At 60.5% G+C, this 57,115-nt stretch carries 50 protein-coding genes and 1 tRNA gene (1 of these 51 cut by a window edge); 36 read left to right on the top strand and 15 right to left on the bottom strand.

The features are described from left to right. From SOP95_RS20245 to SOP95_RS20230, 4 genes are all read left to right on the top strand, one after another. Positions 1-214, top strand: the 3' portion of a protein-coding gene (locus SOP95_RS20245; protein ID WP_274075024.1) for an efflux RND transporter periplasmic adaptor subunit. It extends 674 nt beyond the left edge of the window; only the last 214 of its 888 coding nucleotides appear in the window; its start codon lies off the left edge, out of view; the stop codon is at positions 212-214. Beyond that, positions 211-1,659 (top strand): TolC family protein, encoded by a 1,449-nt coding sequence (locus SOP95_RS20240; RefSeq protein ID WP_323608089.1) that lies wholly within the window; start codon positions 211-213, stop codon positions 1,657-1,659. Before SOP95_RS20245 ends, SOP95_RS20240 begins: the two co-directional genes overlap by 4 nt. A gap of 92 nt (positions 1,660-1,751) precedes the next feature. Beyond that, on the top strand, positions 1,752-2,387 hold the full coding sequence (locus SOP95_RS20235) for an NADH:ubiquinone oxidoreductase subunit N (RefSeq protein ID WP_274075026.1): 636 nt from the start codon (positions 1,752-1,754) through the stop codon (positions 2,385-2,387). A 254-nt stretch (positions 2,388-2,641) separates the two neighbouring features. Beyond that, positions 2,642-4,153, top strand: coding sequence for a YdgA family protein (locus tag SOP95_RS20230; protein WP_323608088.1), 1,512 nt, complete (start codon positions 2,642-2,644; stop codon positions 4,151-4,153). A 96-nt stretch (positions 4,154-4,249) separates the two neighbouring features. Here SOP95_RS20230 and SOP95_RS20225 read toward each other — a convergent pair whose 3' ends face one another. Further along, a complete protein-coding gene (locus SOP95_RS20225; protein WP_323608087.1) occupies positions 4,250-5,770 on the bottom strand; it encodes an FAD-dependent oxidoreductase in 1,521 nt (506 codons plus the stop codon). Positions 5,771-5,910: 140 nt separating this feature from the next. Between SOP95_RS20225 and SOP95_RS20220 the strand changes: the two genes are divergently transcribed. From SOP95_RS20220 to SOP95_RS20200, 5 genes are all read left to right on the top strand, one after another. Then, entirely contained in the window at positions 5,911-6,474 is a 564-nt protein-coding gene (locus SOP95_RS20220) for a YbhB/YbcL family Raf kinase inhibitor-like protein (RefSeq protein WP_323608086.1), read from the top strand. An 86-nt stretch (positions 6,475-6,560) separates the two neighbouring features. Then, positions 6,561-8,273: a vWA domain-containing protein gene (locus SOP95_RS20215; RefSeq protein WP_323608085.1), complete on the top strand. Its 1,713-nt coding sequence runs from the start codon at positions 6,561-6,563 to the stop codon at positions 8,271-8,273. A gap of 29 nt (positions 8,274-8,302) precedes the next feature. Next, the gene (locus SOP95_RS20210) at positions 8,303-8,884 is read left to right on the top strand and encodes an RNA polymerase sigma factor (RefSeq protein WP_442967745.1); all 582 of its coding nucleotides are present in this window, start codon (positions 8,303-8,305) and stop codon (positions 8,882-8,884) included. Continuing rightward, positions 8,881-9,495, top strand: a complete 615-nt coding sequence (locus tag SOP95_RS20205) for a hypothetical protein (RefSeq protein ID WP_323608083.1) — start codon at positions 8,881-8,883, stop codon at positions 9,493-9,495. The genes SOP95_RS20210 and SOP95_RS20205 overlap by 4 nt, the downstream gene beginning before the upstream one ends. Before the next feature lie 20 nt (positions 9,496-9,515). Then, entirely contained in the window at positions 9,516-9,785 is a 270-nt protein-coding gene (locus SOP95_RS20200) for a hypothetical protein (RefSeq protein ID WP_274075033.1), read from the top strand. Positions 9,786-10,028: 243 nt separating this feature from the next. Here the strand turns inward: SOP95_RS20200 and SOP95_RS20195 are convergent, their stop codons facing one another. Together SOP95_RS20195 and SOP95_RS20190 are read right to left on the bottom strand one after the other, a co-directional pair. Further along, entirely contained in the window at positions 10,029-11,036 is a 1,008-nt protein-coding gene (locus SOP95_RS20195; RefSeq protein ID WP_323608109.1) for an Abi family protein, read from the bottom strand. 172 nt (positions 11,037-11,208) lie between these two features. Next, positions 11,209-11,285: transfer RNA gene (locus SOP95_RS20190), tRNA-Arg, on the bottom strand. 348 nt (positions 11,286-11,633) lie between these two features. Between SOP95_RS20190 and gabD the strand changes: the two genes are divergently transcribed. The 3 genes from gabD (at position 11,634) to SOP95_RS20175 (ending at position 15,906) form a co-directional block, all read left to right on the top strand. Continuing rightward, positions 11,634-13,076 carry an NADP-dependent succinate-semialdehyde dehydrogenase gene (gene gabD / locus SOP95_RS20185; protein WP_046815380.1) on the top strand — a complete coding sequence of 481 codons (1,443 nt, stop codon included), beginning with the start codon at positions 11,634-11,636 and terminating at the stop codon, positions 13,074-13,076. 200 nt (positions 13,077-13,276) lie between these two features. After that, complete coding sequence (gene gabT, locus SOP95_RS20180; RefSeq protein WP_274075035.1) at positions 13,277-14,554, top strand: 4-aminobutyrate--2-oxoglutarate transaminase; 1,278 nt, start codon at positions 13,277-13,279, stop codon at positions 14,552-14,554. A 137-nt stretch (positions 14,555-14,691) separates the two neighbouring features. Continuing rightward, the gene (locus tag SOP95_RS20175) at positions 14,692-15,906 is read left to right on the top strand and encodes a response regulator (RefSeq protein WP_323608082.1); all 1,215 of its coding nucleotides are present in this window, start codon (positions 14,692-14,694) and stop codon (positions 15,904-15,906) included. 108 nt (positions 15,907-16,014) lie between these two features. On the opposite strand, the gene SOP95_RS20170 is transcribed toward SOP95_RS20175, so the two are convergent. Both SOP95_RS20170 and desA read right to left on the bottom strand, forming a co-directional pair. Next, the gene (locus tag SOP95_RS20170) at positions 16,015-17,001 is read right to left on the bottom strand and encodes a GGDEF domain-containing protein (protein WP_323608081.1); all 987 of its coding nucleotides are present in this window, start codon (positions 16,999-17,001) and stop codon (positions 16,015-16,017) included. 148 nt (positions 17,002-17,149) lie between these two features. After that, entirely contained in the window at positions 17,150-18,334 is a 1,185-nt protein-coding gene (desA, locus tag SOP95_RS20165; RefSeq protein ID WP_274075038.1) for a delta-9 fatty acid desaturase DesA, read from the bottom strand. 146 nt (positions 18,335-18,480) lie between these two features. On the opposite strand from desA, the gene dibA reads away from it, so the two are divergent. From dibA to SOP95_RS20135, 6 genes are all read left to right on the top strand, one after another. After that, positions 18,481-20,385, top strand: coding sequence for a phosphodiesterase DibA (dibA, locus tag SOP95_RS20160; RefSeq protein ID WP_323608080.1), 1,905 nt, complete (start codon positions 18,481-18,483; stop codon positions 20,383-20,385). Positions 20,386-20,574: 189 nt separating this feature from the next. Next, positions 20,575-20,757: a sulfur starvation response protein OscA gene (oscA, locus tag SOP95_RS20155; RefSeq protein ID WP_274075040.1), complete on the top strand. Its 183-nt coding sequence runs from the start codon at positions 20,575-20,577 to the stop codon at positions 20,755-20,757. 81 nt (positions 20,758-20,838) lie between these two features. Continuing rightward, on the top strand, positions 20,839-21,852 hold the full coding sequence (locus SOP95_RS20150) for a sulfate ABC transporter substrate-binding protein (protein WP_274075041.1): 1,014 nt from the start codon (positions 20,839-20,841) through the stop codon (positions 21,850-21,852). Between the two features lie 69 nt (positions 21,853-21,921). Further along, the gene (gene cysT / locus SOP95_RS20145; RefSeq protein ID WP_034148416.1) at positions 21,922-22,740 is read left to right on the top strand and encodes a sulfate ABC transporter permease subunit CysT; all 819 of its coding nucleotides are present in this window, start codon (positions 21,922-21,924) and stop codon (positions 22,738-22,740) included. A gap of 13 nt (positions 22,741-22,753) precedes the next feature. Then, on the top strand, positions 22,754-23,626 hold the full coding sequence (cysW, locus tag SOP95_RS20140) for a sulfate ABC transporter permease subunit CysW (RefSeq protein WP_274075042.1): 873 nt from the start codon (positions 22,754-22,756) through the stop codon (positions 23,624-23,626). Positions 23,627-23,629: 3 nt separating this feature from the next. Continuing rightward, a complete protein-coding gene (locus tag SOP95_RS20135) occupies positions 23,630-24,619 on the top strand; it encodes a sulfate/molybdate ABC transporter ATP-binding protein (protein ID WP_274075043.1) in 990 nt (329 codons plus the stop codon). An 89-nt stretch (positions 24,620-24,708) separates the two neighbouring features. Here the strand turns inward: SOP95_RS20135 and SOP95_RS20130 are convergent, their stop codons facing one another. After that, positions 24,709-25,230 (bottom strand): Mpo1 family 2-hydroxy fatty acid dioxygenase, encoded by a 522-nt coding sequence (locus SOP95_RS20130; RefSeq protein WP_323608079.1) that lies wholly within the window; start codon positions 25,228-25,230, stop codon positions 24,709-24,711. A gap of 84 nt (positions 25,231-25,314) precedes the next feature. Between SOP95_RS20130 and SOP95_RS20125 the strand changes: the two genes are divergently transcribed. The 4 genes from SOP95_RS20125 (at position 25,315) to SOP95_RS20110 (ending at position 28,010) form a co-directional block, all read left to right on the top strand. Next, entirely contained in the window at positions 25,315-26,001 is a 687-nt protein-coding gene (locus SOP95_RS20125; protein ID WP_274075045.1) for a Crp/Fnr family transcriptional regulator, read from the top strand. Between the two features lie 57 nt (positions 26,002-26,058). Next, positions 26,059-26,424 (top strand): response regulator, encoded by a 366-nt coding sequence (locus SOP95_RS20120; RefSeq protein WP_274075046.1) that lies wholly within the window; start codon positions 26,059-26,061, stop codon positions 26,422-26,424. A gap of 112 nt (positions 26,425-26,536) precedes the next feature. Continuing rightward, entirely contained in the window at positions 26,537-26,785 is a 249-nt protein-coding gene (locus SOP95_RS20115) for a helix-turn-helix domain-containing protein (RefSeq protein ID WP_323608078.1), read from the top strand. After that, positions 26,778-28,010, top strand: a complete 1,233-nt coding sequence (locus SOP95_RS20110; RefSeq protein ID WP_274075048.1) for a type II toxin-antitoxin system HipA family toxin — start codon at positions 26,778-26,780, stop codon at positions 28,008-28,010. Before SOP95_RS20115 ends, SOP95_RS20110 begins: the two co-directional genes overlap by 8 nt. Here SOP95_RS20110 and SOP95_RS20105 read toward each other — a convergent pair whose 3' ends face one another. Beyond that, positions 28,011-29,015, bottom strand: coding sequence for an AraC family transcriptional regulator (locus tag SOP95_RS20105; protein WP_274075049.1), 1,005 nt, complete (start codon positions 29,013-29,015; stop codon positions 28,011-28,013). It lies immediately after the preceding gene. Positions 29,016-29,115: 100 nt separating this feature from the next. Here SOP95_RS20105 and SOP95_RS20100 point away from each other — a divergent pair, with 100 nt between their 5' ends. Continuing rightward, positions 29,116-30,189 carry a fatty acid desaturase gene (locus tag SOP95_RS20100; RefSeq protein WP_323608077.1) on the top strand — a complete coding sequence of 358 codons (1,074 nt, stop codon included), beginning with the start codon at positions 29,116-29,118 and terminating at the stop codon, positions 30,187-30,189. Positions 30,190-30,321: 132 nt separating this feature from the next. Here SOP95_RS20100 and SOP95_RS20095 read toward each other — a convergent pair whose 3' ends face one another. From SOP95_RS20095 to SOP95_RS20085, 3 genes are read right to left on the bottom strand one after another with little or no spacing between them, the layout of a single operon-like run. After that, a complete protein-coding gene (locus tag SOP95_RS20095) occupies positions 30,322-31,932 on the bottom strand; it encodes an arylsulfatase (protein WP_323608076.1) in 1,611 nt (536 codons plus the stop codon). A 14-nt stretch (positions 31,933-31,946) separates the two neighbouring features. Beyond that, on the bottom strand, positions 31,947-32,762 hold the full coding sequence (locus tag SOP95_RS20090; RefSeq protein WP_274075052.1) for an ABC transporter ATP-binding protein: 816 nt from the start codon (positions 32,760-32,762) through the stop codon (positions 31,947-31,949). Continuing rightward, positions 32,759-34,357, bottom strand: a complete 1,599-nt coding sequence (locus SOP95_RS20085) for an ABC transporter permease (protein WP_323608075.1) — start codon at positions 34,355-34,357, stop codon at positions 32,759-32,761. The genes SOP95_RS20090 and SOP95_RS20085 overlap by 4 nt, the downstream gene beginning before the upstream one ends. A 398-nt stretch (positions 34,358-34,755) precedes the next feature. On the opposite strand from SOP95_RS20085, the gene SOP95_RS20080 reads away from it, so the two are divergent. Then, entirely contained in the window at positions 34,756-35,769 is a 1,014-nt protein-coding gene (locus SOP95_RS20080) for an ABC transporter substrate-binding protein (protein WP_323608074.1), read from the top strand. Between the two features lie 95 nt (positions 35,770-35,864). Here the strand turns inward: SOP95_RS20080 and SOP95_RS20075 are convergent, their stop codons facing one another. Next, positions 35,865-36,785 (bottom strand): LysR family transcriptional regulator, encoded by a 921-nt coding sequence (locus SOP95_RS20075; RefSeq protein ID WP_323608073.1) that lies wholly within the window; start codon positions 36,783-36,785, stop codon positions 35,865-35,867. A 183-nt stretch (positions 36,786-36,968) separates the two neighbouring features. Between SOP95_RS20075 and SOP95_RS20070 the strand changes: the two genes are divergently transcribed. Further along, positions 36,969-37,889 carry a TauD/TfdA dioxygenase family protein gene (locus SOP95_RS20070; protein WP_274075056.1) on the top strand — a complete coding sequence of 307 codons (921 nt, stop codon included), beginning with the start codon at positions 36,969-36,971 and terminating at the stop codon, positions 37,887-37,889. A gap of 87 nt (positions 37,890-37,976) precedes the next feature. On the opposite strand, the gene SOP95_RS20065 is transcribed toward SOP95_RS20070, so the two are convergent. Together SOP95_RS20065 and SOP95_RS20060 are read right to left on the bottom strand one after the other, a co-directional pair. After that, positions 37,977-39,593 carry an alkaline phosphatase family protein gene (locus tag SOP95_RS20065; RefSeq protein ID WP_323608072.1) on the bottom strand — a complete coding sequence of 539 codons (1,617 nt, stop codon included), beginning with the start codon at positions 39,591-39,593 and terminating at the stop codon, positions 37,977-37,979. Between the two features lie 195 nt (positions 39,594-39,788). After that, complete coding sequence (locus SOP95_RS20060) at positions 39,789-40,733, bottom strand: LysR family transcriptional regulator (protein ID WP_323608071.1); 945 nt, start codon at positions 40,731-40,733, stop codon at positions 39,789-39,791. 165 nt (positions 40,734-40,898) lie between these two features. Here SOP95_RS20060 and SOP95_RS20055 point away from each other — a divergent pair, with 165 nt between their 5' ends. The 8 genes from SOP95_RS20055 to SOP95_RS20020 all read left to right on the top strand — a co-directional run bounded on the left by SOP95_RS20055 (position 40,899) and on the right by SOP95_RS20020 (position 49,575). Further along, complete coding sequence (locus SOP95_RS20055; RefSeq protein ID WP_323608070.1) at positions 40,899-43,265, top strand: TonB-dependent receptor; 2,367 nt, start codon at positions 40,899-40,901, stop codon at positions 43,263-43,265. A 262-nt stretch (positions 43,266-43,527) separates the two neighbouring features. Next, complete coding sequence (locus tag SOP95_RS20050) at positions 43,528-44,340, top strand: energy transducer TonB (RefSeq protein WP_323608069.1); 813 nt, start codon at positions 43,528-43,530, stop codon at positions 44,338-44,340. A gap of 44 nt (positions 44,341-44,384) precedes the next feature. After that, positions 44,385-45,110: a MotA/TolQ/ExbB proton channel family protein gene (locus tag SOP95_RS20045; RefSeq protein WP_274075061.1), complete on the top strand. Its 726-nt coding sequence runs from the start codon at positions 44,385-44,387 to the stop codon at positions 45,108-45,110. A 1-nt stretch (position 45,111) separates the two neighbouring features. Next, positions 45,112-45,513, top strand: a complete 402-nt coding sequence (locus tag SOP95_RS20040) for an ExbD/TolR family protein (RefSeq protein ID WP_323608068.1) — start codon at positions 45,112-45,114, stop codon at positions 45,511-45,513. A 263-nt stretch (positions 45,514-45,776) separates the two neighbouring features. Beyond that, positions 45,777-46,358 (top strand): alpha/beta hydrolase, encoded by a 582-nt coding sequence (locus tag SOP95_RS20035; protein WP_323608067.1) that lies wholly within the window; start codon positions 45,777-45,779, stop codon positions 46,356-46,358. Between the two features lie 56 nt (positions 46,359-46,414). Next, positions 46,415-47,338 carry a sigma-54 dependent transcriptional regulator gene (locus tag SOP95_RS20030; protein ID WP_323608066.1) on the top strand — a complete coding sequence of 308 codons (924 nt, stop codon included), beginning with the start codon at positions 46,415-46,417 and terminating at the stop codon, positions 47,336-47,338. Between the two features lie 251 nt (positions 47,339-47,589). Then, a complete protein-coding gene (locus SOP95_RS20025; protein WP_323608065.1) occupies positions 47,590-48,372 on the top strand; it encodes a MetQ/NlpA family ABC transporter substrate-binding protein in 783 nt (260 codons plus the stop codon). A 225-nt stretch (positions 48,373-48,597) separates the two neighbouring features. Continuing rightward, positions 48,598-49,575 carry an RHS repeat-associated core domain-containing protein gene (locus SOP95_RS20020; protein ID WP_274075064.1) on the top strand — a complete coding sequence of 326 codons (978 nt, stop codon included), beginning with the start codon at positions 48,598-48,600 and terminating at the stop codon, positions 49,573-49,575. A 24-nt stretch (positions 49,576-49,599) separates the two neighbouring features. Here SOP95_RS20020 and SOP95_RS20015 read toward each other — a convergent pair whose 3' ends face one another. Beyond that, complete coding sequence (locus SOP95_RS20015) at positions 49,600-50,796, bottom strand: AAA family ATPase (RefSeq protein ID WP_274075065.1); 1,197 nt, start codon at positions 50,794-50,796, stop codon at positions 49,600-49,602. Positions 50,797-50,986: 190 nt separating this feature from the next. Between SOP95_RS20015 and SOP95_RS20010 the strand changes: the two genes are divergently transcribed. The 3 genes from SOP95_RS20010 to SOP95_RS20000 are packed head-to-tail and all read left to right on the top strand — an operon-like array spanning position 50,987 to position 56,204. Then, positions 50,987-52,090 carry an efflux RND transporter periplasmic adaptor subunit gene (locus SOP95_RS20010; RefSeq protein ID WP_274075066.1) on the top strand — a complete coding sequence of 368 codons (1,104 nt, stop codon included), beginning with the start codon at positions 50,987-50,989 and terminating at the stop codon, positions 52,088-52,090. Next, positions 52,087-53,154 (top strand): efflux RND transporter periplasmic adaptor subunit, encoded by a 1,068-nt coding sequence (locus SOP95_RS20005; RefSeq protein WP_274075067.1) that lies wholly within the window; start codon positions 52,087-52,089, stop codon positions 53,152-53,154. The genes SOP95_RS20010 and SOP95_RS20005 overlap by 4 nt, the downstream gene beginning before the upstream one ends. Then, positions 53,151-56,204, top strand: a complete 3,054-nt coding sequence (locus SOP95_RS20000; protein WP_274075068.1) for an efflux RND transporter permease subunit — start codon at positions 53,151-53,153, stop codon at positions 56,202-56,204. Before SOP95_RS20005 ends, SOP95_RS20000 begins: the two co-directional genes overlap by 4 nt. Before the next feature lie 96 nt (positions 56,205-56,300). Here SOP95_RS20000 and SOP95_RS19995 read toward each other — a convergent pair whose 3' ends face one another. Continuing rightward, positions 56,301-56,930: a class I SAM-dependent methyltransferase gene (locus tag SOP95_RS19995; RefSeq protein ID WP_323608064.1), complete on the bottom strand. Its 630-nt coding sequence runs from the start codon at positions 56,928-56,930 to the stop codon at positions 56,301-56,303. Between the last annotated feature and the right edge of the window lie 185 nt (positions 56,931-57,115).

The raw sequence follows: 57,115 nt of genomic DNA, 5'->3' as shown, positions 1-57,115 counted from the left end.
GGAAAGCATCGTGGCCGGTATCGAGGATCGCGACCGCACCAGTGGCAACAACCTGCTGCCCAACGTCAATCCGGCCTTCAGTTGGGTGCGGTTGGCCCAGCGGATTCCGGTGCGCATCGCGTTCGATGACGTCCCTGAGGATTTCCGCATGATCGCCGGGCGCACCGCCACGGTATCGATCATCGACGACCAGAAACGGGAGCCCGCGTTATGAGCAAGGCCTCGGGTTTGGCGATCGCCGGATTAGGCTTGCTGTTGTCGGCGTGTCAGGTGGTCGGTCCGGATTATCACTTGCCGGACGAAGCCGCCATCCATCGTGAAGACCTGCAGGGCGAACTGGCGGTGAACGGCAAGCCGGTGGTTTCGGCGCCGGTGCCTGGCGATTGGTGGCGCCTGTATCATGACCCGCGGCTTGACCAGTTGGTGCAGCAGGCCTTGGCCTCCAACACGGATCTGCGCGTAGCGGCCGCCAGCCTGCTGCGGGCGCGCGCTCAGGTCGACCAGGCCGAAGCAGCGGGCGGCTGGAGCGGTGGGGTGAAGATGGGCGCCCAGCGCTTGCAGGAATCCGGTGAAGCGTTCCTGCTGCCGGAGAAGGTGCCGGTGGCCAACATCGGCGATATCGGCATCAGTGCGTCCTATCAATTCGACCTGTTCGGCACCTTGCAGCGCGGCATCGAAGCGGCCAAGGCCAATGCCGATGCGACCCAGGCGGCGGCCGATACGGCGCGCATCACCCTGGTGGCCGATGTGGTCCGGGCCTACACCCAAGTGTGCGCGGCCAACGAGGAACGGGAAATCGCCCAGCATTCCCTCGACCTGCAAGCCCAGAGCACCACACTCATCCAGCGATTGCGCGATGCCGGGCGTGGTGACGAAACCCAGGTCACCCGTTCGCAAACCCAATTCAAATCCTTGCGTGCCGACATGCCGCGCTATGAAGCGGCGCGGCAGGCCGGGCTGTTCCGCCTGTCGATGCTGCTGGCCAAACCGCTGGATCAACTACCGGCTGGCACCGACAGCTGCGCCGAACTGCCAAAAATCGCGCAATTGTTGCCGGTGGGTGATGGTGCATCGCTGCTCAAGCGCCGCCCCGACATCCGCCAGGCCGAACGTCGACTGGCGGCCGCGACCGCCGGTATCGGTATCGCTACCGGTGAGCTGTACCCGGACATCCGCATCGGCGCGACCATCGGTACGGTCGGTATCCTGGAAAACCTCGGCGAGCCGTCCACCAACCGCTGGGGTTTCGGTCCGTCGCTGACCTGGAACGTGCCGACCAACGGCGCCCGGGCACGCATTCGCGAGGCTGAGGCGGTGACCCAGGCCACGCTTGCACACTTCGATGGCGTGGTGCTCAACGCGATTCGTGAAACCCAGACCGGTCTGGCCCAGTACTCCGCCTCGCTGCAACGCCGTGAGGCCCTGGCGGACGCCGAGCAGTCGGCGAAGCTGGCCGCAGACCAGACCCATCGCTTCTTCCAGGCCGGCCGTGCGTCGTTCCTGGCGGATCTGCAGGCGACCCGCACCTACACCGACGTCACCGCGCAACTGGCCGCCGCCAACACTCAGGTGGCCATCAGCCAGATCGATTTGTTCCTCGCCCTGGGCGGCGGTTGGGAAAGCGGACGAACGCAAGCGTCGAACTCCGGCAAACCCTGAGGCCGTTGCTATGCTTTGAAGTGTCGAAAGGGCGTTCGTGCAAAGCGCCCTCGATTCGCACAAGGCATGCGCAGGTCATGGGGAAACCAATAATGAAAAACCCTTATGCTCTCGGCTTCTGGTGCGCCGTTGTGGCGTTGGTGCTGCTCACGGCCACCTATTTCTACGGCATCATGCTGGCCCACCAGATCGACACGGCGCTGACGTTCCTCGACAGCGCCGCACTGTTGATTGCCGTGATGTCCATTGCGGTGGTGGCCTGGGCCTCGGTCCAGGGGCAACGAGTCAAGAAAAGACAGCTTGAACAAGGCAAGACCCTGGTGATGATCTGGGACACCAAGGTGGCGCTACGGCGTGTCGAATCAGTGTTCGATCGGTATTTCTGGGGCAGCTACTGGCAACCTGGCAGGACTTTCCAGGAAGTCATGGGGGAACTCACGGGCACGCCGCTGGAAAAAAGCCTCGAAACCCTGAAAAAACAATGCCTGGAGCTGGACAAGCAAGTGGCCGACGACGGTCGCCATTGGCTCAATAATGCCCGCGAGCTGGCTGACGTCGCCACCGCCATGGCCCGCGAGCGCTATCAACTGGACTTCTGCGACCCGCGCGAGGAAGTGACGGGTGGGGCGGTGATCAATCGGGATTTCGAAGTGCTGATCTATACATGGACGGCGCGGTTGAAAACCTTTGATCATCAGCTTGATGAGATTGAAGTGCAGTATTCCTGATTCATTGTTGGCGGGACAGACGCCTTCGCTGGCAAGCCAGCTCCTACAGGTATTAAGTGATCCTTGTAGGAGCTGGCTTGCCAGCGAAGGCGATCTTGTGTTCGCCAAGACACTTTTTCACCGTTAACCATTGGGCTGCCCTGCATGCCTGATGCTAACCTGCACCCCACTTTCAGCGCAGTCGTGACCGCCACCCGTCAAGGGTTCAGGGAAGACGACCACACCTTCAACAACGGACATTGAACAGGTCATTCATGAATAAATCAGCAGGCGTGCTCCTGGGAATCGTTGTCGCCATCGGTGCAATCAGCGCCGGCGGCGCCTGGTTCACCGGCACCAAAATCGAAGGTGTACTCAACACCTCCCTGGCGGATGCCAACAAGCAGTTGCAGGCCGCCATGGTCGGTTACAAAGGCACCGCCTCGCTGGAGCTGGTATCCCTGGAACGCCATGTCTTCAGCAGCACGGCGCATTATCGCCTCAAGGGAGAGGGCGAAATGTTCGGCGAGGCCCCGGTCGAATTGCTGTTTGTCGACCACATCGAACACGGCCCGCTGCCGTTCTCGCGCCTGGTATCGCTGAAGTGGTTGCCGGTCATGGCCACCAGTCACTATGAACTGGAGAAGACCCCGCTCACGGAAAAATGGTTCGCCGCCACCAAGGACGCTTCGCCGCTCAAGGGGGTGGTCAACCTAGGCTACGACAATTCCACCAACGGCACGCTTGAATTGCTGCCGCTGGAAACTGCACTGGATGACAAGTCCAGCCTGAAGTTTTCCGGTCTGAAAGTTGACGTCGCGGCCAGCGCCCAGGCGCAGAAGGTCAAGGCCGACGGCTACATGGACAGCCTGAAGCTGACCACCGTTGCCGAAGACCAGACACCCGTGCAGGTCGAATTGAGTGGTCTGACCCTGGCCAGCAACCTGGCAAAAAGCACCTACGGTTATTACACCGGCGATAACACCGTCGAGCTGAGCAACAGCAAAACCACCTTCGGCCCCAAGCAGTCAGTGCTGGGTTTGAAGAATTTTGAAATGAAGAACCACACCGAGGAATCGGGTACCAGCGCTTCCGGGCGTGCCGATTACAAGATTGCCGAAGTGTCCCTGAACGGCAAGGCCGTGGGTTCTGCCCAGCTGGCCATGAGCCTGAAGAACCTCGACATCCCGGCGACGTTGTCGCTGATGCAGATCTACCAGACAAAATTGCAACCCTATGAGCAGGCCGCCGCCGAAGCTGCCGAGGCCGGTCAACCGGTTCCTGAGCTGAAGTTGACCGAAGCGGAAGAGGCGCAGCTTAAAACCGGTCTGGAACAATTGCTGGCGGCCGGCCCGCAGGTGGCCCTGGAGAACCTGTCGTTCAATACTGCCAATGGCGAAAGCCGCGCCAACCTGGTGCTGAACCTGACCAAGCCGCAGTCCATCGACTTGCCCGCCGACCAGTTAGTCCGCCAGATGATCGCGTTGCTGGACGTCAACCTGAAAGTGTCCAAGCCGATGCTCGTCGACATCCTCACCGTGCAGTCGCAAATCGACGGCCAGACCGACGCCAAGCTCGTTGCCGATCAGGCCACTGCCACCGCCGATATGTTCAGCAGCATGGCGGTCGGCTCGCAGCTGGCAAAACTGGACAACAACAACGTCGTCAGCCAACTGCATTACGCCAATAACCAGGTGGAATTCAACGGCCAGAAAATGACCGTCGAGGAGTTTGTCGGCTTCGTGATGAGCAAGTTCGCTGGCCCAGGCGTAGCCCAGGAGCCATAAGAACCCTGTAGGAGCTGCCGAAGGCTGCGATCTTTTGATTTTGGTATCGCCGAAGATCAAAAGATCGCAGCCTTCGGCAGCTCCTACAGGCCCATTTCAATCGCGGATCAACCGCCACGCCTCGTCCACGGGCAACGGCTGCTTCATCCGTTCGGCGAGCATCGCCATCGTGCGCTCTTCCTCACAGGCCACGGCCGCCGTCACCACACCGTTTTTGCCAAACAGGCCGATAAAGGGCGGATTGTTCGGATCACCCTTGAACTCGACTTCGTCCCAGCCTTGCGCGTGGCCGAGGTAGTCGTAGTTTTTGCCAAAGTGCCAGGTCCAGAAGTACGGCACATCGAGGTAATGTTCATCACCACCGAGCATGTTCGCCGCCGCAATTCGTGCCTGTTGTTGCGCCAGGCGCCAGTGTTCGATGCGTTGCGGCTGACCGTTGAGGGGGAAGGTAGCGATATCGCCAGCGGCCCATAGCCCGTCGGTCACGCGCATCCCGCCGTCAACCAGCAACGACTGATCCTTTTCCTTCGGTAGATCGGCAAACGCCACGGTCGCCGGGGTAACGCCAATCCCAACCAGCACCAGGTCTGCCGGTACACGCTGACCATTATCCAGGCGCACGGCTTCGACTCGCGTTGTTCCTTCGATCTGCACGGCTTCGCCCGCCGTTCGGTACACCACGCCGTTAGCCTCATGCAGGGCCAGGATCGCCTTGCCGACGCTGTCGCCGAACTGTTTGGCAAAAGGCACCGGTTGCCGGGCCAGTACCGTGACGTCCAGACCGTATTGGCGCAGGGCTGAAGCGGATTCCATGGCGATGAAGCTGTCGCCGATGATCACCGCGCGCTGACCGGGTTTGGCGCTATCCAGGATCCGACGGGCATGGTCCCTGGAGCGTAATACGAAGACCTGCGGCAGCTCGGCGCCGGGTAACTCCAGTGGCTTGGGAATGCCTCCTGTGGCCAGCAACGCAGCGTCATATTCGAGTGACTGGCCGTCGGCCAATTGCATTACCCGGTTTTCAGCATCCAGGCTCGTTACTTGCGCGTTGATCCGCTCGATGCGTTGCTCGCCGTAGAACGCTTCATCGCGCAAGGCGGGGACTTCATCCGGTGGAGTCTGCCCGGCGATCACGAATTTGCTCAGCACCGTACGGTCATAACCCGCTGTTTCGCGGTCGATCAGCAGCACCCGGCCACCAAATCCTTTTTCCCGCAGGGCCGATGCCGCCGCCGTGCCCGCAGCGCCCGCACCGACAATCACAAAGACGCGTTCGTCATCGGCCGGCGGGGTGTGGGCGTCCTGCAGCGGCTGATCGCCTACCCAGACTTCGTCGTCACGCACTTCGAGAGGGTAACGCTTCAGGCTGTCCAGGGCGGGCGGTTCACACAACCCGCCGTCCTCGATCCGAAACTGCGCCTTGTGCCACGGGCAAGTCAGCCGGCCATTACAGAATGCGCCTTCGGCCAGGGGCGCCCCGGCGTGCGGGCATTCGCCTTGATAGGCGCGTAATTGATCGCCGACTTTCAGCAGTAGGATCTTGCTGTCCTGGACGCTGACTTCCAGGCCGCGGTCTTCGGGTATATCGGCGGCACGGGCAACGCGATGCAGGGTCATGATTGCTCTCCAGACCGGCGTTTCAATTAAGAGTCTGGCGCTTGACTCGAGGTTCATCCAATTCCCACTGCCACCGCGCGAACGGTCCGGCTATAGTTTGCTCGCCGACCTCGGCCCCACCCGCACAAGGTGCTCCCGGTATGACCCGATTGACCTCTCTGACCCCTTGGCTGGCGGCCGCAGCAGTCGCCCTTTGCGTGCAATTTCCGGCACAGGCGGCCCAGGAGCGTTTCACCCTGAACATCCCTGGCGTCTCGGATGACCGACTGTTCACCGCGGCCGCCGCCAGCGATGCCCCGGGGTGCGGTGGGCACAACGTCTCGCCAGCGCTGAACTGGAACGCCGGCCCTGCAGGCACGCTCAGCTACGCCATCGTCATGCACGACCCGGACGGGCAAAAAGGCCAGGGCGTCGATCATTGGGTGCATTACGGCATCAAGGCCGGCACCCACCAGATTGCGGCGGGTGTCGGCGCCAAGTCCGCGCTCGAGGGCGTGGGTGGCACCAACAGCAAAGGCACGACAGGGTACGTCGGCCCTTGCCCACCGGTTGGCGACAGCGCACATCACTACATCATCCAGCTCTTAGCCCTGGACCTGGCCCCGGATGCCCTGCCGGCCGGCCTGACGCGCACCCAGTTGCTGGAAAAAATCAAAGGTCACGTGCTGAGAAACAGCAGCGTGGTACGGCGCTATCATCGCTGAAGAATTTTTAGCGCGGGTTAACCCGAACTTTCCGGGCTGTCCGTCTCACAGGATGAATGGATCAATTTCCTCCTGAGGTCAGCCCCATGTCCCTCCCACTGCATGTTCTGCGTCCGCTCGCCCAGGGTTTCGCCGCCGGGCTGTTACTGGCCGTTACCGGTTGTGGTGTTTCGTCCAAGCCCGATTCCGCCTCTGTGTCATCGCCGGCCCAGGCCGAGTTGAAAACCGAATCGTCGGTGCATCACGAACTGCTCGACGCTGACGCCTCGATGAGCAAGCGCAATGTCAGACCCGCACCGATGGCCGGCTTCGCGCCAATGCCTGCGGGCGAGGCTTATCCACAGGGATATCGCGACGAACAGCGCGAGCAGTACCAGGCCCTGGCAGATAACCCCATCCACAGCGTCGCCGAAACACCGGTCTCGACCTTCAGCGCCGACGTCGATACCGGTGCTTACGCCAACGTCCGCCGTTTGCTCAACCAGGGGCGATTGCCACCGGAAGGAGCGGTGCGGCTGGAGGAGATGGTCAATTACTTCCCTTACGACTACGCCTTGCCCACCGATGGCTCGCCCTTCGGCGTGACCACGGAACTGGCGGCGTCGCCCTGGAATTCGCATACGCGCTTGTTGCGCATCGGCATCAAGGCCTCGGATCGCGCGGCCGCGGAACTGGCCCCGGCGAACCTGGTGTTCCTGGTGGACGTGTCCGGCTCGATGGATCGCCGCGAGGGCCTGCCGTTGGTCAAAAGCACCCTGAAATTGCTGGTGGATCAACTGCGCGATCAGGATCGGGTGTCCTTGGTGATCTACGCCGGGGAATCGCGCGTGGTACTGGAGCCCACTTCCGGACGGGAAAAAGCGAAGATTCGTACAGCCATCGAGCAATTGACTGCAGGCGGTTCAACCGCCGGAGCCTCGGGCATCGAACTGGCTTATCAACAGGCGCAACAGGCGTTTATCCCCAAGGGCATCAACCGCGTTCTACTGGCCACTGACGGAGACTTCAATGTCGGCGTCAGCGACTTCGACAGCCTCAAGCAAATGGCTGTGGATAAACGCAAGACGGGCATATCCCTGACGACCCTGGGCTTCGGTGTGGATAACTACAATGAACACCTGATGGAACAACTGGCCGATGCCGGCGATGGCAACTACGCCTACATCGACAACCTGCGTGAGGCGCGCAAGGTGCTGGTGGATCAACTCGGCTCAACCCTTGCCGTCGTGGCGAAAAACGTCAAGCTGCAAGTGGAGTTCAACCCCGCGCAAGTCAGCGAGTATCGCCTACTGGGTTATGAAAACCGTGCGTTGAAACGTGAGGATTTTAGCAATGACAAGGTCGATGCCGGTGAAATCGGTGCAGGACATACCGTGACTGCGTTGTACGAAATTGTCCCCAAGGGTGAGAAGGGCTGGCTGGAACCGCTGCGCTACGCTCAACCGGGCGCCGCTATTGCTGAAAAGCATGGCGAATTGGCGATGCTGCGGGTGCGTTATCAGTTGCCGGAAGGTGGGAAAAGTCGCTTGATCGAACGCCCGATCGTTGATTCCCCGATTGGCAAAGCAAGCGATGACCTGCGCTTTGCTGCAGCAGTGGCTGCTTTTTCCCAACAGCTCAAGGACGGACGCTACACCGGCGAGTTCAGCCTCAAGGACACCGAAGCGCTGGCCCACGGCGCCCGGGGCGATGACCGTTTCGGCCTGCGCAGCGAGTTCGTGCAATTGGTGGAACTGGCGCGGAGCCTGCGCACCACCACCGCGTCGAATCCAACTGCCACTGAACGACGGATTGAATAGTGAGCCGATTGAAGGGGTTCATCAGCCAGCTGTTTGCGCCCGCAAGCAGCGCCGAGGCCAGCAGCGACGAAGCGCTGCTGGCCCGTTATCGCGAGGGCGACGGCGCGGCGTTCGAGATTCTGTACGCGCGCCACCGCCAGGGTTTGTACCGATTTCTGCTGGGGTTGAGCGGCAGGGCGGAACTCGCCGAGGAGGTCTATCAGGAAACCTGGCTGAGCCTGATCCGCAGCGGCAGTCAGCCACAAGGTCGGGCGACTTTTCGTACCTGGCTCTACCAGATTGCCCGCAACCGCTTGATCGATCACTGGCGCAAACATGGCGTCCATCAGCCGCTGCACGACAGCTATGACGAACAGGCCCATGCCCTGCCCGATGACACAACCGATCCCGAGCAACTGCTAAGCCTGAGCCGCGATACACAGCGCCTTGAAGCCGCCTTGCAAGCCTTGCCCGCCGACCAGCGCGAAGTGTTCCTGCTGCGTGCCTACAGCGATCTCGATTTGCCGCAGATCGCCACCCTCACCGAAACACCGCTGGAAACCGTCAAGAGCCGCTTGCGTTACGCCCAGCAAAAACTGCGTCGGCTGCTGGCCGAGGAGGTACTGACATGACTGACGCCAAGCACACAACCGACCGAACGCTAGAACATTACCGCGAGCAGGCCAGCGGCGAACCCCCGGCGCATCTCGACGCCTTGATCCTTACCGCCGCGCGTAAAGAAGCCCCCGCACCGAAGCCAGGCCTGTGGCAACGCTGGCTTCGCGCCTGCCAGCAACCTCGCTGGCAAGTGGCATTCGCCAGCCTTGTCGGCATCGCGCTAATGCTCTCGCTGGTCCAGCGCACGCCTGAGCAAGTGCCTAGCTACGACTTCGCGCCCGCAGCACCGGTCGCCAAACAGGAAGCCGAAGCAGCACCGCCAGCACAGGCCCATTCCCTCAAAGCCCCGGCTGGCGCGCTCTCCGCACCGGCTCCCGCCGCACCAATGGCGGAATCGGCAGCTCCGGCACAAGCAGAATCCTTCAGCGCCGACATGGCGGACGAAGCCAAGTCCAGCAAGCGCGCCGCGCCCCCGGTGAAATCCCTGGATGAGCAATTGCACGAAGTGCTGCACCTGCAAAAAACCGGGCACAAGCAAGCCGCCGACAAACTGCTGGCCGACCTGCACAAACGCTTTCCCGAAGAAAACCTCAGCGCCCGACTCAAGGATCTGCAGAAAAACTGATCGGCCCAACGCTCGACCATTTGGCATCAAGGCCCGAAAGCGCGCACTATCGGGCCATAGTCGATGCGTTGGAGGATGCCGTGACAAAAAAAATCGACCGCATCGCCCAAATGCTCAACTGCCCGGAAAAGGGCGAGGAATTACGGCGGGCAATTACCGAGAGCCGTAAGGATTTTCTGCTGAATCAGCAGGAAGAGGCTAATGCTGAGGAAGAAGATGTTCTTGAAGGGGAAGAGTTCGAGGACGACGAGGACGATGAATACGACGAGTTTGACTGGACGACGGAGTGAATAAGCTGCTGCCGCCAAAGGATGATTAACAGCAATTCGAAGGGTTACGAGTCGCAAGACACTCTTGAATGTATGGTTTCTCTTTCATATTGCGGAACGGAAAGTCGGGAGTCATGGCCTGCTTGTCGGCAGTTGACGAGATGTCCTCAAACCTTATAATCGGCCACAACACGGCCCCTGTCGGTTGATGCGCTTCGGCGTTGAGATTGCTCAGGGGTTTTTTATTGCCTGAAATTTTTCCGCTTACCAGTCGCGCTTTTTCCAGTCTGGGTCGACTCCCATCCCTTCCAGGCTGAGGTCCAGATGCGTCAGATCAGGGAAATCGTTTTCCAGCAACGCCTTCAATCGTTTTCCCCAACTCGATGATGGGTTGATGACTTTCATCAGATGCTGGGTGATGCACAAAAGCATGAACGGACGAGCCCGGCGGTGTGCGTCATCATGGAAAGCTGACAAGTTTGGCGCTTGGTCCTCAGATGGCAGCTTCGGTTGATCGACAATATTTCGGTTCCACAGACGACTGTGATGGGCGCAGACGTTGCGTAGATAATTCAGGCTGCGCAGCCAACTGGCGAAAACCCTGCCGTTGCTGATGCCGTACTCCTGCGAAATAGCATCTTGGTCTGCCTCGGCCATGCCAGCGTAAAGCGTCGAAAGCGTGCCGAAGTCCCAAACCTCGCATGCCACCCACACCGCCAATGGAAGTCCGTACTTTTCCTTGTTGTGGCGAATGAAGTCTTCGTTCGAGCGATTGATCAACGCAGCGTGTTTACCAAGCCAGGCATGATGTTTAGTCAGTCCGGTTTTACCGTCCAGTCGAGTGGAAAAGCTTTCATGGAACATATCAGGTCGTAGGTAGGCAAACTTTTCGTGTTTGCCGAGCCCGTGGGAAATGTCCACCCGTAAAGCAATTTCAATGCGCTCCAAGGCATCCATGGTCAACAGTCGCAGTTTCTTATCGAAGACGTACAGGTCGACTGCGTTCTGGAATGTCGTGCCAGGCTTGAAACTGTCGAGCGGAAGTCGAGTCGGCTTCGTCCTGGTTGGCTTTGTACGAGCTTGTTGATCGAGTGGGCAGCAGAGCTCAGTGCGTTCGCGGAATGCAAACCAGTAACCGCTTAGGCGGTAGTAACCTATGCGCTCCAGATATTCCAGCGCTTTGGCTTGGTCTGTTACAACCATTCCTCGAACCATCAGCAAATCAAGCTGCATTTGGTAGCTCTGCCACGGCTTTGGATAGCCTTGCATCATTTGCATATCACCTTGCACTCCTTGGCAGCGAGTTGTGCAGGACGCTGAATTCAGCGTTAGAGGCAACTCGACGTTCGCTGCACCTTTTATCATTTCGTAGCCGTTCAGATAAACCGAGCACCCACAAAAAAGCCCCAGACCCTACGGCCTGAGGCTTTCTCGTTTTTACGTATGGTGCACCAGGCGGGATTCGAACCCACGACCCCTGCCTTCGGAGGGCAGTACTCTATCCAGCTGAGCTACTGGTGCAGCGGGCGCCATGATACTCATATGCATTGCGGGCGTCCATGCTGCTGAATCGCCTGTGTTTTTTTAAAGCGTAACCTGCGTTTGCTACGTTGATCAGAAATTTGCAGCAAAAAAGAGGTTTTCGTTCTTTTTTTCGAACGGCCTATTGTCCTTTACCCCCTTTGATCCTAGGATTCGTTTGAGATTTCAAACGCTCTTGTCTGGGTGCTGAACCGCACGATTTGAATCAGTGCGCTATTTATGTGCTTCAGCCCGGTGAATGATTTCCCTGACGGCAGCCTACTGAGGCGCCTTTCTACAATCATAATTTGCTCCGCGCCTGCCGCGGTGCTGTTAAGGAAAGCCGACATGCAGCTTAAAGACACCCAGTTGTTCCGCCAGCAAGCCTTCATCGATGGCGCTTGGGTTGATGCGGACAATGGTCAGACGATCAAGGTCAACAACCCGGCAACGGGCGAAATTCTGGGCACCGTGCCGAAAATGGGCGCTGCCGAAACCCGCCGTGCAATCGAAGCCGCTGACAAAGCGCTGCCGGCCTGGCGTGCACTGACCGCCAAAGAACGTGCGAACAAACTGCGTCGCTGGTACGAGCTGATCATCGAGAACCAGGACGACCTGGCTCGCCTGATGACCCTGGAGCAGGGCAAGCCATTGGCCGAAGCCAAGGGCGAAATCGTTTACGCCGCATCGTTCATCGAGTGGTTCGCCGAAGAAGCCAAGCGCATCTACGGTGACGTGATTCCGGGCCACCAGCCAGACAAGCGCCTGATCGTGATCAAGCAGCCTATCGGCGTGACCGCTGCCATCACCCCGTGGAACTTCCCGGCTGCCATGATCACCCGTAAAGCCGGCCCGGCCCTGGCCGCCGGTTGCACCATGGTGCTCAAGCCTGCTTCGCAAACTCCGTTCTCGGCATTCGCCCTGGCTGAACTGGCCCAGCGTGCCGGCATCCCGGCTGGCGTGTTCAGCGTGGTGTCCGGCAGCGCCGGCGACATCGGCAGCGAGCTGACCAGCAACCCGATCGTGCGCAAGCTCTCCTTCACCGGTTCGACCGAAATCGGTCGCCAGCTGATGTCGGAATGCGCCAAGGACATCAAGAAAGTGTCCCTGGAACTGGGCGGCAACGCGCCGTTCATCGTGTTCGACGACGCGGACCTGGATAAGGCCGTCGAAGGCGCGATCATTTCCAAATACCGCAACAACGGCCAGACCTGCGTCTGCGCCAACCGCCTGTATATTCAGGATTCGGTCTACGACGCGTTCGCCGAGAAACTGAAAGTGGCCGTGGCCAAGCTGAAGATCGGTAACGGTCTGGAAGACGGCACCACCACTGGTCCGCTGATCGACGAAAAAGCCGTGGCCAAGGTGCAAGAGCACATTGCCGACGCCGTTGCCAAAGGCGCCACCGTGCTGTCCGGCGGCAAATCGATGGAAGGTAACTTCTTCGAGCCGACCATCTTGACCAACGTGCCGAACAACGCGGCCGTGGCCAAGGAAGAAACCTTCGGCCCACTGGCGCCGCTGTTCCGCTTCAAAGACGAAGCCGACGTGATCGCGATGTCCAACGACACCGAGTTCGGCCTGGCCTCGTACTTCTATGCTCGCGACCTGGGTCGTGTGTTCCGTGTGGCTGAAGCCCTGGAATACGGCATGGTCGGCGTCAACACCGGGCTGATCTCCAACGAAGTCGCGCCGTTCGGCGGTATCAAGGCCTCGGGCCTGGGCCGTGAAGGCTCCAAGTACGGCATCGAAGATTACCTGGAAATCAAATACCTCTGCCTGGGCATCTAAGCTCGAAGGGATAAGCCCAGCAGGGCATTGCTTCAAACGCAAAGGGCACGAGAGCGCTGTCCCTTTGCGCTGCTTCAAACCGGAATTTTCTCTGTGGTCGGGAAAGCTGTGGCAGTCGATCATCGCATGCTGCCTCAGTTACCTCCCCACCGCTTAATCCTTGAACCACGCCGACCGATGAGCGGCGAATGAGGAATGTAATGAGCAAGACTAACGCTGATTTGATGGCCCGCCGTACCAATGCTGTTCCACGTGGTGTTGGCCAGATTCACCCGATTTTCGCCGAATCCGCGAAGAACGCGACCGTGACCGACGTTGAAGGTCGTGAGTTCATCGACTTCGCTGGCGGTATCGCTGTACTGAACACCGGCCACGTGCACCCGAAAATCATCGCGGCCGTGACCGAGCAGCTGAACAAGCTGACCCACACCTGCTTCCAGGTTCTGGCTTACGAACCGTACGTAGAAGTGTGCGAAAAAATCAACGCCAAGGTGCCTGGTGATTTCGCCAAGAAAACCCTGCTGGTCACCACCGGCTCCGAAGCCGTGGAAAACTCGATCAAGATCGCCCGTGCCGCCACTGGCCGTGCCGGCGTGATCGCGTTCACCGGCGCTTACCACGGTCGCACCATGATGACCCTGGGCCTGACCGGTAAAGTCGTGCCTTACTCGGCCGGCATGGGCCTGATGCCAGGCGGCATCTTCCGCGCGCTGTACCCGAACGAACTGCACGGTGTGAGCATCGACGATTCGATCGCTTCCATCGAACGCATCTTCAAGAACGATGCCGAGCCAAAAGACATCGCCGCGATCATCATCGAGCCGGTTCAGGGCGAAGGTGGTTTCTACGTCGCGCCGAAAGAATTCATGAAGCGTCTGCGTGCCCTGTGCGACCAGCACGGCATTCTGCTGATCGCTGACGAAGTACAGACTGGCGCTGGCCGTACCGGTACGTTCTTCGCCATGGAACAGATGGGCGTTGCTGCCGACCTGACCACCTTCGCCAAATCCATCGCTGGCGGCTTCCCGCTGGCCGGTGTGTGCGGCAAGGCCGAATACATGGACGCCATCGCTCCAGGCGGCCTGGGCGGCACCTACGCCGGTAGCCCGATCGCTTGCGCCGCGGCCCTGGCCGTGATGGAAGTGTTCGAAGAAGAGCACCTGCTGGACCGCTGCAAGGCAGTTGGCGAGCGTCTGGTGACTGGCCTGAAAGCCATCCAGGCCAAGTACCCGGTGATCGGTGAAGTGCGTGCCCTGGGCGCGATGATCGCGGTCGAGCTGTTCGAAAACGGCGACAGCCACAAGCCGAACGCTGCAGCTGTAGCGTCCGTTGTGGCCAAGGCTCGCGACAAGGGCCTGATCCTGCTGTCCTGCGGCACCTACGGCAACGTTCTGCGCGTCCTGGTACCGCTGACTTCGCCGGACGAGCAACTGGACAAAGGCCTGGCGATCATCGAAGAGTGCTTCTCCGAGCTCTGATCACCGAGTGTGACCTGCTTCACAAAAAACCCGCTTCGGCGGGTTTTTTCATACCCCCGAAAACACAACCCGCGTATTAGCGCTGTATCCGGTGGCCGGCTTTGGCTTAAGGTTTACGGATTGCCAGGGAGAGCTGTATGACAGTCGTCATTTTACCCGCGATTCCGCGAGTGTTGATCGCCGAGGCCGACCCCTGGTCTCGGGATCTGCTCAAGGAAGTGTTGTTGAACGTTCGCTGCGATGCACGGCTGGATTTGTGTGCCGATGGTCAGCAGGCGCTGGAGTTGCTGGCGTCAAACCCTTACGACCTGGTCATCGCCGACTGGGGGTTGCCAGGCGTCGATGGCCTGAATGTGTTGCGCAGCGTGCGTCAGCGCAAGCGCAATCCACCGTTGCCCTTCATCCTGATGAGCAGCCGCAACGACAGCGCGAGTGTACGAGAGGCCTTGCCGCTGGCCCCTGCTGCTTACCTGACCAAACCCCTGAACATGGCCAGCCTGACCCAGCGCTTGCAGGTGTTGCTGCTCAACGCCGGGGAAGAGGTGTCGTGCGAGGTACCGACGCTGGCGCCGGGCATGACCTTGTCGGTGTTCCTTGAGCGCCGCCGCGAGCTGGCGGAGGGCGCGCCGCTGATGACTGACGTGCAAGTGGCGGTCAAACGAAGCCTCAACCCCAACGGCCTGGATCTGACGGTGCTGGAAGACGAGATCCGCACCGATCCGCAAGTCACCGCCGTGCTGATCGCCGCCGCCAACAGCGCCGCCCAACACCATGGCACCGCCGTGCAGACCCTGTCCCAGGCCCTGCACCGGTTGGGCACCGGGCAAAGCATGAACCTGATCCTGGGCCTGACGCTCAAGCGCAGTGCGCGGCTCAGCGATCCGCAGCTGGCGGACTATGCCGAGCGTTACTGGGATTTGTCGCTGCACACCGCCGAGTACGCGCGAACGCTGGCGCGCTTGCTGGATCTGGACCAGGCGCGTTGCTACTGCGCCGGCATGCTGCATCGACTGGGCGACCTGGCGTTGTTGCGCTGTTTGCAGGAATGGAAACAGGCCGGTGGCGAACTGGACGAGCAGGAGCAAGTGGGCGAGGCATTGGCCGAGTTCAGTGCCGCCTACGGTTCGGCGTTGCGCACCCGCTGGCGTCTGCCGTTGGAGCTGCGACAGCTGATTGCAGCCGCTTACCAGCTCGGTGGCGGGGTTTACTCCCGTGAAGCCCTGGTGATGAACATGGCGGCGCAACTGGCGCGCCTGAACGAGCATGAGGGCCTTGAGACGCTGGCCAATAGCCGGACGGCGCGTTTGCTGAGGATTGGCTTGCCGGAGTTGGTAAGGATGCGCAAGAAATAAGCCTTACACCGCCCTTGTAGGAGCTGGCTTGCCAGCGAATCCAGACGGCGCGGTGAGTCAGGTACACCGCTTTCGCTGGCAAGCCAGCTCCTACAGGGACCGTGCCGTTCAGGCGGTGATGATGCGATTCTTGCCCTGGCGCTTGGCCTCGTACATTGCCGCATCCGCCCGGGCAAACAGGTTTTCCACGCTTTCATCCTCGGCCGTAAGGCTGGTCAGGCCCTGGCTGACGGTGATGCCGAACGTCTGGCCATCATGGTTGAAGCTCAGGCTCTGAATCTCCCGTTGCACGCGCTCAGCCACCTGCAGGGCCATCTGCGGCGTGCAACCGGGGAACACGGCGGCGAATTCCTCGCCGCCAATGCGTCCGAACAGATCACCGCGGCGCAGCGCTGCACGGCCGCTGTCGGCAATGTGCTGCAGCACGTTGTCGCCTTCCTGGTGGCCATAGGTGTCGTTGATCACTTTGAAATCATCGATGTCCAGCATGAGGAACGATAGCGGCGTGCCCTGTTGTCGCGCCTGTTCGAATTCCTGCTCGGCGCCTTCGAAGAAATGCCGGCGGTTGCTGCTGCGGGTCAGGGCGTCGGTGGTCGCCAGTCGTTGCAGTTCGGACTCCAGTTGCTTCTTGTCGGTGATGTCTTCAGCGATGCCGACAATGATCACCGGCTGACCAGGCTCGGCCTGACGGTTGATGAAGCACTTGTCGCTGAGCCAGCGCAACTGCCCGTCGGCGGTCATGATCCGGTATTCGCGGTCTTCGACGGCACCCTTGACCAGCACGTCCGCCAGGCTGCGCTCGGCGTACTCGAGATCGTCGGGGTAAATGCTGTCGCGCCATTGGTTGTAGTCGGCCAGCAGCAGGTCGGCGCTGCGGCCGAAAATCCGTTCATAGGCAGGGCTGACATACAGCACCTGACGGGTTTCCCAGTTGAATGCCCACAGCACCGCGTTGACGCTCACCAGCAAGGTGCTGAACAGCTGTTCACGCTCGCTCAGGCGCGCCACCTCGCCCTGGGCGTGCATCAGCGCCATCAGGGTTTGCGCGGCCTCGGGCCACTGCACAGGGGATGAGTCTTGTTGATTGTTGACCATCGACACAAATCTCAAAGGGCGTGCGTCGCTCCAGGTTCGAAGCGGCCACGTTCAAGCCCGCCAGGATGGCGAAGTGTCTTTGAGATAAGGGATTTGTAGCGAAGTTCCGAAGGGTGCGCCCTGCTAAAGGGCGCACCGATCAACGGTGTCAGGCAGCGCTTGGGCGCAGGGAATAGGTCTTCAACTGATCGGCAAAGTCACGCAGGGATTGAATCCCGCTGGCTTCCGCTTCGTGTACCCAATCCTTGATGGCGGCCAGCATGTCGTGACCATTTGAGCTGGTCTTGACCCAGATCTGCTGCAAGGCCAGGCGTTTCTCGTAGATGACCTTCAGCGCCTGGCTGTGTTCGAGCATGGTCTGGATACGAACGTGGTGCTTGTCGTCCAGCAGGCTGGTTTCCCGCGAAAGCAAACGCTTGGCGCGATGGAACTGGTGGCGCACCGAGTGATCGACCTTTTCCAGCTCTTGCTTGACCAACGGCCCGATCACCAGCTTGCGGTACTGGGCCATGATCTGGAAGCGGTTGTTGAGGATCGCCATGGCGGTGTCCATGTCCAGGTTGCCCTTGCCTTCGACACGGTGGGCAATCGGCGCGACCCGCTGGACCTTGGCCAGGCGCAGGAAGCTGAACACCTGGATCCAGGCCCAGCCCAGGTCGAACTCCCACTTCTTCACCGACAGTTTTGCCGAGTTAGGGTAGGTGTGATGGTTGTTATGCAGCTCTTCACCACCGATCAGGATGCCCCAGGGCACCAGGTTGGTCGCTGCATCGCGACACTCGAAGTTGCGGTAGCCGACGGCATGGCCCAGGCCATTGACCACGCCGGCGGCCCACACCGGGATCCACATCATCTGGATGGCCCAGATGGTGATGCCGATGGTGCCGAACAGCAGCAGGTCGATAACGCCCATGATCGCCACGCCCAGCAGTGGGAAGCGGGTGTAGACGTTGCGTTCGATCCAGTCATCGGGGCAGTTCTTGCCGTAGATCCGCAGGGTCTCGGGGTTTTCCGCTTCGGCGCGATACAACTCGGCGCCTTTGCGCAGCACGGTGGACAAACCCTTGATCACCGGGCTGTGCGGGTCGTCGACAGTTTCGCACTTGGCGTGATGCTTGCGATGGATGGCGGTCCACTCGCGAGTGTTCTGCGCCGTGGTCAGCCACAGCCAGAAGCGGAAGAAATGTTTCAGGCCAGCATTCAGCTCAAGCGAGCGATGGGCTGAGTAACGGTGCAGATAGACCGTGACGCCGATGATCGTGACGTGGGTCATCAGCAAGGTGACTGCCACCAGAGACCAGGGCGACAAGCCGAGAAAACCTTGGTACCACATAGGCTATTGGGCCCTCGAAAAAGAAAAAACAGCCGATGCATTATCACCAAGCGGACAGATAAAACCAGTCGCCCTTTCAGATAAGAGTGGCAGGATGTGTCTTTAAACTATAATCCCGACTTTTTCGTAGGGACATGGACAGCCTTATGTCTGCCAGTTATCGCGATGCCGTGCGTGCAGCGCTGCTCTACCTGCTGATTTCCGTCATCTGGATGCTGTTCAGTGGCTATTTATTGAGCAGTTTATTCGATAACTCGGCCGAGCGCTTACGCTGGCAACTGATCAACGGTTATGCCTGGGTGGTGGTGAGCGCCGGCTTGATCTTCATGGCCCGGACGCGATTGTTGCGTTGCCTGGGTGTCGACGCGAAATTGCCCGAACGAAGTGAAGACCGCGAGCGTCTGCGCCAGGCGGCCGCCGTGTTCGATTGCACCCGTGAAGGCGTGTTGGTCACCGATCACCAGGGGCTGATCGTGCATGTGAACCGCGCCTTCATGGCGATCACCGGCTATCAGCGTGAAGAAGTGCTGGGGCATCAACCCAGTCTGTTCAAGTCAGGGCATCATCCACCGGCCTTCTATCAGGCGATGTTCGCCACCCTCAACAGCGTCGGCGAGTGGAGCGGCGAAATCTGGAACCGGCGCAAAAGCGGCGAAATCTATCCGCAATGGCAGACCATTCGCATGATTCACGACGACCTGGGGCGTTGCAGTCATTTCGTGGCGGTATTTTCCGATATCAGCGCCATCAAGGACTCGGAAAACGAACTGAGGCACCTGGCCCATCACGATCCGCTTACCGGCCTGCCCAATCGCCTGCTGTTCACCGACCGTGCCACGCATGCCCTGGCGTCGGCGCAGATCCACAAGCGGGGTTGCGCGTTGCTGATGATCGATCTGGATCACTTCGTGATGATCAACGACAGCCTTGGGCACTCGATCGGTGACCAAGTACTCAAGGCGGTGGCCGAACGCCTGACTGCGATGCTCGACCCCGCAATCACCTTGGCGCGCCTGGGTGGTGATGAGTTCGCCGTGCTGGCCGAGAGCTGTCCGCAATTGATGCAGGCCGCGGCGCTGGCCCAGCGGATCATCGAGGGCCTCAAGGAGCCTTTCGATATCCACGGGCATCGGCTGTTCATCAACGCCAGCATCGGTATCAGCCTGTTCCCCAGTGACGCCTTGAGTGCCGAGCAGTTGTTGCGCAACGCCGACTCGGCGCTGTTTAAGGCCAAGAGCGGCGGGCGTGATGGCTATGCCCTTTACACCGAAGCGTTGACGGCCCAGGCCCGGCAGCGGGTCGAGATCGCTTCTGAACTGCGCAGGGCCCTTGAACAAGACGAGCTGCGGGTGTTTTACCAGCCAGTTCACGATCTCAAGAGTGGTCGCCTGGTCGGCGTCGAGGCGCTGGTGCGCTGGGAGCATCCGCAGCGCGGTCTGGTGTCTCCGGCGCAATTCATTCCGGTGGCCGAACGAACCGGGCTTATCGCCCGGATCGATGCCTGGGTGATGCGCCAGGCCTGCCAGCAGATGTGCCAGTGGCAACAGGCGGGCGTGAAGCTGTCGTTTGTCGCGGTGAATGTTTCATCGCGACTGTTCGCCGGCCGCGAGCTGTACCAGCAAGTGGCTCAGGTGCTGCGCGAAACCGGCCTGGACCCGGACTGCCTGGAGCTGGAAGTCACCGAGAGCGCGGTGATGGAAGATCCGGAGGTCGCGCTTGAGCACATGCACCGGCTACGGGAATTGGGTGTGCGGCTGGCCATCGATGATTTCGGCACCGGTTATTCGTCGCTGTTGCGGCTCAAACGCTTGCCGGTACAGAAACTCAAGATCGACCAGGGTTTTGTCGCCGGATTGCCGAGGGACGAGGACGACGCAGCCATTGTGCGGGTCATCATCGCCCTGGCACAGAGCATGGGCCTGCAGGTGCAAGCCGAGGGCATCGAGCAGGTCGAGCAGGCGGCGTTTCTGCTCGAGCATGGCAGTGATCTGGGCCAGGGTTACTGGTTCGGGCGCCCAGTGCCGCCAAAGGAGCTGGATTGGACGCTGTAGGAGCTGCCGCAGGCTGCGATCTTTTGATCTTCAACGCCGCAAACCCTTGTCCCGCCAAATAATGTCTTCTGGTTATATAAACATTCTTAAATAGTCTTTTTAAGAATATCTGCGCCTCTCTACTATTGGTCTCACGCCGCAAGCAGTGCCGCCACTGCCAGGCAACCTCTAAGTCGAAGGAGCAGCACCATGAGCGCATCTCTACGTAGCGTTGACGGCCAGGACGAAGCAACCATCCTGCGCGAAATCCAGAGCGCCCTGCGCGATCTGCGTTTTGGCGCGGTGGAAATCACCGTGCACAACGCCCAGGTGGTTCAGATAGAACGAAAAGAGAAATTCCGCTTGCAGCAACCGGGCAACAAACCTGCCTGAAGCGATTTTTTGAGCCGACACCGCGATCCCAGAAAACCATAAGAAATAGCCAACACAATTAGAATTCCAGGAGCTTTCACCATGTCGTCGATTCGCCATTTCGCTTTGGCCGCCCTGGCCAGCGCCCTGTTTGCCGGTTCTGCGGTCGCCAAGGATTACGAACTGCTCAACGTGTCGTACGACCCGACCCGCGAGCTCTACCAGGATTACAACGCTGAATTCGTCAATTTCTGGAAGAAAAGTAATCCCGGCGACAGCGTGAAAATCCAGCAATCCCACGGTGGCTCGGGCAAACAGGGCCGGGCGGTGATCGACGGCCTGCGCGCCGACGTGGTGACCCTTGCCCTGGCCGGAGACATCGACGAAATCGCCAAGCTCGGCAAGACCCTGCCGGCGGACTGGCAGAAGCGTCTGCCGGAAGCCAGCACGCCGTACACCTCGACCATCGTGTTCCTGGTGCGCAAGGGCAACCCTAAAGGCATCAAGGACTGGGGCGACCTGGTCAAGAACGACGTGTCGGTGATCACCCCGAACCCGAAAACCTCAGGCGGTGCGCGCTGGAACTTCCTCGCCGCCTGGGCCTATGGCCTGAAAGCAAATGGCGGTGACGAAGCCAAGGCCAAGGAATACGTGCAAACCCTGTTCAAGCACGTGCCAGTGCTGGACACCGGTGCTCGCGGTTCGACCATTACCTTCGTCAACAACGGTCAGGGTGACGTGTTGCTGGCGTGGGAAAACGAAGCGTTCCTGGCCCTGAAAGAAGATGGCGGCGCCGACAAGTTCGAAATTGTCGTGCCTTCGCTGTCGATCCTTGCCGAGCCGCCAGTGGCGGTGGTCGACAAGAACGCCGAGAAGAAGGGCAACGAGCAGATCGCCGAAGCCTACCTCAAGCACCTTTACAGCCCGGCGGGCCAGGAAATTGCGGCGAAAAACTTCTATCGTCCACGGGACAAGGAAGTCGCCTCGAAATACGCCCAGCAGTTCCCGAAACTGGACCTGGTGACCATCGACAAAGACTTCGGCGGCTGGAAAACCGCGCAGCCGAAATTCTTCAACGACGGCGGCGTATTCGACCAGATCTACCAGGCGCAGTAATCTTAAATAGCCATCAAGGAGCCTCGAATCGCGATTCGAGGCTTTGTGCATTCTCAACCAGGGACTTTTATGTCGCGTCGTATCTCCCCCGTCATACCCGGCTTCGGGCTGACGCTGGGCTACACCTTGGTGTACCTCAGCCTGATTGTGCTCATACCACTGGCGGCGATGTTCGTGCATGCCGCTCAACTCACCTGGGATCAGTTCTGGGCAATCATCTCGGCGCCAAGGGTGCTGGCGGCGTTGAAGCTGAGCTTCGGCACCGCCCTGTACGCGGCGATCATCAACGGCATCATCGGCACGCTGCTGGCCTGGGTGCTGGTGCGCTATACCTTCCCGGGACGCAAAATCATCGATGCGATGATCGATTTGCCCTTCGCATTGCCCACCGCCGTGGCCGGTATTGCGCTGACCGCGCTGTACACCCCAACCGGCCTGGTGGGTCAGTTTGCGGCGGATCTGGGTTTCAAGATCGCCTACACCCCCCTGGGCATCACCCTTGCCCTCACTTTTGTGACACTTCCATTCGTAGTACGTACCGTACAGCCCGTGCTGGCCGATATTCCCCGTGAAGTGGAAGAAGCGGCGGCGTGCCTGGGTGCAAAACCGTTGCAGGTGTTCCGTCATATCCTGGTGCCGGCATTGCTTCCGGCCTGGTTGACCGGTTTTGCCCTGGCCTTTGCCCGCGGGGTCGGCGAGTACGGTTCGGTGATTTTCATCGCCGGTAACATGCCGATGAAAACCGAGATCCTGCCGCTGCTGATCATGGTCAAGCTAGACCAGTACGATTACACCGGCGCTACCTCCATTGGTGTACTGATGCTGGTGGTTTCCTTCATTCTGTTGCTGCTGATCAACTTGCTGCAGCGGCGCATCGAAACCCCATAGGGAGGCGCGAACAATGTCCCAATCGTCTATTGCTGCCGCCTCTTCGGCCAACGCTGCCCGCCGTGGCAGCGCGACCTCGCGGCGAATCCTGATCGGCCTTGGCTGGCTGATTTTTGCGCTGTTCCTGTTGCTGCCGCTGTTCATCGTGGTGTCCCAGGGTTTGAAAAACGGCCTGGGTGCGTTCTTCACCGCGATCTTCGAACCCGACGCACTGTCGGCTCTGAAGCTGACGTTGATTGCCGTACTGATTTCGGTGCCGTTGAACCTGGTGTTCGGCGTCAGTGCCGCGTGGTGCGTGAGCAAGTACTCGTTCCGCGGCAAGAGCATGCTGGTGACCCTGATCGACCTGCCGTTCTCGGTATCGCCGGTCATCGCCGGCCTGGTCTATGTGTTGATGTTCGGCGCCCAGGGCCTGTTCGGCCCGTGGTTGCAGGACCACGACATCCAGATCGTCTTCGCCTTGCCAGGCATCGTGCTGGCGACGATATTCGTCACCGTGCCGTTCGTGGCCCGTGAACTGATCCCGCTGATGCAGGAGCAGGGCACCCAGGAAGAGGAGGCCGCGCGCTTGCTCGGGGCCAATGGCTGGCAGATGTTCTGGCACGTCACCGTACCCAACATCAAATGGGGCCTGATCTACGGCGTGGTGCTCTGTACCGCGCGGGCCATGGGTGAATTCGGTGCGGTGTCGGTGGTTTCCGGGCACATTCGCGGGGTGACCAACACCTTGCCGCTGCACGTCGAGATCCTCTACAACGAATACAACCACGTGGCCGCGTTCGCCGTGGCGAGCCTGTTGCTGATCCTGGCGCTCTTCATCCTGCTGCTCAAGCAGTGGAGCGAAAACCGTATCAACCGCCTGCGCGCCAGCGCCGCGGAGGAATAATTCATGTCGATCGAAGTGCGTAACGTCAGCAAGAATTTCAATGCGTTCAAGGCCCTGGACAACATCAGCCTGGACATCCAGAGCGGCGAACTGGTCGCGCTGCTCGGCCCGTCGGGCTGCGGCAAGACCACGTTGCTGCGGATCATCGCCGGCCTGGAAACCCCGGATCAGGGCAATATCGTGTTCCACGGCGAAGACGTTTCCGGCCACGACGTGCGTGATCGCAACGTCGGTTTCGTGTTCCAGCACTACGCTTTGTTCCGCCACATGACGGTGTTCGACAACGTCGCGTTCGGCCTGCGCATGAAGCCGAAAAACCAGCGCCCGAGCGAAAGCCAGATCGCGACCAAGGTGCACGAACTGCTGAACATGGTGCAGCTGGATTGGCTATCGGATCGTTATCCGGAACAACTGTCCGGTGGCCAGCGTCAGCGTATCGCCCTGGCCCGTGCCCTGGCGGTGGAGCCGAAAGTGCTGCTGCTCGACGAACCCTTCGGCGCCCTCGACGCCAAGGTTCGTAAAGAGCTGCGTCGCTGGTTGGCGCGTCTGCACGAAGACATCAACCTGACGTCCGTTTTCGTGACCCACGACCAAGAAGAAGCGATGGAAGTCGCCGACCGCATCGTGGTGATGAACAAGGGCGTGATCGAGCAGATCGGCGCACCGGGTGACGTCTACGAAAATCCAGCCAGCGATTTCGTTTATCACTTCCTCGGTGATTCGAACCGTCTGCACCTGGGCGAAGACAATCATGTGCTGTTCCGTCCGCACGAGGTGTCGCTGTCGCGCCATGAACTGGAAGATCACCACGCCGCGCAAGTGCGCGATATCCGTCCGTTGGGTGCTACGACGCGGGTGACGCTGAAGGTCGAAGGCCAGAGTGATCTGATCGAAGCCGAAGTGGTCAAGGATCACGACAGCCTGATCGGGTTGGCCAAGGGCGAGACGCTGTTCTTCAAGCCGAAGGTCTGGCAGAAGGTCGCCAACCTCTGACCTGTAGGAGCTGGCTTGCCAGCGATCAACGATGACGCGGTGTGTCATACACACCGCTTTCGCCGGCAAGCCAGCTCCTACAGATCCGCTCAGGCCGCCGCTTTGTTTGGATTGACCCGCACACCCCCCGCCCGCGCCTCGATCTGCTCTTTCAGCTCATGCCGCAACCCGAGCAAAAACGCCAACTCAACCACCACAAACAACGGCCCGACAATCAACCCCGTCACATCATCGACAAACGCCGGTTTGCGCCCTTCATAGTGGTGACCGACAAACTGGATCACCCAGCCAATCACAAACATCGCCACGCCACTGCTCAACCAGATCAGCGTGCTTTGCTGCGCCAGGACCTGGCCCGCCCAAATGCACAGCCCCAGCAACACCGTCATCAACACCCCAAGGCGCAACTCCAGGCGCAGGTAGAACCACGCCGACGCCAGCGCGACCAGCACCGCCGGTGAAAGCCAACCCCCAGCCCATTGCGGACGAGACAGCAACACCGCCACCGCCACCACAATCAACGGGATGCCGACAAAGTGGGTGGCAATGTTGCGCGGATCACGGTGGTAGGCGGCGTATTGACTGAGATGATCAACGAGGCTTTTTTTCATTGTTGTTCCTCCTGTAGGGTGCACGATCATGCCTCGGGGCCATTCATTGCTCTGTCAGCCAGGCGACAATCTCTAGGAGTTTTCATGGATATGCAGGACTGGCGGCCACGCCTGTTGCGCGGCCAATGGTTCAGCCATTTGCCTGCTTCCCTACAGGATAGTCTGCTGGACGCCGCCAGGGTGCGGCGCTTATCAGCCGGTCAGCGCCTGTTCCAGCGCGGCGATCCGCCCTGTGGCCTGTACGCGGTGCTCGAAGGCGCGGTGCGTATAGGCGCCGTGAACGAGCAGGGCAAAGAGGCGTTGCTGAGCCTGGTGGAAGCGCCGCACTGGTTTGGCGAAATCTGCCTGTTCGATGGCCAGGCGCGTACCCACGACGCCTTTGGACTGGGCCCGTGCACGCTGTTGCACATACCGCATATCGCCCTGCTCACGTTGCTCGATGAACAGCCGGTGTACTGGCGGCAACTGGCGCTGCTGATGAGTCAGAAACTGCGCCTGACCTTCATCAATCTCGAACAGCTGAGCCTGATGCCGGCCCCGGTGCGGCTGGCCCATCGCTTGCTGATGATCGCCGAAGGGTACGGCGAAATCGACGAACCACGCCGCGTCCTGCAGTTGCCGCAGGAGCAGCTTGCTTCGATGTTGTCGCTGTCACGGCAGACCACCAACCAGATCCTCAAGGATTTGCAGGGGCAGGGGATATTGAATCTGGGGTATGGCGAAATTGAAATCCTCGATGTTCAGCGGTTGCGGGCGTTAGTTGCCGTTTAATGGTGGGCTTTACCCGCAAACGCGCCTAGCCTGTCGGAACGACAATCGAGGTGTGCCATGCGTGTATTGCTAGTGGAAGACGAACCCGGACTCGCCAGGCATCTGGCCGATGGCCTGAGCGAAGCGAGCTATGCGGTGGATGTGGCAGTCAACGGTATGGACGGCCGGCGCTTCATCGAGGCGGGCGAGTATGAGCTGATCATCCTCGACGTCATGCTGCCTGGGCTCAATGGTTGGCAGTTGCTGCAACAGATCCGCAAGCTCGGTGAGACCCCAGTGCTCCTGCTCACTACCAAGGATGGTATCGAGGATCGCCTGCGCGGCTTGGAGTTGCACGAGGATGATTACCTGCTCAAGCCCTTTGCCGTGAGTGAACTGGTGGCGCGGGTGCGCAAGTTGTTGCGGCGGGGTCAGGGGCGCTGAAGTTTTCAGGCGCTGTAAAAAACCAGCTGGACTTAGTCTTTAAACTGCACTAAATACAATGCATATTCCACATTTCGTGGTGCTTTGCACGGTATACGATGCAGGTCGATAAATGGAAAACCTTGGTGAACTGATCCGCTCACTGCGTAAAGAGCAAAAGCTTTCCCAGCAGGCACTGGGAAAACAGTACGGAATGAGCCGCTCCACGATTTCTGGAATCGAGAACAACACGATCTCCGAAATCGGTCTGCGCAAGGTTGAGGCGATCCTCAACGGGTTCGGCTATGAGCTCATCGCCGTGCCTCGTCAGGCGCAGCGTCCAACGCTGGACTCTCTGAAGAAGGCAAACTTCCATGGCTGAGCCGCAGGAGCAGGACCGGCTATATATCAGTGTCTCGGGAGCCGTGGCCGGCACGCTCGGGCGTGGTCAGTCGCGCAGTGATTCGGTTTTTACCTATGCCGACAGCACGCAGGAAGAAAACGCGGTTTCGTTGACCATGCCGGCTCGTCTCGAAAGCTACACGTGGGAACGAGGTGTTCCGCCAATTTTCGAAATGAACTTGCCAGAGGGAGCTCTGCGCGAAGAGTTGGTTCGTCGGTTCAGTAAAGCGGTCAGGGGTTTCGATGATTTTACGATGCTGGCGATCGTTGGTCCGTACCAGCTCGGTCGAGTGGCAATTGCAAACGCGCAGGATGCGAGCGACCGTCCACCCGAAACCAGCCTCGCGGACCTGCTGGTTCACGACGGTGCGCAAGGTTTGTTCGATGATTTATTGCGCACGTATGGCCAATACTCGGGCGTCTCCGGCGTGCAGCCCAAGGTGCTTGTCCGTGATAGTGCGACGACTGTCGACCGGTTGACTCATCGAGGCGCGACGCACCTGGTCAAGTCCTTCCGTCCCGAGGAATACCCTGAGCTTGCGGCCAACGAGTATTTTTGCATGCGGGCCGCCTTGCACTCGGGCCTTGAAGTCCCGAAGTTCGAACTTAGCGAACATGGCAAATTCCTGGTCGTCGAACGTTTCGATCTGAATGAGCGAGGTTACTTGGGGTTCGAGGATTTCTGCGTCCTGAATGCCTGGCCTTCGAAGGCTAAATACGATGGTTCATACGAAGGTGCCGCAAGGCAGATAAGAGCATTCGTCTCCCCGCCATTGCTCAACCATGCGTTGGAGTCTTTTTTCAAGATTGTTGCGCTCTCGTCCGGCCTGAAAAATGGCGATGCTCACCTCAAGAACTTCGGTGTGCTGTACGAGGATTGTGGTACGGATGCGCAAATCAACCTCGCTCCCGCCTACGACATCGTGACCACTTCGGTCTACATCAAGAACGACAGTATGGCGTTGTTGCTAGGCGGGTCAAAAGCATGGCCCAAGTACAAAATGCTGATGCGCTTTGGCCGGTCGGCCTGCAATCTGACCGAGGGACGCTGTAATGAGCTGTTGCAGCAAGTCGCACATGGCATGGACATGGCAATGACGGAGATGGCGGACCACATCAAGGGCAATCGTCACTTTGCGAGCGTTGGCGAAGCGCTGATGGAACAGTGGAAATCAGGTATGGCCCGCAGTCTTGTGAAGAGCTGATCAGCGCAACCCATCGCGAAACTGCCCCGGCGTGATCCCCGTCCAGCGCTTGAACGCACGGCTGAAACTGCTGGTATCGGCAAACCCCAGCAAGTAGCTGATTTCGCTCAACGAGCATTGCGGATCACGCAGGTGCAGCAACGCCAGGTTTTCGCGGCTTTCGTTGAGCAGCGTATCGAACCGACAACCCTCATCCGCCAGGTGCCGTTGCAGGCTGCGCAGGCTCAGGTGCAGTGCCTTGGCGATGTGTTCGGCACTGGGTTCGCCTTCCGGCAGTTGCTCTTCGATGGCGTCGCGGACCTTGCGCTCCCAGGTCAGCGGCTTGAGTTGCGCCAGGGTGCGGTTGAGCACGGCTTCGTTGTGTTCGGCCAGTTCCGGGTTGGCGTCGTCCAGGTGACTGTCAAAGTCCGCCAGCGCGAACTCCAACCGATCCTCCCCGGTGGCGAAATACACCGGTGAGCGAAAGACCTTGTGCCATTGATGCGGGTCCGCCGGCTCAGGACGACGCAAGTACACCGCCAGCGGTGCATAGTCGCGGCCCAGGCGGTTGCGGCAGGTGCGCACATAAATCGCCACGAAGGCGTCGATGGCCTCATAGGCCGGGGCCGGATTGCCTGGCGGAATCCTCAGGTGGAAACAGTAGCGGTCTTCGCCGCGGGTCAGTTCCAGTTCCAGGGCGTCACTGACCACCTGGTGATAACGCACGATGCGTTCGAAGACTTCCCGCAGGCTGCCGCTGGCCACCAGCGCATACCCGAGTGCGTGAAAAGTGGTGGGGCTGACGAAGCGCGAGACGCGCAAGCCGATCGCCGGGTCGCCGCTGACCTGCACCGCGATTTCCCACAGGCGCGTGGTTCCGGACAACGGATAACGGGCGTTGGGGTCGTCCATCAGTTGCGGATCGAGCCCGGCTTGCTGGCACAGGGCAGTGCTGTCGAGGCCCAGGGCGTCGAGTTGCTTGCGCAGGGCGCGGGTCCAGCTGGCGAGGGAGGTCGGTTCGGTCATGCTGATTGGCGCTTCCGGTCAACAGGTTGGCGTTCTCGGCTACCGCTCCAGGTGTATGAAGCGGGCAGGATGCGAACATCAATAACCAGAGGATGGAAGCATGCAAGGTACTTCTGCAAGTCCCCAGCGACTGAATGCTGCTCAGCGATCTGCACATATTCGCCAAGTGGTGCTGGCCAAGGGTGTCGAACTGCGCCAGCGCTACCCGGTTCTCAAGCATCAGGACGCCTTGGGCGCGGGCATTCTGGCCTTCGCCCTGGCCGGCATGATCGGTTCGGCGGTGCTCTACATCGAGGGTTACATGGCGTGGTGGGTGTGTTTGCTGCTCAACGCATTTTTCGCTTCCTTGACCCACGAACTCGAGCACGACCTGATTCACAGCATGTACTTTCGCAAGCAGCGCGTGCCGCACAACCTGATGATGGGGCTGGTCTGGCTGGCGCGTCCGAGCACAATCAATCCATGGATTCGTCGTCACCTGCACCTCAATCACCACAAGGTGTCCGGCACCGAGACCGACATGGAAGAACGCGCCATCACCAACGGCGAGCCTTGGGGATTCGCGCGGTTGTTGATGATTGGCGACAACATGATGTCGTCGTTCATTCGCATGCTGCGGGCCAGGACCTGGGCGCAAAAGTTCAGCATCATCCACCGCACCCTGAAGGTCTACGCGCCGCTGGCGCTGATGCATTGGGGTGCGTGGTACGTGTTTCTCGGCTTCCACGCCGCGAACGGCATCGCCTACTTGATGGGCACGCCGATCGAGTGGTCGGCAACCACGCTGTCGGTGATGAACGTGATCGATATCGCCGCAGTGGTGATCATCGGCCCGAACGTGCTGCGCACTTTCTGCCTGCACTTCATCAGCTCCAACATGCACTACTACGGCGACATCGAGCCGGGCAACGTGATGCAGCAGTGCCAGGTGCTCAATGCCCGGTGGCTGTGGCCGTTGCAGGCGTTCTGCTTCAACTTCGGCAGCAGCCATGGGATTCATCACTTTGTGGTGAAGGAACCGTTCTACATCCGCCAGTTGACCGTGCCGGTGGCGCATAAGGTGATGCGTGAGATGGGGGTGCGGTTCAATGATTTCGGGACGTTTGCGCGGGCGAACCGGTTTGTGCGTAAGGATGTTGCAGCGCGAGAAGAGGTGCGTGCGGCGCAGGCTTAATGGTTGACTGAGAGGACGCCTTCGCGAGCAAGCCCGCTCCCACAGTGGATCTTCAGCGTTCGCAAAATTTGTGAACAACCGAGATCAAGTGTGGGAGCGGGCTTGCTCGCGAAGAGCCCGGTTGAGGCAACCTCAATCCGGCTGAAACGGCGACTCACTCAGTATCACCCCGGTCTCATCCACATAGTTCTGCCAATGCTCGATCAACAGGTTGAGCTTGGCAGGCTGACTCAACGCCAGGTCATGAATCTCCCCCGGATCGCTGCCCAGATCATAAAGCTGCCAGGTCGCCGGCCCCACCGGACCCGGGATGTAGACCGCTTTCCATTGCCCCTGGCGAATCGCCCGCCGCCCGAACAACTCCCAACCCGTCACGGTGTGCTCGTCATGCACTTGCGCCGTTTCGCCCGATAGAAACCCCAGCCACGACTTGCCGCGCAACGGTGCCACTGGCTTACCGCGCCATTGCTTGCCCGGATGGCGCACCCCGGCGAGGTCGAGAATGGTCGGCGTGATGTCCATCACAGTGCCGAACCCATGGCTGATCTGCCCCTTGAGCGGCAGTTGCGGGTAGTGCACCAGCGCGGGCACCCGAATCCCGCCTTCGGTGGTGAACGCCTTGAACAGCCGCGAAGGCGCGGTCGCCACTTGCGCCCAGTTCGGCCCGTACCAGACGTAGGAATTGGCGCGGCCGATGTTGTCCAGGCTGTTGTCGTAATGCTGGTTGAGGTAGGTCATCAACTCAGGGCCGAACTTCGGGAAGGCTTCCAGCAGCGCACCTTCGGCGCCGTTATCGGACATGAACAGGATGAACGTGTTGTCCAGTTGGCCCTGGTTACGCAGGTAGTCGACGACGCGACCGATGTTCCAGTCCATGCGCTCGACCATCGCCGCATACACCTCCATGGCCCGTGCGGAAATCTGCCGTTGTTCGTCGCTCAAGGCGTCCCATTGGGCGCTGAGCTGGATCAGCGGATGCGGCTCGACATCCGCCTCGATCAGCCCCAGGGCCTTGAGTTTTTCCAGGCGCTCCAGGCGCAACACTTCGGGACCGGCGTCATAGCGGTCGCGGTATTTCTCGACCACCTCCGCAGGCGCTTGCAACGGCCAGTGAGGCGCGGAAAACGGCAGGTAAGCGAAGAACGGCCGGGTCTGATCGCGCTCCTTGAGGTATTGCAGCAGCTTGTCGCCGAAGGCATCGGAGGAATAGAAATCCTTCGGCAGTTCGTCGATGAATTTATCGTCTTCGATGTACAGCGCCGGGGTGGATTTCAACAGGCCCGGCGTGTGTTCGTCATAGGTCGGTTCGAAACCGTAATGGTTGGCGGCGCCCGGCAGCAGCGAGAACGAACGCTCGAAACCACGGGCATGGGGCGCCAGTTCGGCGGTCAGGCCCAGGTGCCATTTGCCGCTCATCAACGTCTGGTAACCGGCCTCGCGCAGCAGCTCGGGCAAGGCGGCGACGCGATCGTTCAGGTAGCCCTCGTAACCAGGCTTGCCGATCAGGTCCGGGGTCAGGGCTTCGGCCATGGTGCCGATGCCGGCGATGTGGTGATCGGTGCCGGTCAGCAGCATCGAACGCGTCGGCGAGCAGGTCGGTGCAGTGTGGAAATCGGTCAGGCGCAGGCCGTTGTTGGCCAGGGCATCGATGTTCGGCGTGGCGATCTCGCCGCCGAATGCGCCGATATCGGAAAAGCCCAGGTCATCGGCCAGGATCACCAGAAAGTTGGGACGTTGCGGCATCAAGAATCTCCTGTTCAGCAGGCAATGAAAGACAGTGGCAAATCACGCACCTGCACCGGCACAGGCGGTTGGTAGTGATCGTCGCTGGTGAGTTCGTGCAGCAGCTCTTCGCGCAGCTGGTGGAAGTCGAAACTGCTGCGCAGGCGCGGATGGGGCAGGGCGATGTCGACCACTTTTTTGATGCGCCCGGGACGCGGCTCCATCACCACCACGCGGTCGGCGAGGAAAATCGCTTCCTCGACATCGTGGGTGACCAGAATCGTGGTGATTTTGGCCCGCGCACGGATCGCCAGCAGTTCGTCCTGCATCTGCTGGCGGGTCAGGGCATCGAGGGCGCCGAAGGGTTCGTCCAGCAGCAGAATCCGTGGGCTGGCCACCAGGCCGCGAGCGATCGCCACCCGTTGCGCCATGCCGCCGGAGAGCTGGTGTGGATAAGCGCGGCTGAAGTCGCGCAGGCCCACCAGGTCAATGAAATCGCTGATGCGCTTGTGCTTTTGCTCAGCACTCAACGGCTCGTTGACCAGGCCCAGGCCGATGTTGTCGGCCACCGTCAGCCAGGGGAACAGGCGGTGCTCCTGAAAGACGATGCCGCGTTCGCCGCCGATGCCGGTGACGGCCTGGCCGTCGACGCTGATCTGCCCACGAAACTGCGTATCGAGGCCCACCAGCAGCCGCAGCAACGTGGATTTTCCACAGCCGCTGGAGCCGACAATCGCGACGAATTCGCCCTCGGCAATGTCCAGGTTGAATTCGCGGATGGCCTCCAGTTCAAAGCCGTCGACGTCGAAGGTTTTGCCTACGTGGTTGAAGCTGACGATGGGTGCGTTCATGCGTGTCTCCAGCGGGTGGCGCGGGTTTCGAGGCGTTGGCCAATGAGGTTGAGCAGGGCGCCGGTGAGGCCGACCAGCAACATGCCGGCCATGATCAGGTCCATTCGCAGCAGTTGTTGGGCGCCGATCATCTGGCTGCCGATGCCGCCGTTGGACGGCATGAAATATTCGGCGCCGATGGTGCCCAGCCAGGCGTAGATCAGGCTCAGCCTCAGGCCGGCGAAAATCCCTGGCGCTGCGCCCGGCAGAACCAGGCGGGCGAGGCGTTGCCGCAGATTCAGACGCAGCACTCGGGCGGCCTCGTTCAGTTGTGGCGAGAGGTTGGCGACGCTGCGTTGGGTGGCGATGAACAACGGGAAAAACGCGGCGAGGGCGACGAAGACCCACTTGGCGAGTTCCCCAAGGCCGAACCAGGCGGTGAGCAGTGGCACCCAGGCGAAAATCGCGATCTGGCGCAGCGCGGCGAGGGTTGGGCCGAGGACTCGTTCACTGGCGCGAGAAAGTCCGAGTAGCAAGCCCAGCGCAAAACCGAGGCCGCCGCCGAGCAATAGACCGCCAAGGGTGCGCCCCAGGCTCAGCGCCATGCCGCTGATCAGCGTGCCGTCGAGTAAACCGTTCCAAGTGGTCTCCAGCACTGTCAGCGGGCTGATCAGAATGTTGGCGTCCACCCATTGCTGATTCGTCGCCAGTTGCCACAGCAGTAGCAACGCCAGCGGCAGCAACCAGGGCTGCAGGCGTTGCCAACCTTGATATTTAGGGCCACGGCGAATTTCGGCCGTGGCCGGGTGCGGCCAGTGCACCAGTTTTTTGTCCAGCAGGCCGATGCCGCGATCCATGGCCACACCGATCAAGCCGATCACCACGATGCACACAAATACGATGTCGAGCATGAACAACTGCCGCGCCCAGACCATCAGGTAACCGATGCCTTCGCTGGAGGCGAGCAGTTCGACGGCGAGCAATGAGGTCCAGCCAGCGGCCAGTGCCAGGCGCACACCGGCCATGAACGCCGGCAAGGCGGCGGGCAGCACCAGGCGGCGGATCAACAAGCGTGGCGGCAGGCGCAGCACCGCGGCTGCTTCCCGCAATTTGGGTTGTGCATCACGTACGCCCACCAACGTGTGCAGGGTCACCGGCACCACGATGGCCTTGATCAGCACCACCAGTTTCAATACTTCGCCGATGCCGAAAAACACCATGAACAGTGGAATCCACGCCAGCGTCGGGACTTGCGCCAACCCGGCGAATGTCGGGAACACCAGGCGTTCCAGTGTGCGGCTGAAACCCAGCGCCGCGCCCAATATCGCACCCGCCGCGATCCCCGCCAGCAGCCCCCAGAACAGACGTTGCAGGCTGATCCACAAATGGCTCCACAACTCGCCGTGGGACAGCTCCAGCGCGCTGTTCCAGACCAGCGAAGGCGGCGGCAGGATCTGTTCACTCATCCACTGATTGCGGCTGGCCAGCCACCACAGTGCGAACAGGCTCAGGGGCAGCAGCCAAGGCAACAGGCGTTGGTTCAGTGTTGGCCATAACCGCCGGCCGTTGAGCGGCGGCGCTGCCAGCGGCAGGCTGAGAAGGGAAACACGGGCCATGGACGACCTCCGTTGTCGGGTTGCAATACGGCCTGCCTTTTGTGGGAACGGGCTTGCTCGCGAAGACGGCGTGTCAGGCAATGACTTATCGATTGATCCATCGCCTTCGCGAGCAAGCCCGCTCCCACAGGGTTTTAGGATGTATGCAAAATTGTTCTATAAAAATTCAAATCAATTCTATTGGGAGATAAGCAGGACCATTTAAGGCCTCCAGCCAATACGCATCCAATGCATTCGAAGAATATTTTCGATGCTGCTCATGCATATCGCTCCAAGCGCCCCGTACTGGCTCGCTTAGCTCTAAAAGATATAAAAATGTGAATTTATAGTATTTAAGTGTAGGTCACGATTCAGCCTACTTTCAGCTCCTCAACGCCGTCGCCCCAGGAGCCGCACCCATGAACATTCCCTTCAAACGCGTCATCAGCCTGATCGCCGTTCCGGCCTTGGCGGGCTTGCTGGCATTCACCGCCCAGGCCGCCGAACTCAAGGAAATCCGCATCGCCGTACCCGACCTCAGCGCCGGCACTCAACACAGTGCAGGCGGCGTGGTGGACGTGCTGCGCGATCAACAGATCTACGAAAAGGCCTTCGCTGACCAGGGCATCAAGATTCAGTGGAATTTCTTCAAGGGCGCGGGCCCGGTGATCAACGAAGCCTTCGCCAACGATCAGGTCGACCTGGCGTATCTGGGCGACCTGGCGGCGATCATCGGCAAGTCCAATGGCCTGGATACCCGGGTGCTGAGTGCCTCGGCGCGCGGGGTCAAGCATTACCTCGGCGTGGTGCCGGGTTCGGGGATCAAGACCCTGCAGGACCTCAAGGGCAAGCGCGTTGCGATCTTTCGCGGCACCGCCAGCCAGTTGTCGTTCGATGCGGCGCTGGCCAGCCAGGGGTTGAGCGAGAAGGATCTGAAAGTCATCAACCTGGATTTCAACGCTGCGGTTGCGGCACTCGCCGCCAAACAGATCGATGCGTCGTGGGGTGGTTCAAGTTTGACGGCGTTGCAAGCCAAGGGCTTGGCCGAGTTGCCGTTGAACACCAAGGATCTTGGCGGCGCGGGCAGTGTTCAGGCCGTATTGGTGGGCAACGGCAAGTTTGTCGATGAGCATCCCGAGGTGGTGACGAAATTGCTCAAGGCCCAGCAGCAGGCGGTGCAGTGGCTGACTCAGGACAGCAACAAGGAGGCGTACATTCAGTTGGTGTCGGGGCTCGCGAGTTATCCATCGGTGATTCTGACCGAAGATTTGAAGGACCAGAATTTGAGCGAGGTTTTCCCGTCGACCCTGGATCCGGTGTTCCTGGGTAAATTGCAGGATGCGGTGGATCTGGCTTCGCAGCAGAAGCTGATTCGCAAGGCGTTCAAGGTGAGCGATTGGGTGGTGCCTGAGTTGGCTGCTGCCAAGCTCTGAATCGTTGGTGTCAGAGCCGACGCCTTCGCTGGCAAGCCAGCTCCTACAGGGATCGCCGCGTCCTTGTAGGAGCTGGCTTGCCAGCGATGAGACCATCAAACCGCGACTGCGATCTCCTGCTTGTCCACGGCAACCAACATCTCGATCATCGCCCGCGCCGCCGGCGACAACCTGAACCCTGTGCGACTGACAATCCCGCACCGGGCATTCATGCTTTCGATGTTCTGCGGCAGATTGCGCCAGTGCAACAGCACCAGCGAACCCTGGGCAATGTCGTCGACGAATGCTTCCTCTGTGCCCACCCCAATCGCGTTCGACTGCAGCACGATTTTCACCAGTGCCGGGAAATGCTCGGTCTCGATGGTCGGGGAAAAATCCATGCGCCCACTGAGGTTCGCCAGCAGTTTGCGGATGCCCGGTGGGATCAGCGTGGTCGCCAGCGGGTAGTCGAACATGTCGTTGGTCGACAGGCTTTCCTTGGCCAACAGCGGATGCCCGGGACGGCAGAAAAACACCCCGCGCTTGGGCGTCAGGGCCTGGGTCTGGAAGTTCGGGTCGGCTTCGAAATGACGGATGTCGGCGATGAAGAATTCGATCTCTTCGCGGCTCAGCGCGCGGCTGAGTTTTTCCCAGTTATCCACTTCGAAACAGGTGCGCACTTTCGGGTGGGCATTGATGAATTGCGCGACCGCATCCGGCACCAGTTTCACCGCCGGGGCGGGTCCGCAACCGAAGCGCAACTCACCGGCATCAAGCTTGGTCATCTGCGTCACTTCGGCGCTGAGCAATGCCGCGCCTTGCACCAGGCTGCGTGCATGTTGCAACACCACCAGGCCTTCGGGTGTCGGGCGCAGATCCTTGTTGCCACGGTCTACCAGCACGCAGCCGAACTCTTGCTCCAGCCCCTGGATGCTGCGGCTGAACGCCGGTTGAGTGATGCCCATGGCGTCCGCCGCACGGACGAAACTGCGGTGTTCGTTGAGGGCGATGAAGTAGCGCAACTGGCGAAGATCCATATGCTTTCCCGGCATCCTAAAAATAGCTCGAAGGCATTTGCGACGAGGGTTGGTTGAGGTTTTAAATGCAAGCTCTTATTCCGTCAACGAAGCATGTGAATATCTATTAGATCTAAAAAGAATATAGATAGAGCGTTGTTTCGCTGCCGCTCAACCGTCAGCAGTCCGATCGAGGGTCAACCCATGAGCAATGCCGCTTTAGCCGTAAAACCCGCTGTTCACGCGCTTGAAATCCATCCGGTGGCCGGTCGGATCGGTGCCGAAATTCGTGGCGTGAAGCTCTCCGGTGAACTGGATGCCAGCACCGTCGAAGCGATCCAGCAGGCGCTGGTGCAGTACAAAGTGATCTTCTTCCGCGAGCAGACCCACCTCGACGATCAGAGTCAGGAAGCTTTCGCCCATCTACTCGGCGAACCCGTGGCCCACCCAACTGTGCCGGTGCGCGACGGCACCCGTTTCCTGCTGGAACTGGACGGCGCCCAAGGCCAGCGTGCCAGCTCCTGGCACACCGACGTGACCTTCGTCGACGCCTATCCAAAAGCCTCGATCCTGCGCTCGGTGGTGGCACCGGCTTTCGGTGGCGACACCGTGTGGGCCAACACCGCCACGGCCTACAACGAACTGGCGCCGGAGCTGCGCGAGCTGGCGGACAAACTCGTGGCGGTGCACAGCAACGAGTACGACTACGCAGGCGGCAAGCCGGACGTGTCGGAGGAGAAGCTGGAGCGCTACCGCAAGATCTTCACTTCGACCGTCTACGAGACCGAGCACCCGGTGGTGCGCGTGCACCCGATCAGCGGCGAGAAAAGCTTGCTGCTGGGACATTTCGTCAAGCGCATCAAGGGTTACTCCCAGGCCGATTCGGCGCACTTGTTCGGCCTGTTGCAAAGCCACGTCATCCGCCAGGAAAACACCGTGCGCTGGCGCTGGCAGGTCGGTGATGTGGCGATCTGGGATAACCGCTCCACCCAGCATTACGCGGTGGATGACTATGGTACCCAGGACCGCGTGGTGCGGCGTGTGACGCTCAAGGGGGAGGTGCCGGTGGGAGTGGCGGGGCAGCGTAGTCAGACTATCAAAGGGGCTGAAATCTCGGGCGTCTGATCTTGCCTCTTCGCGAGCAAGCCCGCTCCCACATTCGTCCTGCGTACACGGATCAAGTGTGGGAGCGGGCTTGCTCGCGAAGCTCTTTCACCACACGCCGATCTGCACCATTTTCTCGGTTTCCGGCTCACCGTAGCGAAACCGCTGCCCACGCAAATCAATCTCCTGATGACTGATGGTCGTGCGCCGCTTCAACCCACGCACCCACTCAAACAAATACCCCGCATGCTCCTCCCGAACCGAGGCATACGCCGGGTCGGCACCCAGGTCCCGTAATTCCTGCGGATCATTGAGCAGGTCGAACAGCTGCGCTCGAAAGCCGTCATACGCCAGGTATTTCCAGCGCTCGCTGCGCACCATGGTCATGCGGCAACGGTCGATAGGTTGCTGCAGCCGCTCCCGGGCAGGTGCCTGAAAGGCGTAGTCGTATTCACTGATCGCAAAGCGGCGCCAGTCGGTTTGCACGCCGTGCAACAGGGGAATCAGCGAGCGTCCTTCAAGGCGATGCTCGGCACCTGGCAAGCCCAGCGCCTCGAGGAAGGTAGGCAGTGCATCGATGGTTTCCACCAGTCGCTCGTCCACCGAACCACGCGTGGCGTCCGCCGTCGGGCGCGGGTCGCGCACGATCAGCGGAACGCCCACCGCCGGCTCCAGCAGAAACTCTTTTTCCCCCAGGTAGTGATCGCCAAGAAAATCGCCGTGGTCGCTGGTGAACACGATCAGGGTGTCGTCCCAACGACCGCTGCTCTGGAGAGAATCGAACAGCCGGCCGAGTTGGTCATCGACCTGCTTGATCAGGCCCATGTACGTCGGGATCACGTTCAAGCGCACTTCATCCCGGGAGAAATTCAGGCTCTCCTCGTGCTGGCGAAACGCGTTGTACACCGGGTGATCACTGGCCTCGCCCTGCGCTGCACGCACCGGCTCGATCACCTGTTTTGCGCCATACAGCGCGTGGTAGGGCGCCGGGGCGATGTAGGGCCAGTGGGGCTTGATGTACGACAGGTGCAGGCACCACGGTTGCTCGCCCTGCTCGGCAATGAAGTCGAGGGCGCGGTCGGTGGTGTAGACGGTCTCCGAATGCTGCTCCGGTACGCGCGCCGGCAGATGGGCGTTGCGCATTTTCCAGCCGCTGAGGATTTCGCCCTGTTCGCCTTCGGCCGCGTTGGCCCAGTCGTGCCACGGGTTGCGCCCGGTAAACCCAAGGTCGCGCAGATGGTGGGTGTAGGGCGCGGATTCGCGTTTGTCATCGAACAACGGGTCGTCGGGGAAGATCCCGTCATGCCGAAAAAATGGCTCGAAGCCGACTTCGTTCAGCACCGAAGCCTGATCGCCGAGCGGGTCGATGGCCAGCCGCTGCAAGGCATCGAGATTGGGCGTGGCGTGGGTCTTGCCCACCAGCGCGGTACGTATGCCATGGGGCCGCAGGTAGTCACCGATGGTCAGTTCTTCCAGCGGCAAGGGCACGGCGTTCCAGGCGACCTGATGGCTGCTGACATAGCGCCCGGTGTAGGCCGACATCCGCGACGGGCCGCAGATGGTGCCTTGGGTGTAGGCACGACTGAAACGCACGCCGGCGGCGGCCAGGCGATCGATGTTGGGGGTGTGCAAGTGCGGATGGCCGTAGCACGACAGGTAATCGCGGCGCAGTTGATCGCACATGATGTACAGCACGTTGCGCACGGGGTTTGGGGTGTTGGACATGGGGTTCACCGATCGAAAGACAGGCGAGGTTTTTCGCTGTTGGGGCGGGGTTGAGGCAAGTGCGTTTGGGGAATGGTTTTCATGCAGTGAATGCATCTTTGCCTGGGCTGACACCTTCGCGAGCAAGCCCGCTCCCACAATGGATCGGTGTACACCAGCCCCTGTAGGAGCTGGCTTGCCAGCGATGAGGCCAGATCAGACAGCGAAATTCTCCAGCGAACACACTTCATCATCCTGCGCATCAATCTCCTTGATCTGCGCAATCATCGCCTCCGCCAACGGTGACAACCGATACCCCGCGCGACTGACAATCCCATAGCGGGTGTACAGCTCCTCCAGGTCATCGGCCAGCCCGTCGACCTTCAAGCGCACCAACTCACCCTTGGCATTATGCAGCGCATCCGAATACTCGCCGACGATGCCAATCGCATCCGAGCGCAGCACCACTCCAAGCAGGCTGTAGCTGTTTTCGCATTCCACATTGGGTGTGAAATCCGGCCGGCCACTCAGGTCGACGATGACTTTGCGCAGGTTCGGCGGGCGGATGGTCACGGCCATCGGATAGCTCATCAGCTCGGCGGCGCTGACGCTTTCGCGAGCGGCCAGGGGATGCCCGGCGCGGCAGCAGAAATGCCATTTGCGCGGGCGCAGGCGTTGGGTCAGGTAGTCCGGGTCGGCCTCGAACTGCCGGGTGTCGGCGACGAAAAATTCGAACTCTTCACTCAGCAGGCGCTTGCTCAGGCTTTGCCAGTCATCCACCTGGAATTGCACCCGCGCCTTGGGGTAGCGACCGATGAAGCTGCCGATCGCCCGCGGGATCAATCCCGCCGCGGGCGCCGGGCCGCACCCGAAGCGCAACTCGCCGGCCTCCAGGCCGTTGAACTGGCTGATCTCGTTGGCCATCTGCTGCGCGCCGCTGACCAGCCGCCGCGCGTGCTCGAGCAATACCTGACCCTGTTTGGTCGGCGCCAGGTCCTTGCGCCCGCGATCCACCAACTGACAGCCGACGCTGTGCTCCAGCGCCTGGATGCTGCGGCTGAACGCCGACTGCGACAGGTTCACCGCCACGGCGCCCGCGACGAAGCTGCGCTGATCGGCGAGGGCGATGAAGTGGCGGAGCTGGCGCAAGTCGATATGCATTTTTCACATTAAAAATATCGGGGAAATGCATTGGATATGCATTAGGTCGACTCCTTATAAAGGCAATCTCTTATGCAGTAAATCTTTGTAAAAACATAAATAAATAACTTTAAAGAATATGCACTGCTGAAAAGTCGCTGTGTGTTTTTGAACAGGAGCCGCCTCATGAGTCCGTTGAACCTAACGTCACCCCTCACACCCCGACGGCTCAAACGCCTGCCCCTGGCTCTGCTGCTGGCGGGGAGCGCCAGTTGGACCCAAGGCTACGCGGCCGAGACTGCCACCCCGCAAGAGGCTACTACGAAAGCCGCGTCGGCCAAGGCCGATGGCGCTCAACTGGAAACCGTGACCGTGACCACCCGCCGTCGCGAAGAAAGCTCGCAGGATGTACCGACCCCCATGAGCGTGGTCAGCGGCCAGGTGCTGGAAACCCAGCGGGTCTATCGCATCCAGGATCTGCAGCAACTGGTCCCTAGCGTCAATGTCGCCTACATGCATGCGCGCCAGTCCAGCGTGTCGATCCGTGGCCTGGGCAACAACCCGGCCAGCGATGGCCTGGAAGGCAGCGTCGGGCTGTACATCGACAACGTCTACCTCGGTCGGCCGGGTATGGCGGTGTTCGACTTGATGGACATCGAGCAGCTCGAAGTGCTGCGCGGTCCGCAAGGCACCTTGTTCGGCAAGAACACCACCGCGGGCGTGATCAACATCAGCACGCGGGCGCCGTCATTCACACCAGAGCGCAGCATCGAAAGCTCGGTGGGCGAGGACGGTTACTTCCAGACCAAGGGCACGATTTCCGGTCCGTTGAATGATGAACTGGCGGGTCGATTTTCCGCTTACCGCACCCGCAGCGATGGCGACATCAAGAACGAATACGACGGCCACGACCTGAACGGCGGCTCACGGGATGGCTTTCGTGGCCAGTTGCTGTTCAAGCCGAACGAGTCGTTCAACCTGCGCTGGATTGGTGATTACAACGAAGAGGATTCCAGCGCCGGCACCCGCGTGTTGTACAACACCGGACCGACCATCAATGGCGTCAACCTCTATCAGAACCGGGCCAATGCGGCGGGCGCCACGCTGGTCGATGGCACCCACCGAAAGGTCAACCTGAACAACGATCAGCACGTCACCGTGCATCAGGGCGGCACGTCGGTCGAGGCCAACTGGACGCTGCCGAGCGACTTCACCCTGACCTCGATCAGCGCCTATCGCTGGTGGAATTTCACTCCGCGCAACGATGACGGCCTGAACGTAACCGCCTTCTACAACGCTGGCGTTTCGGTGGAGGATAAGCAGTATTCCCAGGAGTTTCGCCTGGCCTCGCCCACCGGCGGATTCTTCGATTATGTACTCGGGGCCTATTACTTCGGCTCCAACCTGGATAACAAATCCTTTACCTACAACGGACCGCAAGCGGACATCTGGAATGGCACGCCCGCGGGTGCACTGGCCAACGTCACCAGCATCGGCAAAGGCCACATCCAGACCGACAGCTTCGCCCTGTTTGCCCAAGGCACCTGGCACCTCAGCGATCGGCTGGACTTCACCGCTGGTGTGCGCGGCACCTACGAAGAGAAAAGCGCCTGGGTCGACCGTAATGCGCCAGTGGGTGGCGCGGCGGTGGCTGGCGCAGCAGCGGCGGTCAGACAAGGTCGTGCCGGGGCTTACGACTCCGGCGATTTGAACCAGTACAGCTCCAGCCCCTCGGGTCTGCTGAACCTCAGCTATCACTTCAGCGATAGCCTGCTCGGCTACGCCACGCTGTCCCACGGCGAGAAATCCGGTGGGGTCAACCTGGCCGTGGGCACTGCCCCGGTCGCCGGCGCGGACTCGCTGCTTATCGGCACCGAGCGCGCCAACAACGCCGAACTCGGCTTCAAAAGCACCCTCTGGGACCGTCGCCTGCAGCTCAACGCCAACGTCTTCTGGACCCAGGTCAACGGCTACCAGACCAACGCCTACGACGATGTCAACCGCGTGCAATACCTGACCAACGCCGGTTCCGTGCGCTCCCGTGGCGTGGAATTCGACAGCACGCTGATCCCGTTGCGCGGCCTGACGTTGAACATCAACGGCTCCTACAACGACGTCAGCTACCTCTCCTACAAGGATGCGCCGTGCCCGCCGGAAGTCAGCCTGGCGCCAGGCGCCCCGGCCTCTTGCGATCTCACCGGCCACCAGGTGGTCGGTGCTTCGAAATGGATCGGCAACGCCAACGGCGAATACAAATGGAACCTGAGTAACGGCTTCGAGGAGTACGTCACCGCCAGCTATGCGTTCCGCTCCAAAGCGGTGGGCACGGTGGAGGATTCGGACTTCGGCCAGATCCCGAGCTACGCCGTGGTCAACCTGTCCACCGGCCTGCGTGGCGACTTCAAGCAGGGCCAGTGGGACGTCTCGCTGTGGCTGAAAAACGCCTTCGACAAAACCTATTACACCACCCTCTGGACCGGCGCCAACGGCGGTTACGAAGGTTTGCTCGGGACACCACGGACCTTGGGTGTGACTGGTCGCTACGACTTCTGATGCGCCGAAAACCATGCCTTGGGGGAATATTTTCAATGCCTGAAAAGCATGTGTTTTCGGCCGCCTGGCCGCAGCCCTTACGCGACATGGCCTGCAACGAATCGAGCTTTTTTCATATTCGTTTTGGGTCTATCTATAACTTCAAATATTACTTTCAGAGATAAGCGTCTGACTCAATGATTAACCCGTCGATACGTCGTTCGGGGGAACGTCGGGTTCGCCGTATCGGGTAATTCGCAAAAAGACCGCAGGGAGTAAATCAATGGGCAATGTCCAGAACGCCGCCAGCGCACACGAGGTGCTTTGGCGCCACGCGCCAGGTGGTGAGTTGGTCGACCTCGGGCGGGTTCACCGCGTGCCTTTGGGCCAGCTGCGTTTGCAGCGTGCGCCCAAGGGCGTCCTGAGCCGACGCGAAGCGATCCTGCTCGGTGTGCTGGCGTTGCTGGTGCACGGCGCGGTGATTTACTGGGTCAATCAGCAGCCGACCAAGGCATTGCCGATCGTGCCGCCGGAAATTCCACCGATGACCATCGAGTTTTCGCGTCCGGCACCGCCAGCGGTTGAGCCGCCTCCGCCGCCACCACCACCTCCGCCAGCGGTGGTCGAACCGCCACCGCCCGTGGTGGATGAGCTGGCAGCCAAACCGGCGCCAAAACCGATTCCCAAGCCAAAACCCGTGGTCAAGCCAGTACCTAAACCTGCGCCCAAGGCCGTCGAGCAATCGCCCGCACCGCCACAACCGGCTACTCCGGTTGCAGCACCGGCACCGCCCGCGCCACCCGCGCCAGCGCCTGTGACGCCTGCCTCGGCCAACGCCGCGTACCTGAAAAACCCGGCGCCGGAATATCCGTCGCTGGCCCAGCGTCGCGGTTGGGAAGGCACGGTGTTGTTACGAGTACATGTTCTCGCCAGCGGCAAGCCCGGCGAGATACAGATTCAGAAAAGCAGTGGCCGCGAGGCCCTCGATGAGGCAGCCCTGAGCGCCGTGAAACGCTGGAGTTTCGTGCCCGCCAAGCAGGGTGACGTGGCCCAGGACGGCTGGGTCAGCGTGCCCATAGATTTCAAGATTCATTAAACCGACACCTATTTAGCGCGAAACGTTTACATGAGGAATTCACCATGACGTTATTGGCATCTCCACTCGAATCCATCGAAAGCGCGGTGATCTGGCTGCTGGTGGTTTTTTCTGTCGCCACTTGGGGCCTGGCGTTGCTCAAGGGTGTGCAGTTCGGTCGCCTCAAGGCCCAGGATCGAAAGTTTCACAAGCAGTTCTGGGCCGCCTCCAGTCTTGATTCGGCCGCGGAATTGGCCGAAACCCAGCCCGGCGCTGCAGCGCGGGTGGCACAGGCCGGTTATGCGGCGATCCAGGTGGGCGAGGCGCCACACGCAGCGGATTTGAGCCAGGCGATCAATCATCAGGATCGCCTTGAGCGGGCCTTGCGTCAGCAGATCGTGCGCGAGCGCCGTTCGCTGGAAACCGGGTTGGCGGTGGTCGCGAGTATCGGTAGTACGTCGCCGTTCATTGGTTTGTTCGGTACGGTGTGGGGAATCATGGAGGCGTTGAAGGGCATCAGCGCGGCGGGCTCGGCGAGCCTGGAAACGGTGGCCGGGCCGATCGGTGCAGCCTTGGTGGCCACTGGTGTGGGGATCGCCGTCGCGGTACCGGCGGTGTTGGTTTACAACTACTTCTTGCGCCGTTTGAAGCTGACGGCGGCGGACCTCGACGACTTTGCCCACGACTTCTACAGCCTGGCGCAGAAGAGCTCGTTCCGCGTGTTGATCCACCCGACGGCGCACAAAGGCGCGGCATCGGGTAACGCGCAGAAAGTGAAGGAGGCGTCCTGATATGGCCTTCTCCACGCAAGACAGTGATGAGGTGCTGAGCGAGATCAACGTGACACCGCTGCTGGACGTGATGCTGGTGCTGCTGGTGGTGTTCATCGTCACCGCTCCGCTGCTGACCAACGCGATCCCGATCAACCTGCCCAAGACCGAAGCCGTGGCGCCGGTGGAGCAGAAGGACCCGCTAGTGGTGAGCATCGACGGGGCCGGCAAGCTGTTTATCAACAAGGATGAAATCCAGCCCGATTTGCTGGAATTCAATCTACAAGCGGCCAAGGCCAAGGACCCGGAGGTTCGGGTGCAATTGCAGGCCGACGACGGGGTGAATTACGGCGAAGTGGCACGGGCCATGGCGTCCATTGAGCGGGCAGGTATTACCAAGTTGTCGGTGATCACCGCGCGCTGAAAGATTTTCGATTTTCCGGGGCCGTCTCCTTGGCAGGGTGCGGCCCTTTTTTTATTTCTGTCAAACACATCACCCCTGTAGGAGCTGGCTTGCCAGCGAAAGCGGTGTGTCAGGCAAGTCGCCTTCGCTGGCAAGCCAGCTCCTACAGTTGAGCGCGGGTCATATTCTATATAGGTCTTAATAAATAGCTTCTTATTCCTTAACGAATATAAATCCCGTCCCTATACTCGATCAGGAACAGACACGCAGCAGGAGAGCTCCCCATGCGCAACGAATCCATTCGCTACCTGATTGTGCCGGGCTGGCAAGGATCGCCGGAAGATCATTGGCAAAGCCACTGGCAGAACAGCCTGCCGAACAGCGCAAGGGTGGAGCAGGCCGACTGGTTGACGCCGCGTCGTGAAGACTGGGTGGCGGCACTGGCCGAGGCGATTGCCGCCGACAGTACCCCGGTGATCCTGATCGCCCACAGTCTTGGCTGCATCACCGTCGCGCATTGGGCGGCGACCGCACCTGTGCAGTTTCTGCGTCAGGTACGTGGCGCCCTGCTGGTCGCGCCGGCGGACGTTGAGCGCCCGGCATGCGCCCCGGCGCTGCGCAATTTCGCACCGATCCCCACCGACCTGCTGCCCTTCCCCAGCCAGGTCGTCAGCTCTGACAACGACAGCGCCGTCAGCGCGCCGCGGGCTGTGGAACTGGCGCGTAACTGGGGCGCGGAAGCAGGGATCCTGGCAGGTGCCGGGCACATCAATGTGAAGTCGGGTCATCAGCGTTGGGAGCAGGGTTTTGCCTATCTCTATCGTCTGCAAAACCGCATGGAACACCACGCCCTGCGCCGCGCCTGACCCTTTTGTCTTTTTCAACGCCCCCGTCCTTTGGCGGATTTGGGCGGGAGCCTGCCATGAGTTTTGAAACCTTCGGCCAGCCGCTGCTGACCTTTCCCGACGCGGAAAAAAGTCCCCTGAGCATCCGCGCCAAGGCGCTGGTATTCGTCGATCCGCGTTCGCGGCAACTGCGCCAGGAGCTGGAGCAACTGGCGCCGCGCTCGATCTCGGTGCTGATCCGTGGGGAAACCGGCAGCGGCAAGGAACTGCTGGCGCGGCACATACATCGCGCCAGTGATCGCGGTGGATTGTTCGTCTCGGTCAACTGTGGGGCGATCAGCCCGACCTACGCCGATGCCGAATTGTTCGGTTATGCCGCCGGCAGTTTCAGCGGCACGGCCAGCAGTCGCGCCGGGTGGTTCGGTTCGGCGAACGGCGGCACTTTGTATCTGGATGAAATCGGCGACCTGCCACTGCCGATCCAGATCAAATTGCTCGCCGCCCTGGAAAACCACGAAGTGACCCGCGTTGGTGCGCATCAACCAAGCCCGGTGGACGTGCGCCTGGTCGCCGCCACCAGCATCGACCTGGCCCAGGCGGTTGCCGCCGGAAAATTCCATGAGCGGCTCTACCACTATCTCAGCGAAGGCCAGCTCGAACTGCCGGCCCTGCGCGAGCGGGTGGGTGACATCCTGTCCCTGGCCGAATATTTCCTCGGCATCTACAGCCAGCGCCTGGACCTGCCAGTGCCACTGATCAGCGAGGCCGCACAAGCGGTACTTGAGAGACACAGCTGGCCGGGCAATACCCGGGAGCTGGAAAACGTCATTCACTTTGCGCTGTTGGTGAGTACCGGTGACGAGATCCTGCCGGAGCATTTGAATTTGCCTGATGAAGGTTTGGCGCAAATCGAACGGCAACTCCGACAGATTCTTGGCAACGGCTCCGTCGCCGAAAAAGCAGCCTTGAAACAACTCCTGAAACACACCGCCCTCCTGTAGGAGCAAGCTTGCTCGCGATTGGGCTTACGCGGTTTTTCTGGTCGGACGCCATCGCTGGCAAGCCAGCTCCTACAGTTGAATGTGTGGGCCAGAGCTGTATGAACAAAATGGAATATGAAAGTGAATAAAAGATATTGTTCGGGAATAAAAAATCCCGGTATTGTCCGCGTCACGCCAGCGATAGCACTTCACTGGCACTTAAATATCTAGCCGTCGCCACAAGCGACCGTGATTTTCGATAAGGACACTGCATGAAAAAGGTTCTGTTGTTCACCGCACTGGCGGCTGCCCTGACTGCGGGCCTGGCCCAGGCTGGCGAGAAACTGGTGGTGGCGGCGACCCCGGTTCCACACGCCGAGATTCTTGAACTGATCAAGCCAAGCCTCGCCAAAGAAGGCGTGGACCTGGAAATCAAAGTCTTCACCGACTACGTTCAACCGAACGTTCAGGTCGACCAGAAGCGTCTGGACGCCAACTACTTCCAGACCCTGCCATACCTGAAAAGCTTCAACGAAGGCAAAGGCACCAACCTGGTCACCGTGATTGGTGTTCACGTTGAACCGTTCGGTGGCTACTCGAAAAAAGTCAAAACCCTGGCCGAGCTCAAGGACGGCGCGACCATTGCCATTCCTAACGAAGGCAGCAACAGCGGCCGTGCCCTGATCCTGCTGCAGAAGGCTGGCCTGATCGAGTTGAAAGACCCGAAAAACGCCGTGTCCACGCCAAAAGACATCGCCAAGAACCCGCACAACTTCAAGTTCAAGGAGCTTGAGTCGGCCATGTTGCCGCGTGTGCTGGATCAGGTCGACCTGGACATGATCAACACCAACTACGCGTTGGAAGCGGGCCTGAACCCGGCGAAAGACGCGCTGATCATTGAAGGTCCGGATTCGCCATACGTGAACTTCCTGGTAGCCCGTCCAGACAACAAGGACAGCGCCGCCATCCAGAAACTGGCCAAGGCCCTGACCAGCCCGGAAGTGAAAGCATTCATCGAGAAGAAGTACAGCGGCGCGGTACTGCCAGCGTTCTGATTCACCAGGTAAACCTCTTCAAGGTTTTCAACGCCGACGGCTGATAGAGCGTCGGCGTTTTTTTATCTTCCCACGCTCTGCGTGGGAATGCCTCCAGTCGCAGAGCGTGGGAACGATCCAAGTGCGTAACCGCACATTAAAACCACTCGGCACCTAGCAGTTCTGCTAGGTGCCCGAGGCTCCGGTATGGGTGCAAGATTGGCCTTCGACCAGGAGGCTCCCGCGATGACAGCTGTACCTACCCCTATGTGTCGGTATCACTATGACGCGCTGGACCAGATCACAGGGCTCGAGTGCGCCGACCAGGCCAGCGTGCAACGCTTCTATCGTCATCAGCATCTGGTAACGGAAAGGCAGGGACAGACCAGTCATTCTGTATTTCAGCACGGCGAGCAACTGCTCGCCGTGCAATCGAGCGAGAACGACACCCTCAAGAGCCAGTTGCTGGCCACCGATCAACAGCGCTCCGTGTTGCAGCTGATTGATTCGGTGGGGCCGTTGCCACAGGTCTACACAGCTTATGGTCATCATCGGGTGGAAAGCGGTCTGAGCAGTCTTCTCGGCTTTAACGGCGAACGTCTTGACCCGGTGACCGGGTATTATTTGCTGGGTAACGGGCATCGGGCGTTCAACCCGGTGCTGATGCGTTTCAACAGCCCTGACCGGCTGAGTCCGTTTGGGCAGGGCGAGTTGAATTCGTATGCGTATTGTTTGGGGGATCCGGTGAATCTCAGTGATCCGACGGGGCGGTTTGCCGAAATAGGCCGATTGATCGCAAGCATGATGAGTGTGTTGAATGTGCGACTGGGCATGTCCCGTCCCATCCCCGCCTATAACTTGGCCAAGGATGCCTTGAGATTGGGTGCATTGAGAAAATTACCGGCCAGACAGGCCTTTGCGGCAGCGAGCACGGTGACGGCCAGTAACGCGATACTCACCACAGGTCTGGTGGGGGTTGCAAGTGCCGCTGTGGCAATCGCCGATAAACCTGAGGCAGGCGCAATACTGGGGTATGTCACTTTAGGGCTGACAACGTTGGCGTTAGCATCGAGAGTGGGGACTTATTGGGCTGTGAAAAAGCCCGGGACTGAAGCTGCCTTGATGAGTTTTGTGACGAACAAGGGGCGGGTGCCTTCGAGCTCTATCGAGCTCCTTGCGCAGCAACCAGCTCCCAGAGCGGCCAACATTCGTCGCTCTATCTGAAGGCACATCAGAAAGGTTGGCCGGTCAATCCGGCCAATACCACGCCGGCTCATCCAGCATCCGCTGCCCAACAATCCCGGTTTGCCCGAGATTCTTCTCCAGTACGATGCAATTGCATTCAGGATCTTCCTGCAACGCCGAAATCAACCGCCGCGCATGGGACACCACCCACACCTGACACTGTGCGGACGCGCGGATGATCAAGCGCGCCAGCGCCGGCAGCAGATCCGGATGCAGGCTGGTTTCCGGTTCGTTCAGCACCATCAGCGTCGGCGGCCTGGGCGTCAGCAGCGCCGCCACCAGCAGCAAATACCGCAAGGTGCCGTCCGACAGCTCGGCTGCCGACAACGGTCGCAACAGTCCTTCCTGATAAAACTCGATAGCAAAACGCCCGCCGGCCAGCGGCTCGATGTGCAGGCGCGCGCCGGGAAAGGCGTCGCTGATCGCGTTGCGCAATGCCTCGGGGTCACCGATTTCGATGATGGTCTGCAACGCCGCCGCCAGGTCTCTGCCGTCGTGGTGCAGCACCGGCGTGCGGGTGCCCAGTTGCGGCTGTCGTACCGGGGCGTCGGCGTCGCTGCGAAAGTGATCGTAGAAGCGCCAGCGGCGGATGAACTCGCGCATTTCCAGCACTTCTGGCGAGGTACGCAGGCTGCCGACCTGATCGAACAGGCTGTCGAAATTCGGCGTGTGTTGAGCCAGCACGTCCCAACTGCGGTTGGCCCGAGCGCGGATCAGCGGGCCGTCGCGATCCACCAGCAGGCTCGCTGGCCGATAGAACGGCCCGGCCCACAGGCACTCGCGCTTGATCTGCGGGTCGAGGCTGAACCGCGACGGAATAGGCGTACTGTGCCCGGGCAGCATGAAGTGACCGTTGGAGTCGGGCAGCCCGAGGCTGATCGAGTAACCGAAGTCTTCCCCGGAGAATCCCAGCCGCAGGCGCTTCACGCCCCGTGGTACGGTCGCCTCGATCGGCACTTCGCCATTGCGCATGCGCCGGCTGATGGTTTCCGGGCCGGCCCAGAAGGTCGAATGCAGTCCCCCCTCGCGGGCCAATGCATTGACCACACCGCCCTGGGCGGTTTCCGCCAGCAAGCGCAGCGCTCGATAGAGATTGGATTTGCCGCTGCCATTGGGACCCGTAATCAGGTTCAGCCGGCCCAGCGGAATCACCAGTTTATTGATCGAGCGGTAATTGGCCACCGCGAGGGTTTTTAGCATGAAGGACGTTCCCTGTGACCTTGTAGGAGCTGCCGCAGGCTGCGATCTTTTGATCTTTATCATTCAAACGCAAAAGATCGCAGCCTGCGGCAGCTCCTGCAGTGGAAATGATGATTATTGCGTAGGCGAAGATTAAACCCTGTTCTAAGCTGACAGACGAATCGCGCCCGTTAAACGCAAAGGAGTCTGCATGGCTGTTCCCGGATTGAAAATAGCGCTTGGCTTGAGCCTCCTGGCTTTGCTGAGTGCTTGCGACAAAGAAAAGCCGGTCGAGAAGGATCGGCCACGGGTTTTCGTGCAGGAGGTCAAGCTGGCCGACTACGCCGTCAACATCACGTTGACCGGCGATGTCCAGGCCCGGGTGCAAACCGAGCTGTCGTTCCGCGTCGGGGGCAAGATCATCCAGCGTACTGTGGATGTCGGCGACCGGGTTTCGGCCAGGCAGGTGCTCGCCAGGCTCGATCCCAAGGACCTGCAGACCAACGTGGATTCGGCCCAGGCACAGGTCGTCGCCGAGCAGGCGAAGGTCAAACAGAACGCCGCCGCCTTCGTGCGCCAGCAAAAACTCTTGCCCAAGGGCTATACCAGCCAAAGCGAATACGATTCCGCCCAGGCGGCCTTGCGCAGCACCCAAAGCTCGCTGGCGGCGGCCCAGGCGCAACTGGCCAACGCCCGTGAACAGCTGAGCTACACGGCGTTGATTGCCGACGCGCCGGGCGTGATAACAGCACGCCAGGCCGAGGTTGGCCAGGTGGTGCAGGCCACGGTACCGATTTTCAGCCTGGCCCGGGACGGCGACCGCGATGCGGTGTTCAACGTCTACGAATCGCTGCTGGCCGAGCCGCCGTCGGATCGAGCGGTGGTGGTGAGCCTGCTGGATAACCCGGCGATCAAGACCACCGGGACCGTGCGCGAAGTGACCCCGGCCGTCTCCGAGCAAACCGGTACGGTGCAGGTCAAGGTCACCCTCGACGCCTTGCCGCCAGGCATGCAGTTGGGTTCGGTGGTGAGTGCCACCGCCAATACCCGGGGCAAATCCGCCGTGGAGCTGCCGTGGTCGGCGCTGACCAAAAACATCAGCCAGCCGGCGGTGTGGCTGGTGGATGGCGAAGGCAAGGCGCAACTGCACAACGTCACGGTGGGCCGCTACCTGACCGGTAAAGTCATCATCAGCGCCGGGCTCACCGGCGGTGAAAAAGTCGTGATCGCCGGGGGCCAGTTGCTGCACCCCGGTGTGAAGGTGGAAATCGCCGAAGACACCTACAAGGACCTGACTGCGGGGGCTCAGCCATGAAGCGCCTGCTATTGGTGTTCGCCAGTGTGATGCTGGCGGCCTGCTCGAAAGAAGAACCCGCTCCGGAGCCAGTGCGTCCGGTGCTGTCCATCAAGGTCAAAGCCCTCGACGAAGAAAACCTGGGGCGATTCGCTGGCAGCATCCAGGCCCGCTATGAAAGCAACATCGGCTTCCGCGTGCCGGGGCGCATTGCCAGTCGCAGCGTCGATGTCGGTGCCGAAGTCGAAAAAGGTGCCTTGCTCGCCACGCTCGACCCCACCGACCAGCAGAACCAGTTGCGTTCGGCCGAAGGCGACCTGGCGAGTATCCAGGCGCAGCTCATCAATGCCCAGGCCAGCGCCCGACGCCAGCAACAACTGTTCGATCGCGGGGTGGGCTCACAGGCGCAACTCGACAGTGCAATTACCGATCTGAAAACCACCCAGGCCTCGCTCGACCAGGCCAAGGCCGCGGTCAGCCAGGCCAGGGATCAGCTCAACTACGTTGAGTTGCGCTCCGATCACAAGGCCGTGGTCACGGCGTGGGCTGCCGAAGCCGGGCAAGTCGTCACCGCGGGCCAGCAGGTGGTGACCCTGGCGCAGCCGGACATCAAGGAAGCGGTGATTGACTTGCCCGACACCCTGATCGAGCAGTTGCCCGCCGACGTGGTGTTTCAGGTCGCCTCGCAACTGAACCCGAGCATTACCACCACGGCCACCGTGCGTGAAATCGAGCCCCAGGCCGAAAGCGCAACGCGCACACGCCGCGCGCGCCTGACGCTGACCGAGACGCCGCCCGCATTTCGTCTCGGCACGGCGATCAGCGTGACCTTGAAGAGCGCGGTCAAGCCGCGCATCGAACTGCCCCTGAGCGCCTTGCAGGAGGTCGATGGTAAAAACCGCGTCTGGGTCATCGATGCGCAGACGCAAACCGTTTCCCCACGGGATGTCAGCATCGTCAGACGCACGGACAGCACGGTGGTGCTGGCCAACGATATCAAGGCCGGCGAGCGAGTGGTCAGTGCCGGTGTGAACAGCCTCAAGCCGGGGCAAAAAGTGAAAGTCGACGAGGGCAGCCCACAATGAAAGGGAGTTTCAACTTATCCGAATGGGCCCTCAAGCATCAGTCGTTCGTCTGGTATTTGATGTTTGTCTCACTGTTGATGGGCGTGTTTTCGTACCTCAACCTGGGACGCGAGGAAGACCCGTCGTTCACCATCAAGACCATGGTGATCCAGACCCGCTGGCCGGGTGCGAACCAGGAAGAAACCCTCAAGCAGGTCACCGACCGTATCGAGAAAAAACTCGAAGAGCTTGATTCCCTCGACTACGTGAAAAGCTACACCCGTCCCGGCGAATCCACGGTCTACGTGTACTTGCGCGACACCACCAAGGCCAAGGACATTCCGGAAATCTGGTACCAGGTGCGCAAGAAGATCGGCGACATTCGCTACTCGTTTCCCCAGGGCATCCAGGGCCCGTCGTTCAACGACGAGTTCGGCGACGTGTTCGGTTCGATCTACGCCTTTACCGCCGACGGCCTGTCGCTGCGTCAGTTACGCGACTACGTAGAGCAGGCGCGCGCAGAGATTCGCGGTGTGCCGGGCCTGGGCAAGATCGAGATGGTCGGCCAACAGGACGAAGTGCTCTATCTGAATTTCTCGACCCGCAAGCTGGCGGCGCTGGGTATCGACGAACAGCAAGTCGTACAAAGCCTGCAGGCCCAGAACGCGGTGACCCCGGCCGGGGTCATCGAAGCCGGTCCCGAGCGGATTTCCGTGCGCACGTCCGGGCAGTTCATTTCCGAGAAGGATCTGGCCAACGTCAATTTGCGCCTCAATGATCGCTTCTATCGCTTGGCCGACATTGCCGACATCCAGCGTGGCTACGTCGACCCGTCGACGCCGGAGTTTCGCTTCAATGGCCAACCCGCCATTGGCCTGGCCATTGCCATGCAAACGGGCGGCAACATCCAGGACTTCGGCAAGGCCCTGCACCAGCGCATCAGCGAGCTGACGGCCAATCTGCCGGTGGGCGTCGGCGTGCACAACGTGTCCGATCAGTCTGTGGTGGTGGAAGCCGCCGTTGGCGGGTTCACCAGTGCCTTGTTCGAAGCCGTGGTGATCGTGCTGGTGGTCAGCTTCATCAGCCTCGGCGTACGCGCCGGCCTGGTGGTGGCGTGCTCGATCCCGCTGGTACTGGCGATGGTGTTTGTGTTCATGGAATACAGCGGCATCACCATGCAGCGGATTTCCCTCGGTGCGCTGATCATCGCGTTGGGCCTGTTGGTGGATGACGCAATGATCACGGTCGAGATGATGGTCTCGCGCCTGGAATTGGGCGAAACCAAGGAGCAGGCCGCGACCTTTGCCTACACCTCGACCGCGTTCCCGATGCTTACCGGCACCCTGGTGACGGTGGCGGGTTTTGTCCCCATCGGCCTCAATGGCAGCTCGGCCGGTGAATACACCTTCACCCTGTTTGCGGTGATCGCCGTGGCCATGATGGTCTCGTGGGTGGTGGCGGTGCTGTTCGCCCCGGTGATCGGCGTGCACATCCTCAGCGTCAATGTTAAGCCGCACTCGGCCGAGCCAGGGCGCTTGGGGCGGGCCTTCAATAGCGGCCTGCTGTGGAGCATGCGCAATCGCTGGTTGGCGATTGGCATCACCATGCTGATATTCGCCTTGTCGGTTGTCGGCATGCGTTTTGTGCAGAACCAGTTCTTCCCGGCCTCGGATCGTCCGGAAATCCTGGTGGACCTGAACCTGCCGCAAAACGCCTCCATCGATGAAACCCGCAAAGCCGTGGACAAGCTGGAAGCGACCCTCAAGGGCGACCCCGACATCGTGCGCTGGAGTACCTACATCGGCCAGGGCGCGATTCGTTTCTACCTGCCCCTCGACCAGCAACTGCAGAACCCTTACTACGCACAGCTGGTGATCGTCGCCAAGGACTTCGAGACGCGCACAGCCCTCAGCGATCGCCTGCGTGAGCGCCTGCGCAAAGACTTCGTCGGCATCGGCAGTTTCGTCCAGGCACTGGAGATGGGCCCGCCCGTGGGGCGGCCGATCCAGTACCGCGTCAGCGGCCCGGACATCGACCAGGTGCGCAAGCACGCCATCGATCTGGCGACCGTGCTGGACAAGAACCCGCACATCGGCGAGATCATTTACGACTGGAACGAGCCCGGCAAGGTGCTACGCATCGACATCGCCCAGGACAAGGCGCGCCAGCTTGGCTTGTCGTCCGAAGACGTGGCGAACCTGATGAACAGTATCGTCAGCGGTTCCACGGTGACCCAGGTCGACGACGACATCTACCTGATCAACGTGGTCGGGCGCGCGGTGGACGCCGAACGGGGTTCGCCGGAAACCCTGCAGAACCTGCAGATCCTCACCCCGGGCGGCACCTCGATTCCGCTGCTGGCGTTTGCCACTGTGCGTTACGAGCTGGAGCAACCGCTGGTGTGGCGTCGTGACCGCAAGCCGACGATCACCATCAAGACCGCGGTGATCGGTGATATCCAGCCCACCGACCTGGTGAAACTGCTCAAGCCGGACATCGACACATTCGCCGCCTCGTTGCCGGCGGGGTACAAGGTCGCCACGGGCGGTACGGTGGAGGAGAGCGCCAAGGCCCAGGGGCCGATCAACCAGGTCGTACCGTTGATGGTGTTCCTGATGGCCACCTTCCTGATGATCCAGCTGCACAGCGTGCAGAAGATGTTCCTGGTGGCCAGCGTCGCGCCACTGGGCCTGATCGGCGTGGTGCTGGCGCTGGTGCCGACCGGCACGCCGATGGGCTTCGTGGCGATCCTCGGCATCCTGGCGCTTATCGGCATCATCATCCGCAACTCGGTGATCCTGGTGACCCAGATCGACGCGTTCGTGGCGCAAGGGTCGTCACCCTGGGATGCCGTGGTGGAAGCCACCGAACATCGTCGCCGGCCGATCCTGCTGACCGCCGCGGCGGCGAGCCTGGGCATGATCCCGATCGCCCGGGAGGTGTTCTGGGGGCCGATGGCCTACGCGATGATCGGCGGGATCATTGTCGCCACCTTGCTGACGCTGCTGTTTTTGCCGGCGTTGTATGTGGCCTGGTACAGGATCCAAGAGCCGAAGAAAGAAGTGCAGTAAGGCGAGCGCTGCGCGCTCATCGCCAGCAGGCTGGCTCCCACAGGTGCATGCGATCAACTGTGGGAGCCAGCCTGCTGGCGATGGCGTCCGCACTGGCTACGCAGGCTTGCGCCACACACTCGCCAACCAAGGCTGCTGCTCCCGCGGCAGCCCCGCCGGCCGGTAGTAATGCTCCAGCTCCACAAACCCCGCCTCGGTCAGCAACTGCTGCCACGCCTGAAGATCGTGATACGCCCCATACCGCGGCCCGTTCCAGCCTTCCTGATTCTCACCACGGGGATTGGAACTGAACAACACACCCTTCGGCTTCAACGCCGCACGCAGCTCCTTCAACACCCGAGGCAACTCCTGGCGCGGGATATGAAACAGCACCGCATTGGCAAAAATCCCGTCGAAACGCTCGTCCGGCAAATCCAGCTTCAGGAAGTCCTGCTGCCAGACTTCGCAACCGCTGTCCTCCCGGGCCATCTGCGCAAACTTCTCCGATCCGTCGAGACCGACCGCTGTGTGGCCCATTCGCGTAAACGTCTGCAAGTCGCGACCGGGACCACAGCCAAAATCGAGAATGTCGAACGGCGCTTTACCCTGGATATGCCGCAACAGCGCATCGATGTTCTGGCTGACATCGTGATCGCGGGTGCCTTCGCGGAAACCTTCGGCCACCGAGTTGTAATGGCCCAGGGTGGTGGACGTGATCTGTTCGAGGTCGTCGGGGGTCTGTTTCATGGTTGGCTGCGCAGGCAATAGGGATTTGCCGAATATACGCCATCAAGCCTGGGGCTGCTGCGCAGCCATTCGCTGGCAAGCCAGCTCCTATGTATGGACTCGCCCCCACTGTCTACCCGCTTTTAAAAAACCGTCGCCCCGTTGCATCTATGTATAAGGCCTATTCGTGGAAGCCGTCTTCGGCT

Source organism: Pseudomonas sp. YuFO8, assembly GCF_035065025.1.
GTDB lineage: Bacteria > Pseudomonadota > Gammaproteobacteria > Pseudomonadales > Pseudomonadaceae > Aquipseudomonas > Aquipseudomonas putida_AE.
This window is presented reverse-complemented; position numbering and strand designations above follow the sequence as displayed.

Excerpts from the sequence above, each read along its gene's own strand:
- SOP95_RS20240 (WP_323608089.1), top strand. The coding sequence starts at position 211 with ATGAGCAAGGCCTCGGGTTTGGCGATCGCCGGATTAGGCTTGCTGTTG.
- SOP95_RS20235 (WP_274075026.1), top strand. The coding sequence starts at position 1,752 with ATGAAAAACCCTTATGCTCTCGGCTTCTGGTGCGCCGTTGTGGCGTTG.
- SOP95_RS20230 (WP_323608088.1), top strand. The coding sequence starts at position 2,642 with ATGAATAAATCAGCAGGCGTGCTCCTGGGAATCGTTGTCGCCATCGGT.
- SOP95_RS20225 (WP_323608087.1), bottom strand. The coding sequence starts at position 5,770 with ATGACCCTGCATCGCGTTGCCCGTGCCGCCGATATACCCGAAGACCGC.
- SOP95_RS20220 (WP_323608086.1), top strand. The coding sequence starts at position 5,911 with ATGACCCGATTGACCTCTCTGACCCCTTGGCTGGCGGCCGCAGCAGTC.
- SOP95_RS20215 (WP_323608085.1), top strand. The coding sequence starts at position 6,561 with ATGTCCCTCCCACTGCATGTTCTGCGTCCGCTCGCCCAGGGTTTCGCC.
- SOP95_RS20205 (WP_323608083.1), top strand. The coding sequence starts at position 8,881 with ATGACTGACGCCAAGCACACAACCGACCGAACGCTAGAACATTACCGC.
- SOP95_RS20195 (WP_323608109.1), bottom strand. The coding sequence starts at position 11,036 with ATGATGCAAGGCTATCCAAAGCCGTGGCAGAGCTACCAAATGCAGCTT.
- gabD (WP_046815380.1), top strand. The coding sequence starts at position 11,634 with ATGCAGCTTAAAGACACCCAGTTGTTCCGCCAGCAAGCCTTCATCGAT.
- gabT (WP_274075035.1), top strand. The coding sequence starts at position 13,277 with ATGAGCAAGACTAACGCTGATTTGATGGCCCGCCGTACCAATGCTGTT.
- SOP95_RS20175 (WP_323608082.1), top strand. The coding sequence starts at position 14,692 with ATGACAGTCGTCATTTTACCCGCGATTCCGCGAGTGTTGATCGCCGAG.
- SOP95_RS20170 (WP_323608081.1), bottom strand. The coding sequence starts at position 17,001 with ATGGTCAACAATCAACAAGACTCATCCCCTGTGCAGTGGCCCGAGGCC.
- desA (WP_274075038.1), bottom strand. The coding sequence starts at position 18,334 with ATGTGGTACCAAGGTTTTCTCGGCTTGTCGCCCTGGTCTCTGGTGGCA.
- dibA (WP_323608080.1), top strand. The coding sequence starts at position 18,481 with ATGTCTGCCAGTTATCGCGATGCCGTGCGTGCAGCGCTGCTCTACCTG.
- oscA (WP_274075040.1), top strand. The coding sequence starts at position 20,575 with ATGAGCGCATCTCTACGTAGCGTTGACGGCCAGGACGAAGCAACCATC.
- SOP95_RS20150 (WP_274075041.1), top strand. The coding sequence starts at position 20,839 with ATGTCGTCGATTCGCCATTTCGCTTTGGCCGCCCTGGCCAGCGCCCTG.
- cysT (WP_034148416.1), top strand. The coding sequence starts at position 21,922 with ATGTCGCGTCGTATCTCCCCCGTCATACCCGGCTTCGGGCTGACGCTG.
- cysW (WP_274075042.1), top strand. The coding sequence starts at position 22,754 with ATGTCCCAATCGTCTATTGCTGCCGCCTCTTCGGCCAACGCTGCCCGC.
- SOP95_RS20135 (WP_274075043.1), top strand. The coding sequence starts at position 23,630 with ATGTCGATCGAAGTGCGTAACGTCAGCAAGAATTTCAATGCGTTCAAG.
- SOP95_RS20130 (WP_323608079.1), bottom strand. The coding sequence starts at position 25,230 with ATGAAAAAAAGCCTCGTTGATCATCTCAGTCAATACGCCGCCTACCAC.
- SOP95_RS20125 (WP_274075045.1), top strand. The coding sequence starts at position 25,315 with ATGGATATGCAGGACTGGCGGCCACGCCTGTTGCGCGGCCAATGGTTC.
- SOP95_RS20120 (WP_274075046.1), top strand. The coding sequence starts at position 26,059 with ATGCGTGTATTGCTAGTGGAAGACGAACCCGGACTCGCCAGGCATCTG.
- SOP95_RS20115 (WP_323608078.1), top strand. The coding sequence starts at position 26,537 with ATGGAAAACCTTGGTGAACTGATCCGCTCACTGCGTAAAGAGCAAAAG.
- SOP95_RS20110 (WP_274075048.1), top strand. The coding sequence starts at position 26,778 with ATGGCTGAGCCGCAGGAGCAGGACCGGCTATATATCAGTGTCTCGGGA.
- SOP95_RS20105 (WP_274075049.1), bottom strand. The coding sequence starts at position 29,015 with ATGACCGAACCGACCTCCCTCGCCAGCTGGACCCGCGCCCTGCGCAAG.
- SOP95_RS20100 (WP_323608077.1), top strand. The coding sequence starts at position 29,116 with ATGCAAGGTACTTCTGCAAGTCCCCAGCGACTGAATGCTGCTCAGCGA.
- SOP95_RS20095 (WP_323608076.1), bottom strand. The coding sequence starts at position 31,932 with ATGCCGCAACGTCCCAACTTTCTGGTGATCCTGGCCGATGACCTGGGC.
- SOP95_RS20090 (WP_274075052.1), bottom strand. The coding sequence starts at position 32,762 with ATGAACGCACCCATCGTCAGCTTCAACCACGTAGGCAAAACCTTCGAC.
- SOP95_RS20085 (WP_323608075.1), bottom strand. The coding sequence starts at position 34,357 with ATGGCCCGTGTTTCCCTTCTCAGCCTGCCGCTGGCAGCGCCGCCGCTC.
- SOP95_RS20080 (WP_323608074.1), top strand. The coding sequence starts at position 34,756 with ATGAACATTCCCTTCAAACGCGTCATCAGCCTGATCGCCGTTCCGGCC.
- SOP95_RS20075 (WP_323608073.1), bottom strand. The coding sequence starts at position 36,785 with ATGGATCTTCGCCAGTTGCGCTACTTCATCGCCCTCAACGAACACCGC.
- SOP95_RS20070 (WP_274075056.1), top strand. The coding sequence starts at position 36,969 with ATGAGCAATGCCGCTTTAGCCGTAAAACCCGCTGTTCACGCGCTTGAA.
- SOP95_RS20065 (WP_323608072.1), bottom strand. The coding sequence starts at position 39,593 with ATGTCCAACACCCCAAACCCCGTGCGCAACGTGCTGTACATCATGTGC.
- SOP95_RS20060 (WP_323608071.1), bottom strand. The coding sequence starts at position 40,733 with ATGCATATCGACTTGCGCCAGCTCCGCCACTTCATCGCCCTCGCCGAT.
- SOP95_RS20055 (WP_323608070.1), top strand. The coding sequence starts at position 40,899 with ATGAGTCCGTTGAACCTAACGTCACCCCTCACACCCCGACGGCTCAAA.
- SOP95_RS20050 (WP_323608069.1), top strand. The coding sequence starts at position 43,528 with ATGGGCAATGTCCAGAACGCCGCCAGCGCACACGAGGTGCTTTGGCGC.
- SOP95_RS20045 (WP_274075061.1), top strand. The coding sequence starts at position 44,385 with ATGACGTTATTGGCATCTCCACTCGAATCCATCGAAAGCGCGGTGATC.
- SOP95_RS20040 (WP_323608068.1), top strand. The coding sequence starts at position 45,112 with ATGGCCTTCTCCACGCAAGACAGTGATGAGGTGCTGAGCGAGATCAAC.
- SOP95_RS20035 (WP_323608067.1), top strand. The coding sequence starts at position 45,777 with ATGCGCAACGAATCCATTCGCTACCTGATTGTGCCGGGCTGGCAAGGA.
- SOP95_RS20030 (WP_323608066.1), top strand. The coding sequence starts at position 46,415 with ATGAGTTTTGAAACCTTCGGCCAGCCGCTGCTGACCTTTCCCGACGCG.
- SOP95_RS20025 (WP_323608065.1), top strand. The coding sequence starts at position 47,590 with ATGAAAAAGGTTCTGTTGTTCACCGCACTGGCGGCTGCCCTGACTGCG.
- SOP95_RS20020 (WP_274075064.1), top strand. The coding sequence starts at position 48,598 with ATGACAGCTGTACCTACCCCTATGTGTCGGTATCACTATGACGCGCTG.
- SOP95_RS20015 (WP_274075065.1), bottom strand. The coding sequence starts at position 50,796 with ATGCTAAAAACCCTCGCGGTGGCCAATTACCGCTCGATCAATAAACTG.
- SOP95_RS20010 (WP_274075066.1), top strand. The coding sequence starts at position 50,987 with ATGGCTGTTCCCGGATTGAAAATAGCGCTTGGCTTGAGCCTCCTGGCT.
- SOP95_RS20005 (WP_274075067.1), top strand. The coding sequence starts at position 52,087 with ATGAAGCGCCTGCTATTGGTGTTCGCCAGTGTGATGCTGGCGGCCTGC.
- SOP95_RS20000 (WP_274075068.1), top strand. The coding sequence starts at position 53,151 with ATGAAAGGGAGTTTCAACTTATCCGAATGGGCCCTCAAGCATCAGTCG.
- SOP95_RS19995 (WP_323608064.1), bottom strand. The coding sequence starts at position 56,930 with ATGAAACAGACCCCCGACGACCTCGAACAGATCACGTCCACCACCCTG.